Source organism: Streptococcus infantis ATCC 700779 (genome assembly GCF_000187465.1).
In the GTDB taxonomy this organism is placed as follows: domain Bacteria; phylum Bacillota; class Bacilli; order Lactobacillales; family Streptococcaceae; genus Streptococcus; species Streptococcus infantis.
Window position 1 is genome coordinate 1,738,074 of sequence record NZ_GL732439.1, and the last position, 57,671, is coordinate 1,795,744.

Below are 57,671 nucleotides of genomic sequence, written 5' to 3' on the forward strand. Positions count from 1 at the left end.
CTGTATTGGTAGGTGGCGTAGCTCTTCAACAAGTTTGGATTTTCATCCTTGCACCAATCGTTGGTGGAGTTCTTGCAGCCCTTGTTGCTAAAAACTTCCTTGGAACTGAAGAATAATTGAAACTTAAAAAGCCTTGCTTCTCATCTTGAGGAACAGGGCTTTTTCGTATGATACTCTTCGAAAACCTCTTCAAACCACGTCAGCTCTATCTGCAACCTCAAAACAGTGTTTTGAGCTGACTTCGTCAGTCTTATCCACAACCTCAAAGCAGTGCTTTGAGCAGCCTGCGGCTAGCTTCCTAGTTTGCTCTTTGATTTTCATTAAGTATGAGTTTAACGGTTGTCAATTTTCTCTGGATAGAGGTCGTGTTGGAAGAGGCGTTGTTCTGCCAAGCCTTCATACTTGGTTCCAGGTCTACCGTAGTTGTAGTAGGGGTCGATCGAAATACCACCACGTGGGGTGAATTTGCCCCAGACTTCTAAATAGCGAGGGTCTAGCAAGTTGACCAAGTCTTTCCCGATGGTGTTGATACAGTTTTCATGAAAATCTCCATGGTTTCGGTAGCTAAAGAGGTAGAGTTTGAGGGATTTTGACTCGACACAGAGCTTGTCAGGAATGTAGGAAATATAAATAGTTGCAAAGTCTGGCTGAGCAGTGATGGGACAAAGTGAGGTAAATTCAGGGCAGTTGAACTTGATGAAATAGTCATTTTCCACATGACGATTGTCAAAGGATTCGAGGACTTCGGGTTGATATTCGAAAATGTAGTTTGTTTCTTTGTTGCCGAGGAGGCTGAGGTTTTTCATTTCTTCTTGTTGTGACATGATTTTTTCTTTCTAATCTTAAACACCACGTTGGTTGTCGTAGAGGAGGGTATGGAGTTGAGGAAGGACGCGGACATTGCCCCAGCTATCGTCGGCAGCGACACGTTCCCAGAGTTCTTTGAGGCGGTCCAGTTGGTCTTGGACAATATTGCCTGTAGCCTTGGGCTCAGGATTTCCCGCCGATAAGAAGAGGACATCTGGTTTGTAACGTTCTTGAATATTTTTGGCGAAGGCTAGATCTGCATCATCAAAGACAGGGATTTTAAAGGTGACTTTGTCTGGATCTAGTTGGGAAACGATAAAGTCCAAGGTCTCAAAGTTGACTTCCATCTTGGAGGAAGGAGGCTTAGGACTCAGAGTGACTTGGTCGATATCTTTTAACCAATTTTGCCAGCGAGATCCCTGGGTTTCAACGGCAAGAGTGATACCACGTTCCTTGAGTTTGGTGACCAGTTGAGCCATGTTGGCTGCTAGGATAGCAGGATTTCCCCCAGATAGGGTGACATAGTCGTAGCTTCCTAGTTTATCTAACTCAGCGATTACTTCATCAGCTGTCATGCGAGTTGGTTTTTCAGAACCATCCCAAGTAAAGGCAGAGTCGCACCAGTCGCAGTGGTAGTCGCAACCAGCAGTGCGGACAAACATGGTTTTCTGGCCAATAGCACGACCTTCACCTTGAAAGGTAGGCCCAAAAATTTCTAGAACTGGTAGTTTGAGGACACGTTCCTTAGTCATCTAACCACTCCCGTCTAAACTCTGCAAAGGCAGTCGGAGTTTCATAGAGGCGAACATATTCCAAACGGAGACCGCGCTCGCCTGGCAACTCTTGGCTCATGGTTTGGAAAATCCAGTAAACCATATTTTCAGCAGTCGTATTCATGTAGGGCAGGGTTTCATTGAGATAGCGATGATCCAAGTGGGGCTCTAAGTAGTCCTTGTAGATAGCCTTGATGTCTCCGAAATCGTAGGTCATACCTCTATCATCTAAAAACCCACTGACAGCGATTTGCAGATGATAGGTGTGACCATGTAGGGATTTGCATTTTCCTTCATAGTGAAAGAGGTGGTGGGCAGCATCAAAGGTAAATTCTTTTGAGACTAAGGTTCTGTGAGGATTGTAGACAAGAGATTCCCCAGTTTCTTGTTTGATTTCTTTGGGGGCAAAAAACATCAGGCCTCTCCTTTCTGAGAGAGATAAACCTCTAAACCATGTTGGCGTAGATGGCAGGCAGGACAATCTCCACAACCAGTACCGATAATCCCATTGTAGCAGGTCAAGGTCTTCTCACGAACGTAGTCAAAGGCACCAAGTTGGTCAGCTAATTCCCAAGTTTCAGCCTTGTCTAGCCACATGAGAGGCGTTTGGATCACAAAGTCGTAATCCATAGCAAGGTTGAGCGTGACATTGAGTGATTTGACAAAGACATCCCGACAGTCAGGATAACCTGAGAAGTCTGTTTCGCACACTCCTGTCACGATATCTGTAATTCCACGCTGCTTGGCAAGGACTGCCGCAAAGGACAGAAAGAGATGATTGCGACCGTCAACGAAGGTATTAGGAACCTCTCCTTCTTTTTGCTCAATTTCTAAATCTGAAGTCAAGGCATTTTCAGTAATTTGTCCTAGCAGAGACATATCTAGGATATGATGACGAATTCCTTGTTCCTCAGAGATTTCTTTGGCCACTTGAATTTCTAAATGGTGGCGTTGACCGTAGGCAAAGGTAACGGCTTCGACCCTTTCATAGTGTTGCTTGGCCCAGAAAAGGCAGGTTGTTGAATCTTGACCGCCACTAAAGACGACCAAGGCTGATTGACGTTTCATAGTACTCCTTCCAAAATGGGAAATGTTCAGAGCATGCAAAAAGCTCCCCAGAGGGAGCTAAAAAATACCAAGTAGAGGTTTTTTTTAGCGATGGCATGTCCCAAACATCGTAATATTCTAGTTACAGTCTAGCATATTTTTTGAAAAATGGCAAAGGGCACGAAAAAAGAGACCAAATGAATGCACTTGGTCTCTCCTTTGATTAGCTTAATTCAGCAACGATGGCTTTGATTTGTTCTGCAGTGTGGACACCTGCAACTTGTTTAACAACTTGTCCATCTTTCTTGAAGAGAAGAGTAGGGATAGACATGATACCAAATGCACGAGCTGTGTTTGGATTTTCGTCAACGTCCATTTTAACGATCTTCAAGACATCTTCTGAAAGTTCTTCAGACAATTTGTCCAAGATTGGACCTTGCATACGACATGGACCACACCAAGTTGCCCAGAAGTCTACCAAGACCAATCCGTCTTTAGTTTCTTGTTCAAATGTTGCATCTGTAATTGCTTTTGCCATAGTATTTCTCCTTTTTAATTATATTGGCTTAAATCTTGTTTCATGAGATAGAAGAAAACATCTCCATAAGTCCCATGGTAGTCCAAATCATGCCCCTTGTAGGTTACTTTTTGGACAGGGTAGTAGTCTGCGACACCAATCAGGCAGGCATGTTGAGAACGTTCAAATTCCTCGTATGACTCGAAGGTCATGATTCTCTCTTGCTTGCTGGCATCAAGATAAGTGATTTCAATCATAGGATTCTCCTTTGCTAAATCATATCTTCATTTTACTCCTTGGAAAAAGGAATGTCAAGAAAATTGCTTGCGCACGCAAGTTTTTTGTAAAAATTTTAGGAAAGCCAACTTGCTTTTGTTTCAAGGCTTTCTTCTACAGCCTTTTGTAGATAGGCAAGAGTTGTCTGACCCTCCTTAGTGAGGCAGATAAAACTAGCTCGCTTATCCTGGTCACAACATCTCCGACTAAGTAAAGCACAGTTTTTGGCTTCTAAGCGTGCCACCATTCGTGATACAGCACTTGGACTCAGATGGAGTTTGTCAGGCAGGTCAATCTGTCTCAAAGATTTTTCTTGAGCCTGATTTAAAAAGTGCAAGAGATAGAATTCTTTGAGCGTTAGGCTTTGGTCACTCTGCTCAGCAATCGTTTGCTCTAAAAGAGCTTCTAGCTCTACTTGTCGGCGGTTGAAGTCAAACCATTTTTCTAAGTAAGTCATATCAATCTCCTTTCTATATGGTAGTTATAAACAGATTTGCCTATCTGAGATGCTTGCGCACGCAATTAGTATACAACTTTTTGGAATAGATAGCAAGAAGGATGTTTCTTGTGCATTTCCTTGAAATTTTCTGAAAAAAGAGTAAACTGGTATGCAGAAAGTCTATTTGTGGAGTAAACGATGAAATTATATGTTCAGTTAATGATTCTCTTTGTCATTTCACTGATTGGTGAGGGAATCTCTAGCTTTTTCCATTTGCCTATTCCTGGAAGCATTATCGGTTTGATTATTTTATTTTTAGCCTTGCAGTTCAAGTGGTTGCGGGTACGTCATGTCAACATGGTTGGGAATTTTCTCCTAGCTAATATGACTATCCTCTTTCTACCTCCTGCAGTTGGTATTATGGAGAAATTTGATGTGATTGCTCCCTATTTATTGCCCATTGTCTTGATTGTCTTTTTTGCAGCAGTTATCAATATAATCTTGATTGCGCTTGTAGTTCAGTTTATCAAAAAGCGTTATGAAGGAGATTACGAAGAAAGAGGTGCCAAATGAGCGAATTTGTATCCAATCCACTTTTTGGGATAGCCTTGTCCATTTTGGCTTATCTTGGAGGCATGATTATCTTTAGACGGTACCCTCATCCTCTGACCACTCCCTTGCTGCTAGCAACTTTATTTATCATTGTTTTTCTAAAACTGACTGGTATTTCTTATGTTGCCTATTATCAAGGCGGGGTCTACCTCAATAACTTGATTGTTCCTTCAACAGTAGCTTTAGGAATTCCTCTTTATAAGAGTTTTCACCTCATGAAACACCATGTTAGAAGTATTCTACTCAGCAGTTTCCTTGCTGTTGTTGTAAATACAGTTTTTACAGCTTTAGTTGCAAAATTTTTCGGTATGGATTTCTTCTTGGCGATTTCGCTTTTCCCAAAGTCTGTAACGACGGCCATGGCAGTTGGAATTACGGATAAGCTACAAGGGATAGCGACGATCACCTTGGTAGTTGTGGTAGCAACTGGCATTTTGACTAGCGTTATTGGACCAACACTTCTAAAATGGCTAAAAATTGACGATCCAGTAGCTGCTGGTCTTGCTCTTGGAGGAACTGGTCACGCAGTTGGGACTGGAACAGCTTTTCGTTATGGAGCTGTTGCGGGGGCTATGGGTGGCCTGGCTATCGGTGTCACCGGTATTCTCTATGTATTTGTAAGTCCCATCGTAGCAGGTTTGATATTGAGTTAAAAAATAATAATGTTATATTTCTTTGTGTAAAAAGAAGCCCCTAGCTTTATTTGCTAGGGGCTTCATTCATTATTGTAAGTTTACTTTGTTCTTTAAAATATAGTAGGTTCCGAGATAGAAGCCGACGCTAAGGATTAAGTCTTTAAAAATTTCAAAGGATAATACCCAATTGTAGTCGAAATCGATGCGAAGATTTAGGGTGATAAAACCAAGGACTATTTGGATAGCGATGTAGGCGACAACCGCAAGAGCTGTACGGTATTCATTAAAGAGTTGACCGATAGAGATAGAAAAGTAGATACAAAGGATACTTGCAAGAGTGTTAACGATATAGGAAATCAAGGCTAACCAGAAATCATCTCGATAATTTTTGAGAATAAACTCGGCAACGTTGGATATTAAGACGTCTGGTTGAATCATGGACATGATGATGTAAAGACTAAAAAGGAAAACCACTGTACTTGCCAAAGACCAAACAAAGGCTCCAAGAAGTTTAGCGGAGAGGATCTGGTGTTCAGATACTGGCAGGGTTAGGGTTAGATAGCCATGACGATCATAAACGCTTCCCTTAAACCGTTGAATAATCAAAATCAGGGTTGAGATACTCAAAGTAATAACCAGACCCCCAAAAACCAGAGATAGAAATACTAACATGACAACACCCTTGTCTTGATAATAGGTGCTTGTAAGGGTGCTGCCCTGAATTCCTATTATGACAGATAGGGATAGTACAGCAGCATAGAGGGCTAAAAACCATTTGTTGACATTTTTAAATTCATAACGAACTAAATTCCAAAACATAAGAATCTCCTTTAACTAGGCTTTGAATTCGTGACGGAAGAGCTGGTCGATAGACTCTCCTGATTCGTAGCGAATATCATCTACATTTCCTTGACGGACAACTTTTCCATCCTTGAGGAAGACAATCTCATCCAAGATTGGTTCGATATCTGAAATCAAGTGAGTTGAAATCAAGACAGTCGAAGTTGGAGAGTAGTTGTTGATGATGGTGTTCAAGATATAGTCACGAGCCGCAGGATCGACACCACCGATTGGTTCATCAAGGACGTATAGACGAGCATCACGACTCATGACCAGAATCAACTGAACTTTTTCTTTGTTCCCTTTTGAGAGTTTCTTGAAACGGCTATTTTCATCGATACCAAGGTCACGCAGAAGATTTTGGGCGCGTTCTAGATTGAAGTCTTGGTAGAAAGTCTTGAAATAGGTAAGAGCCTCTTTAACCTTCATTTGCTCGTTGAGATAGGTCGTATCAGGCAAATAAGAAACAATCGCTTTAGTTGCTGGACTTGGCTCCATGCCATTGATCAGAATACGCCCTTGTTCAGGTTGAAGTAAACCGTTGATGAGTTTAATCAGGGTTGTTTTTCCGGAACCGTTTGGGCCAAGGAGACCCACAATCTTTCCTGCTGGAATTTCAAGGGAAACATTTTGAAGAGCAGGGCTTGCTCCATAGAATTTTGAAACATTTTCAAACGTTAACAAGGTCATAGTCTAAACTCCTTCAATATAATCTCTCAAAACAGTTGGTAGTTCTTCTTTTTCATAGCCAAATTCTACCATGCCTGTTACAAACTGTTGCAACTGTTCTTCAGAAAGTTGCTTTCGGGATTGGAGAATTAAGTCCAAATCCTCGGTGACAAAACGCCCTGCAGTCCTCTTGGTGTATACGAAGCCTTCTCTTTCTAAGTCTGATAGGGCACGTTGGATGGTATTAGGATTGACCCCAGCCTCGCTAGCCAGTTCTCTGACAGTTGGCAGTTGTTGGTTGGGTTCTAGTTTATGAGAAACGATTTGCAGTTTGATCTTATCCATTATCTGCAAATAAATGGGTTTGTTGTTATCAAATGTCCATGACATCACGGTCTCCTTTCTACAACTTCTTTTTGTGTCACTTAGATAATACAACTAAACAAAAAACTTGTCAAGCCAAAAGGAGAATTATTTTGGGAATTGCTTAAAAAATGGTATAATGAAAAGGAAACGACAAGGAGGGGAAGGCATGCGTTGTCCAAAATGTGGCGCTACAAAATCAAGTGTTATCGATAGCCGTCAGGCTGAAGAAGGAAATACGATTAGAAGAAGACGTGAGTGTGAAGAATGTCAACATCGTTTTACGACCTATGAACGTGTAGAAGAGAGAACGCTGGTTGTGGTCAAGAAGGATGGCACACGGGAGCAGTTCTCCAGAGATAAAATCTTTAACGGGATTATTCGTTCGGCTCAAAAACGTCCTGTGTCTAGTGATGAGATTGGCATGGTGGTCAATCGCATCGAACAAAAACTCCTCAGTCGCAATGATAATGAAATTCAAAGTGAAGATATTGGTTCTCTGGTCATGGAAGAATTGGCTGAACTGGATGAAATCACTTACGTTCGTTTCGCCAGCGTCTATCGTAGCTTTAAAGACGTGAGTGAACTCGAAAATCTTCTCAAACAAATTACGCAATCTTCAAAGAAGAAAAAGGAAAAATAAATGAAGCCTAATGATCGTTTTTCTTTTCTAAAGAATAATCGGGTGTCGCAAGATCCCACAACTTTGGTGCAGTGCTACCTCCCGATTATCGGTCAGGATGCGCTGAGTCTTTACCTTTATACCTTAGCTTTTTGGGATGATGGACAAAAAGAACACCTGTTTGCAGCTATCCTCAATCATCTCAATTTTGGGATGGACAGGCTATTAAAGGCTTTTAAAATCTTATCAGCCTTCAATTTGGTTACCCTTTATCAAAAGGGTGACGGTTATGAACTTGCTATTCATCCAACGCTTTCTAGCTCAGATTTCTTGCGTCATACGGTTTATCGTACCTTATTGGAGAAAAAAATCGGTGAGCCAGCAGTTTCTGATTTGCGCCAAGAGCAGGCAGGCGGAGAGCCTTTGACTGTTCCTTTGAGTCAGGCCTTTCCAGAGATAGAAGAATTGGCTAGTCATGATGAGACACCAGTAAAAGCTGATTTTAAAAATGATTTTGATTTGGAGCATTTTCGTCAGCTCATGGCGAGAGATAAACTCCGTTTCCAAGATGAACAGTCAGATGTCTTGGAGTTATTTAAAATTGCTGATGAGAAAAAATGGACCTGGTTTGAAACCTATCAACTAGCTAAAGGAACAGCTGTTTCACAAGTTATTTCTGTCAAGCGCATGCGTGAAAAATTAGCGCAAGAGTCTGTTGCATCGGACTTTAGTCCCCAAGAAGCGACCATTATCCGAGAAGCTAAAAGTAAAACTGCCCTGCAATTTTTAGCGGGGATCAAACAAACCCTAAATGCTGGAATTATCCAAGCCGAACGCGATTTGTTAAAACAGATGGCGGACTTGGGCTTGCTTGATGAAGTCATTAATGTTGTTATACTTTTGACCTTCAATAAGGTTGATTCGGCCAATCTCAATGAAAAATATGCCATGAAAGTGGCTAATGATTACTCTTATAACAAGATTCGTTCTGCTGAGGAAGCTGTACTTCGAATCAGAGAGAAAAATCAAAAGGGGCAGGAACAAAAATCAGCGAAGCCAAGCCAAGCCAAAAGCAATGTCCCAAAATGGAGTAATCCAGAATATAAAAATGAAACTAGCGAAGAAACTCGCTTGGAGTTAGAACGTAAGAAAAAAGAAATGTTAGATCGATTAGGAAAAGGAGGAGACTAGATGGAAAGTGTAGGAGATGTACTTAAAGATCATCCCAGCCGTTTTCAATATCAGGACCTGGTTCAGCAGATTGTAAAAGATCCTGATGTTGCGGCTTTTGTCCAGAAGGAATCTCTCAGTCAAGAGGAATTGAATCGTAGTATCTCTAAGTTTAACCAATACATCACCGAGCGAGATAAGTTTCTTCGCGGAGATACTGACTATATCGCGCGTGGCTATAAGCCCATTCTAGTTATGAATCATGGTTACGCAGATGTATCCTATGAGGAAACTCCGGAACTGATTGCGGCTGAGAAAGAAGCGGCTATCAAGAACCGTCTCAGACTGATTAATCTTCCAGCTAGTCTTAAAAAAGCTAGTTTGGCTCAAGTTGATTTGGATGATTTGGGACGTTTGCCAGTTTTTGAAAAGCTCTTTACCTTTGTTGAGCAATATCCAGAAGTCCGTAAAGGTCTCTATCTCTATGGAGACTTTGGAGTTGGGAAGAGCTTTATGGTAGCTGCTCTAGCCCATGATTTGTCAGAAAAACGTGGGGTTTCATCAACCCTTCTTCACTATCCTAGCTTTGTTATTGATGTCAAAAATGCTATCGGAGATGGGAATGTCAAGAATTTGGTGGATGAAATCAAGCAAGCTGAAGTCTTGATTTTGGATGATATTGGTGCCGAGCAATCAACACCTTGGGTTCGTGATGAAGTCTTGCAAGTCATTCTTCAATATCGTATGCAGGAAGATTTGCCAACCTTCTTTACCTCAAATTTCAATTTTGAAGATTTGGAAAAACATTTTGCTAAAGGCAAGAACGGAAACGATGAAACATGGGAAGCTAGACGCGTTATGGAGCGTATCCGTTATTTAGCAGAAGAAACACGACTAGAAGGAGAAAATCGCCGATGAATGAAACAATCACCTTAATGAAATCTCATACCTCGGTTCGCAGATTTAAAGAAGAAGCGATTCCTCAAGAGGACTTGAATGAGATTTTATCAGCTGCTCAAATGGCTTCTTCTTGGAAAAATTTCCAATCTTATTCTGTGATTCTAGTCAGAAATCAAGAAAAGAAAGATGCTCTTTTTGAGCTGGTTCCTCAGGAAGCGATTCGTCAGTCTGCTGCCTTCCTCCTCTTTGTAGGAGATTTAAACCGTGCAGAAAAAGGGGCTCGTCTCCATACCGATACTTTCCAACCTAAAGGGGTGGAAGGACTCCTCATTACTTCAGTAGATGCAGCCTTGGCTGGACAGAATACCTTGCTTGCGGCAGAAAGCCTTGGCTATGGTGGAGTAATCATTGGTTTAGTGCGTTACAAATCTGTTGAAATAGCAGAATTGTTCAACCTTCCTGACTATACCTACCCAGTTTTTGGGATTGCACTCGGTGTGCCTAACCAAAAACATGATGTAAAACCAAGATTGCCATTAGAGAATGTTGTTTTTGAGGAAGAATACCAAGAACAAACATCTGAGGCTATTGAAGCTTATGACCGTGTGCAGACCGAATATGCAGGAGTTCGTGCGACTACCACTTGGAGTCAACGTCTTGCAGAGCAATTCGGTCAGCCTGAACCAAGCTCAACTAGAGAAAATCTTGAACAAAAGAACTTATTATAGAAAGTGAGAAAACATGGCCTTACCAACTGTTGCTATCGTAGGACGTCCCAATGTTGGGAAATCAACCCTGTTTAACCGTATTGCAGGGGAACGCATCTCAATCGTAGAAGATGTCGAAGGAGTGACACGGGACCGTATCTATGCTACTGGTGAATGGCTCAACCGTTCTTTCAGTATGATTGATACAGGAGGGATTGATGACGTTGATGCTCCATTTATGGAACAAATCAAGCACCAGACAGAGATTGCCATGGAAGAAGCTGATGTCATCGTTTTTGTAGTTTCCGGTAAAGAAGGAATTACGGATGCTGACGAATACGTAGCCCGTAAACTCTATAAAACTCATAAACCTGTTATCCTTGCAGTTAACAAGGTTGACAATCCGGAAATGAGAAATGATATCTATGATTTCTATGCTCTTGGATTGGGAGAACCATTGCCAATTTCATCTGTGCACGGGATTGGTACAGGGGATGTATTAGATGCCATCGTCGAAAATCTTCCACATGAAGTCGAAGATGAAAATCCAGATGTCATTAAATTCAGCTTGATTGGTCGCCCCAATGTCGGAAAATCTAGTTTGATTAATGCCATTTTGGGAGAAGACCGCGTGATTGCCAGTCCTGTTGCTGGTACAACTCGTGATGCCATTGATACACATTTTACAGATGCGGATGGCCAAGAGTTTACCATGATTGATACGGCTGGTATGCGTAAGTCTGGTAAAGTCTATGAAAACACAGAGAAATACTCAGTCATGCGTGCCATGCGAGCTATTGACCGTTCAGATGTAGTCTTGATGGTCCTCAATGCCGAAGAAGGCATCCGTGAGTATGATAAGCGTATCGCTGGATTTGCCCACGAAGCTGGTAAAGGGATGATTATCGTAGTTAACAAATGGGACACGCTTGAAAAAGACAACCACACCATGAAAAACTGGGAAGAAGATATCCGTGAGCAGTTCCAATACTTGCCTTACGCACCAATTATCTTTGTCTCTGCTTTGACCAAACAACGTCTTCACAAGTTGCCTGAGATGATCAAGCAAATCAGCGAGAGTCAAAATACCCGTATCCCATCAGCAGTCTTGAATGATGTCATTATGGATGCTATCGCCATCAACCCAACACCGACAGACAAAGGGAAACGTCTCAAGATCTTCTATGCGACTCAAGTGGCAACTAAACCACCGACCTTTGTGATTTTTGTCAACGAAGAAGAACTGATGCACTTCTCTTACTTGCGTTTCTTAGAAAATCAAATCCGCAAGGCCTTCGTCTTTGAAGGAACACCGATTCATCTGATCGCAAGAAAACGAAAATAAAACGATAAAAAGAAGAAGGTTCTTGGACCTTCTTTTTTGGAAATAACATCAGGAGACTAGAGCTGAATTTGTCATCAAAATAACATCATTTTCCTAGTCCTTGTCACGGTTTTGTAATGGAAACGTACTTTCTTTGTAAGATTCAAAATGCTATAATGCTCTAAACAATTTTCCTTGCATAAGGAGGTTATTATGAAAAAAGATAGATTGTTAAAGAATCCTTTCTTGGTGCGTCTACTTGGTTTGCTGATGGCATTTTTCTTCCTATCAGCATTTACTGCACCTGAAAAACCAGACTATGGGATCTACGACCCAAATCATTATTTGACAGAGGAAGTAGTTACTCAGATTCGTGATTTGAATGAAGCTAATAGTCAAAAGGCAGAAAAGCTTCAAATAGGTGTCTATATCGTAGATAGTCTGGAAGGAGAAAGCATTGAAACGGTGGCTAATGAAACTGCCAGGGCTTGGAAGATTGGCTATTCAGGAGATAATTTTGGAAGTCTCATTGTAGTAGCTGTTCAAGACCGTAAATCAAGAATTGAAACCAGTAATAACACCGCCATTAGAATAACAGACTATCAAACCAAGCAGATCTTGGCAGCCAGCCGTACAGATTTTAAAACTGGTGACTATGGTAAAGGAATTCTAGCGATTGCCAAAGGCTTGGACAATCAGTTTTATAGAGGAAGTGGGACCTTCTCGTCTGATGATGACTCCTCTGATATCAAACGTTATTCTGAAAGTATCAGTGGCAAAAAATCGAGTCGCAATAGTAACTCATCTAGTCATCGTAAGAACAGTGACCCTATGGACAATGTGTTCGGAGTCGGGATAATCATTTATTTCATTATCGTATTTATAGCCATTATTAGAGGAGGCGGCGGTGGCCGAGGAGGAGATTCCTCTGACGGAGGATGGTGGTTTAGTGACTCATCCGACTCAGGTTCTTCTTGGTCAGATTCAGGCTCAGACTCCTCTAGTAGCTGGGACGGTGGTGGCTTCGATGGCGGTGGTTCATCCGATGATTGGTGATGCTCGTATAAAATTTAAGGAAATAAGTAGGTTTAGATATGAAAAATAAAGGAATTATTTATGTGTTGAGCATTTTGCTGGCTATTATCTTGCTTGGCGGTTGCTCAGTAGTAGGCACTTATAATGGTCTTGTCTCTGAACAAACCAAGGTCGAACAAGCGCAAGCTGATGTAGCGACAGCTCTTCAACGTCGTTCTGACTTGATTGGAAATTTGGTAGAGTCTGTAAAAGGCCAGATGAACCATGAGACAGAGGTTTTCACCAAGATTGCGGAAGCTCGTGCTAAAATTGGGAATGGCTCCGTGACCTCAAAAGAAAACCAAGAGGCTCAAGGAGAGTTGAGTTCAGCTATTTCACGTTTGATATCGCTAACAGAAAATTATCCAGAACTCAAGAGCAATCAAAATGTGGAACAACTCATGACGGAACTGGCTGGAAGTGAAAATCGTATCTTTGTAGCCCGCAAGGATTACAACAAAGTGGCAACAGAATACAATCAAAAATTAAGAAGTTTCCCAATAGTTCTTTTCGCTAATATGATGAACTTTAAAGAGGCAGAAACCTTTAAAGAAAGCGAAGAAGCTAAGACAGCTCCAAAGGTTGACTTTGGTAATTCTACAACCAAAGAATAGGCTTGAAATTTCTAAAAGAAAATCAATGATTAGCAATAGTTTGAACATTTACAAAAAAAGGCTCTAAATGAGCCTTTTTTAGCTTGTATAAACACGGATTCTTTCTTGAAAAAGCTGGGCAAATATGCTACAATAAAAAGAACATTCTAAAATATTCAGAATTTAAAGTAAGGAAAAAAATGGCAAATTTATTAAAAACAATCATCGAAAATGATAAAGGGGAACTTCGCCGCTTAGAAAAGATGGCTGATAAAGTCCTCAAATACGAAGATGAAATGGCTGCTTTGACAGACGAGCAGTTGCAAGCTAAGACAGAAGAATTTAAGCAACGTTATCAAAATGGTGAAACGCTTGATCAACTCTTGTACGAAGCCTTTGCGGTTGTACGTGAGGGAGCTAAGCGTATTCTTGGACTTTTCCCATACAAGGTTCAGGTTATGGGTGGTATCGTTCTTCACCATGGTGACGTTCCAGAAATGCGTACCGGTGAAGGGAAGACCTTGACAGCGACCATGCCGGTATACCTCAATGCCCTTGCAGGCAAAGGGGTTCACGTAGTTACCGTCAACGAATACCTTACAGAACGTGACGCGACTGAGATGGGTGAGTTGTACTCATGGCTTGGTTTGTCAGTAGGGATCAACTTGGCAGCTAAATCTCCAATGGAGAAAAAAGAGGCTTACCTTTGCGATATTACCTACTCAACCAACTCAGAGATTGGTTTCGACTATCTTCGTGACAACATGGTTGTACGTGCAGAGAATATGGTTCAACGTCCACTCAACTATGCCTTGGTCGATGAGGTTGACTCTATCTTGATCGACGAGGCTCGTACACCATTGATTGTTTCAGGAGCGAATGCTGTTGAAACAAGCCAGCTCTACCACATGGCTGACCACTTTGTGAAGTCTTTAGATAAAGATGACTATATCATTGATATTCAGTCTAAGACAATCGGTTTGTCTGATTCAGGTATTGACAAGGCTGAAAGCTTCTTCAAACTAGAAAATCTTTATGATATCGAAAATGTGGCTTTGACTCACTTTATCGACAACGCCCTTCGTGCCAACTACATCATGATTCTTGATATTGACTATGTGGTTAGCGAAGAACAAGAAATCTTGATTGTCGACCAATTTACAGGTCGTACCATGGAAGGTCGTCGTTACTCTGATGGCTTGCACCAAGCGATTGAAGCTAAAGAAGGTGTGCCAATCCAAGATGAAACTAAGACATCAGCATCGATTACCTACCAAAACCTTTTCCGTATGTATAAAAAATTGGCAGGTATGACAGGTACTGGTAAAACAGAAGAAGAAGAATTCCGCGAAATTTACAACATTCGTGTTATTCCAATTCCTACTAACCGTCCGATCCAACGTATCGACCATTCAGACCTTCTTTACGCTAGTCTTGATGCAAAATTCAAGGCTGTAGTAGAAGATGTTAAGGCGCGTTACCAAAAAGGTCAGCCAGTCTTGGTAGGTACTGTTGCCGTTGAAACCAGTGATTTTCTTTCTAAGAAATTGGTTGAAGCAGGCGTACCTCACGAAGTATTGAATGCTAAAAACCACTACAGAGAAGCGCAAATCATCATGAATGCTGGTCAACGTGGTGCGATCACTATCGCAACCAACATGGCCGGTCGTGGTACCGATATTAAGCTTGGTGAAGGGGTTCGTGAACTTGGTGGTCTTTGTGTCATCGGTACAGAACGTCATGAGAGCCGTCGTATCGATAACCAGCTTCGTGGACGTTCAGGTCGTCAAGGTGACCCAGGTGAGTCACAGTTCTACTTGTCACTCGAGGATGATTTGATGAAGCGTTTCGGTTCAGAACGTTTGAAAGGTGTCTTTGAACGTCTGAATATGTCTGACGAAGCCATCGAATCTCGTATGTTGACACGTCAGGTCGAAGCAGCGCAAAAACGTGTTGAAGGAAATAACTACGATACTCGTAAACAAGTCCTCCAATATGATGATGTCATGCGTGAACAACGTGAAATCATCTACGCACAACGCTATGATGTTATCACTGCAGAACGTGACTTGGCTCCTGAAATTCACGCCATGATTCGCCGTACGATTGGACGAATTGTCGATGGGCATGCTCGTTCTAAACAAGATGAAAAACTTGAAGCAATCTTGAACTTTGCCAAGTACAACTTGCTCCCAGAAGATTCGATTTCACTTTCAGACCTAGAAGGTTTGTCAGACCAAGCTATCAAGGATGAACTATACCAACGTGCATTGAAAGTCTACGATAGCCAAGTTGCTAAACTTCGTGATGAAGAAGCTGTGAAAGAATTCCAGAAAGTCTTGATTCTACGTGTTGTAGATAACAAGTGGACTGACCATATCGATGCCCTTGATCAGTTGAGAAATGCAGTTGGTCTTCGTGGTTATGCCCAAAACAACCCTGTCGTGGAATATCAAGCAGAAGGCTTCCGTATGTTTAACGATATGATCGGTTCTATTGAGTTTGATGTGACTCGCTTGATGATGAAAGCACAGATTCATGAACAAGAACGACCACAAACTGAACATCATATCAGTACGACAGCAACTCGAAATATTGCTGCGCAACAGAAAGATCTTCCAGCTGATTTGGATCTCAGTCAAGTAAAACGTAATGACTTATGCCCATGTGGATCTGGTAAGAAATTTAAAAACTGTCATGGTAAACGACGTTAAGAATGATTAATTTTCAGGCGGATGCCTAGTGAAAAGTGAATTTTCGCTTGGCGTCCGTTTGCTTTATAAGGAGATGGATAATGGTATTTACAGCAAAAAGCCCTAAAATTAATATTGATGAAGTTCGTAGTTTGTCTAAACTAGAAGGACAAGTACTTGCGAACAAACTCCAACGTGATCAAGAGCTTGAAGCAATTATTCGTGGGGAAGACCAACGCATCTTGTTAGTGATTGGTCCTTGCTCGTCTGACAATGAAGAAGCAGTCCTAGAGTACGCTAAGCGTTTGTCAAAACTTCAGGAAGAAGTCAAAGACCGCGTCTTTATGGTCATGCGTGTCTATACTGCTAAACCACGTACTAATGGTGATGGATATAAGGGCTTGATTCACCAACCAAATGCCAAAGAAGCGCCTAGCCTCATCAATGGAATCAAGGCGGTTCGTCATCTGCACTATCGTGTTATTTCTGAAACAGGCATGACAACAGCAGATGAAATGTTGTACCCAGAGAACCTTCCTTTAGTAGATGATTTGATTTCTTATATGGCAGTTGGAGCCCGTTCAGTTGAAGATCAACAACACCGTTTTGTAGCTAGTGGAGCAGATTTTGCGACAGGTTTTAAAAATCCAACCTCTGGAAATCTCAATGTCATGTTCAACGGTATTTATGCAGCTCAAAACAAGCAGAGTTTTCTTTTCCTAGGGAAAGAAGTCGAAACTACTGGAAATCCTCTATCGCATGCTATTCTCCGTGGAGCTCTTAACGAGTACGGGAAGAACATTCCCAACTACTACTACGATAATTTGATGGATACTATTGCTCAGTATGAAAAGATGGGACTTGAGAATCCATTCATCATTATTGATACCAACCATGATAACTCAGGTAAACAGTATATGGAGCAGATTCGTATCGTTCGCCAGACTTTAATTAACCGTGATTGGAATGAAAAGATTAAAAAATATGTTCGTGGATTCATGATTGAGTCTTATCTAGAAGATGGTCGTCAAAATGAACCCGAGGTATTTGGCAAATCTATCACGGATCCATGTCTAGGATGGGAAAATACGGAAGCTCTTGTTCGCGAAATCTACCAAAGACTAGGAGAATAATATGGCATTTATCGAGAAAGGTCAAGAAATCGATATTGAAGCGATTAAGGCGGAAACACGGCTATCTGCAGAAACCTTGCAGCATAAGGAAAGCCGTGATCAAGAATTAGCAGATATCCTTTCAGGTAAGGATGATCGTATCCTTTTGGTCATTGGGCCTTGTTCGTCTGATAATGAAGAAGCAGTTCTAGAGTATGCCCGTCGTTTAGCAGACTTGCAGAAAAAAGTGGCGGATAAAATTTTCATGGTCATGCGTGTTTACACGGCCAAACCACGTACCAATGGTGATGGATATAAGGGTTTGGTTCATCAGCCAGATACTTCTAAAGCTCCAAGCTTGATTAATGGTTTGCAGGCTGTTCGTCAGCTCCATTATCGGGTAATTACAGAAACAGGATTGACTACAGCAGATGAAATGCTTTATCCAGCCAATCTTGTCTTGGTTGATGACTTGGTGAGTTATCATGCAGTGGGTGCGCGTTCAGTCGAAGACCAAGAGCACCGTTTTGTAGCTTCAGGAATCGATGCACCAGTGGGAATGAAGAACCCAACATCTGGAAACCTATCTGTGATGTTTAATGCCATCTATGCTGCACAAAACAAACAAACCTTTCTCTTTCATGGTCAAGAAGTTGAAACTTCAGGAAATCCCTTGGCTCACGTCATCCTTCGTGGAGCTATGAATGAATACGGGAAAAATGAACCGAACTTCTACTATGAAACCCTCTTAAATGCCATCGGTCGCTACGAGTCTATGGGGCTCGAAAACCCCTTTATCATGATTGATACCAACCATGATAATTCAGGGAAACAGTATATGGAGCAAGTTCGCATTGTTCGCCAAACTCTTCTCAACCGTGCCTGGAATGAAAAGATTAAGAAGACAATTCGAGGCTTTATGATTGAGTCTTACTTAGCAGATGGGCGCCAAAACCAGCCAGAAATCTTTGGACGTTCCATTACAGACCCATGTTTGGGCTGGGAAAACACAGTAGCTTTAGTAGAAGAAATCTATTCTACCTTAACAAAATAAGTGAAAAGGATGGAGTTGGGGGAACCTCAACTCCTTTTGATGAAAATGATAGTTGGACACGGAATCGATATCGAAGAATTAGCATCAATACAAAATGCAGTTGAAAAAAGGGAAGGTTTTGCGCAGCGTGTCTTGACAGACAAGGAAATGGAGCGCTTTGCCAGTCTCAAAGGTCGTAGACAGATCGAGTATTTGGCTGGTCGTTGGTCAGCTAAAGAGGCTTTCTCAAAGGCTATGGGAACGGGAATTGGGAAGCTAGGCTTTCAGGATTTGGAAGTCTTGAACGATGAGAAGGGAGCTCCCTACTTCAGCAAATCCCCGTTTTCAGGAAAAGTTTGGCTATCGATCAGCCATACAGATCAGTTTGTGACAGCTAGTGTTATTTTGGAGGAAGATTATGAAAACTAGTCCACATAGACCAACCAAGGCCCTCATCGATCTGGGTGCTATCCGCTACAATATCCAACAAATGGGAGAGCACACTCCTAAAGATGCTCTTAAATGGGCGGTTGTGAAAGCCAATGCCTACGGACACGGAGCGGTAGCTGTTGCTACGGCTATTCAGGGTGATGTCGATGGTTTTTGTGTCTCTAATATCGATGAAGCCCTCGAACTCCGTCAGGCAGGCATTACTAAGAAAATTCTCATTTTGGGAGTATCTGAGGTAGAATCTCTTTCATTGGCTAAGGAGTATGCCATTACTTTGACAGTAGCTGGGTTGGAATGGATTGAGAATCTCCTTGCTACTGAGTCAGACTTATCAGGTTTAACTGTTCACCTTAAAATTGATTCAGGTATGGGTCGAATTGGTTTTAGAAGTACAAGCGAGGCCGCACAAGCTCAAGCTTTACTCAAGGAACATGGGGCTAATGTCGAGGGAATCTTTACCCACTTTGCAACTGCAGATGAAGAGTCAGACAGCTACTTTAATCAACAGTTGGAATGTTTCAAGGAAATAATCGCAGGCTTGCAAGAAGTACCAGAATTGGTTCATGCGAGTAACTCTGCGACTACTCTATGGCATGCGGAAACGATTTTTAATGCAGTTCGTATGGGAGATTCTATGTATGGTCTCAATCCAAGCGGACAAGTTTTGGAATTGCCTTATAAACTAAAACCAGCCTTGACTTTGGAGTCAGCCATCGTTCATGTCAAAAAAGTACCAGCAGGGGCTTGTATGGGTTACGGGGCAACCTATCAGGCAGACAGTGAGCAAGTCATTGCCACTTTGCCAATCGGTTATGCAGATGGTTGGACACGTGACATGCAGAATTTCTCAGTTCTGGTGGATGGCCAATTGTGTCCCATTGTAGGGCGTGTATCCATGGACCAAATCACCATTCGCTTACCTAAGTTTTACCCATTGGGTACCAAGGTAACTTTGATTGGCTCAGACGGTGATAAAGAAATTACAGCAACAGACGTAGCAGTTTACCGAGGAACCATCAATTATGAGGTGGTTTGTCTCCTCAGTGATCGAATTCCAAGAGAATATTATTAAGAAATAGAAGGAAAGGAGTAGAGCATGAATTTACATCGACCCTTGCATGTCTTACCAGGAGTAGGACCTAAATCAGCAGAGAAATATGCCAAACTAGGAATTGAAAACTTGCAAGATCTCTTGCTCTACTTCCCTTTCCGTTATGAAGATTTTAAGACTAAGCAGGTGCTAGAGCTAGAAGACGGTGAAAAGGCTGTTTTATCTGGTCAGGTAGTGACACCAGCCAGTGTTCAGTATTATGGTTTTAAGCGTAATCGCTTACGTTTTAGCCTCAAGCAGGGGGAGGTTGTTTTTGCAGTTAATTTCTTCAACCAACCCTACCTAGCTGACAAGATTGAACTAGGAGCAACCTTGGCTGTCTTTGGCAAGTGGGATCGTGCCAAGGCAAGCCTCACAGGAATGAAGGTTTTAGCCCAAGTCGAGGATGACCTCCAGCCTGTCTATCGCCTAGCGCAAGGTGTCAGTCAAGCAGGACTTGTTAAGGTCATCAAGACCGCTTTTGATCAAGGACTGGATCTCTTGATAGAAGAAAACATCCCCCAGTCCCTGCTCGATAAATACAAACTCATGCCCCGTAGTCAGGCTGTTCGTGCCATGCACTTCCCTAAAGATTTGGCAGAATACAAACAGGCTCTCCGTCGAATCAAATTTGAGGAACTCTTTTATTTCCAAATGCAATTACAGACCCTCAAGTCTGAAAATAAGGTTCATGGAAGTGGTCTGGTCCTAAATTGGTCTCAGGAAAAACTAACTGCAGTGAAAGAGAAATTGCCTTTTGCCTTGACCCAAGCCCAAGAAAAAAGCCTACAAGAAATTCTAACAGATATGAAGTCGGACCATCACATGAATCGACTCTTACAAGGGGATGTTGGTAGTGGGAAGACAGCGGTTGCAGGTCTAGCGATGTACGCAGCCGTAACGGCAGGGTATCAGGCTGCCCTCATGGTTCCGACAGAGATCCTAGCAGAGCAGCATTTTGAAAGTCTAGAGAGTCTCTTTCCTGATTTGAAATTAGCTCTCCTAACAGGCTCACTGAAAGCTGCAGAAAAACGCAGGGTCTTGGAAACCATTGCTAAGGGGGAGGCCGATGTGATTATCGGAACCCACGCTCTTATACAAGACGGCGTAGACTATGCTCGACTCGGCTTGATTATCATCGATGAGCAACACCGCTTTGGTGTAGGGCAAAGGCGTATTTTACGGGAAAAAGGTGAAAATCCAGATGTCCTCATGATGACGGCAACTCCCATACCACGGACCTTAGCCATCACTGCCTTTGGGGATATGGATGTTTCTATTATTGACCAGATGCCAGCAGGGCGCAAACCCATCGTAACGCGTTGGATCAAGCATGAGCAATTACCACAGGTCTTGACTTGGTTGGAGGGTGAGATTCAGAAAGGCTCCCAAGTCTATGTGATCTCTCCTTTGATTGAAGAATCTGAAGCCTTGGATCTTAAAAATGCCATTGCTCTGTCAGAAGAGTTAACAACTCATTTTGCTGGGAAAGCAAAAGTTGCGCTCTTACATGGGAAGATGAAGAGTGATGAAAAAGACCAGATTATGCAGGATTTCAAAGAGAGAAAGACAGATATCCTGGTCTCTACAACGGTTATCGAAGTTGGGGTCAATGTTCCAAATGCGACAGTCATGATTATCATGGATGCTGACCGTTTCGGACTTAGTCAACTTCACCAGCTCAGAGGTCGTGTCGGTCGTGGAGACAAGCAGTCCTATGCAGTTCTAGTGGCCAATCCAAAAACTGACTCCGGGAAAGACCGCATGCGTATCATGACGGAAACGACCAATGGTTTTGTCCTTGCAGAAGAAGATTTGAAAATGCGAGGCTCTGGTGAAATTTTTGGAACTAAACAGTCAGGTCTACCAGAGTTTCATGTGGCTGATATCATCGAAGATTTCCCAATTCTTGAGGAAGCTAGAAAGGTAGCTAGCTATATCAGCTCCCTCCCAAATTGGCGAGAGGACCCAGAGTGGCACATGATTGCCTTACATCTAGAGAAGAAAGAATATCTGGATTAAGCTTTTTCTAAGATAATGTTAAGTTTGCTTTTAGGGTGAGTATTTATACTAGAGTCATCAAAAAGAAACGAGGACTCTCTCATGACTATTAAAGTGACGTATCAAAAGACATTTCAAAAGGAAACTCAACCTTCTCCTAAATACTAAGAAAAGAGCGAAATCGCTCTTTTTTATTTTTTTAAAACTACTTTCAGAGGGATTCTTGCTGGTGTCGGACATTAAAACCACTTTCCGTTTCCCTTTCTTTCTTGCATTGCTTCCCCATATGTGCTACAGTTATGATAACGGTTACAAAATAAAGGAGAGTTCTATGAGAAATCCAGCATTAGTAGAAGAAATGAAAACATATAAAGGAAGAGATGAAGTACCTCAGGATTTTGATGCTTTTTGGGATGGTGAGATTGACAAGGTTTCGGTCTTGCAAGACTACCAACTAGAGGAACGTGACTTTCATATTCCAAATGTTAAGTGCTATGAGTTAACCTTTAAAGGTACACGTGATGGACTTGTTTATGCACGTGTAGTCTTACCAAAATCAGAAGAGAAAGTACCAGTTATTTTCCACTTCCATGGCTATATGGGACGTTGTTGGGATTGGACAGATATGCTAGCCTTTACCGTCGCTGGTTATGGGGTTGTATCGATGGATGTTCGTGGGCAATCTGGATACTCACAAGATGGCTTGCGTTCGCCTCTCGGAAATACAGTTAAGGGGCAAATCATCCGTGGTGCAGTAGAAGGAAAAGAGCAACTTTTCTATAAGGATGTTTATCTAGATATTTATCAATTGATTGAGATTGTAGCTAGTCTCCCTCAAGTAAATGATAAGCAGTTGGCTAGTTATGGAGCTTCTCAAGGTGGAGCCTTGGCTTTAGTGGCTGCTGGTCTCAATCCGCGTATCAAGCGAACAGTTGCAATCTATCCATTCTTGTCAGACTTTAGACGAGTGCTAGAAATTGGGAATACCAGCGAAGCCTATGATGAACTCTTCCGCTATTTTAAGTTTCATGATCCTTTCCATGAGACAGAAGAACAAATCATGGAGACGCTTGGTTATATCGATGTGAAAAACCTTGCCCATCGCATTAAAGGTGAGGTGAGAATGATTACAGGGCTTGATGACGATGTCTGCTATCCAATCACCCAGTTTGCTATTTACAATCGTTTGACTTGTGAAAAGAGCTATCGTCTCATGCCAGAATATGCTCACGAGGCTATGAATGTCCATGTCAATGACCAGGTTTACAACTGGTTGTGTGGTAGTGAGATTCCCTTTACCTATGTAGGTCGTTAGAGATATGTAAAAAGAGCCCTGCTAAACCAGGGCTTTCTTTGTTGAAGAGTACAGAAAGTAGTTTCAAAAAGTTTGAAACATAGAAATATATCTGAAAGTAAATTCTATTATAGATTACTAAGGCTAAAATTTGGAATATTTATTATATAATAAGTGTAGTATCAATTTGAAAGGAGTAAAATTGTTGCTTGCTTTAAGATATAAAGTATAAAAATGCAACATAAATTCAGATGAAAAGAATGGGAAAAACCCATCAACAATACAGTTTCTTTCTTGCTCAAAGTCCTAGGGGCTAAAATTTTTAAGCAAAAAAGAAAGCGCTTTATTTTCGTGGATAATGGAAGGAAATATATGACACAGAGAGATTTTGAACGGAAACAACGTTTTGGAATTAGAAAATTTACAGTAGGAGCTGCATCAGTAGTCATTGGGGCAGTTGTTTTTGGTGCGTCGCCAGTTTTAGCTCAAGAAGCTCCAGCAACCAGTGGTGAAACAGCTGGACAAGCTTTACCAGAATTGCCAAAAGAAGTAGAATCAGGAAATCTGGCTAACATAGATAAGGAACTTGCTGATAAGTTGGCAGCGGCGACGGACAAAGGAACAGAAGTTAACCGTGAGGAGCTACAAGCAAATCCAGGTTCTGAAAAACCAGCAGAAACTGAAAAACCAACAGAAACTGAAACTCCAGCAGCTGAAACTGATAAGACAGAAGAAACTGAGAAACAAGAAGCTATAGCTCGTGATTATTACTCAAGAGAATTGGAAAATGTCAACACTGTCGTAGAAAAAAATGACGTTACAACCAATGCAGAAAATAATCAGCGAGATGATCTTACAAGTGACTTAGAGAAACTAAAGAAACTTCAAGATGCAACAGTGCATATGGAGTTCAAACCAGATGCATCGGCACCACGTTTTTACAATCTTTTCTCTGTATCAAGTGATACCAAGGAAAATGAGTACTTCACCATGTCAGTCTCTGATAATACAGCCCTTATCGAAGGTCGTGATGCAAATGGTGCGCAATTCTATGATAAATACACCGATGCGCCATTAAAGGTTCGCCCAGGTCAGTGGAATTCAGTTACCTTTACTGTGGAAAAACCAACAACTGAAGTCCCTACTGGAAGAGTTCGTCTATATGTAAATGGTGTCTTGTCTAGAACAAGTCTAAAATCTGGGAAATTCATCAAAGATATGCCAGATGTTAACCACGTTCAAATCGGAGCAACCAAACGAGGAAGTAAGACAGTTTGGGGCTCAAATCTACAAGTTCGTAATCTAACAGTCTACGACCGTGCTTTAACACAAGATGAAGTTCGAACACGAAGTCAATTATTTGAAAGAGGAGACTTGAAGCAAGAACTTCCAGAAGGGGCTGAAATTTCTAAAAAAACAGATGTCTTTACAGCGGGTACAAATGGGCAGTCAAATCCAGATGGTATTAATAGCTATCGTATTCCAGCCCTCCTTAAGACAGACAAGGGAACTTTGATTGCTGGTGCTGACGAACGCCGCTTACACCACTCTGACTGGGGTGATATCGGTATGGTCGTTAAACGAAGTGAAGACAAGGGCCAAACATGGGGCGATCGCATCACTCTTACGAATCTACGTGACAATCCAAAAGCCAAGGATCCAAACATTGGTTCACCAGTAAACATCGATATGGTTCTGGTCCAAGATACGGAAACTAAACGAATCTTCTCAATTTACGATATGTTCCCAGAAGGTAAAGGAATCTTCGGAATGTCTTCTGAAAGAGAAGTTGCCTATAAGGAAATTGATGGAAAAACGTATCAAATTCTATACCGTGAAGGAGAAAATGGAGCCTATACGATTCGTGAAAATGGTGTTGTCTACACACCAGATGGTCAGGCAACGGATTACCGCGTTGTTGTAAATCCTGTCAAACCTGCTTATAGTGATAAAGGCGATCTTTATCAAGGTGAGCAGCTACTAGGAAATATCTACTTTACAAGCAATAAAACTTCTCCATTTAGAATTGCTAAAGACAGCTACCTATGGATGTCTTACAGTGATGATGATGGTAAGACTTGGTCTGCGCCACAAGATATTACTCCAATGGTTAAAGCTGATTGGATGAAATTCTTAGGTGTGGGACCTGGAGTGGGAATTACCCTCCAGAATGGACCTCATAAAGGTCGGATTGTCGTCCCTGTCTATACGACAAACAGAGCTAACCATCTCAACGGTTCTCAATCATCTCGCATCATCTATTCAGATGACCATGGTAAGACTTGGCATATGGGTGGCGGTGTCAATGACAATCGTACACTTCATGATGGTACAGTAGTTGATTCAAGCAACATGAACAATTACTACGCTCAAAATACGGAAGCTTCTGTTGTTCAGTTGAACAATGGTCAGTTAAAACTCTTTATGCGTGGTTTGACTGGTGATTTGCAAGTTGCGACAAGTAATGATGGTGGTATTACATGGGACAACTATGTAGCACGCTATGATGTACCCGATGTTTATGTTCAAATGGCGGCGACTCATACGGTCCAAGATGGTAAAGAGTATATCCTTCTAGCAAATGCTAATGGACCAGGTCGTAAGAATGGCTACATTCGAGTGGCTCGAGTAGAAGAAGATGGCGAGTTGACCTGGTTGCACCATCATTTGATTCAAGAAGGTGAGTATGCTTATAACTCACTTCAACAAATTGGACCAAAAGAATTTGGTCTCTTGTATGAACACCATGAAGCTGGTGGCAATCCTTATACTCTATCCTTCAAGAAATTCAACTGGGATTATCTAACTAAAGAGAGACTTGCTTCTAAAGAAGTGAAAGTTACATCGGCTATGGAAAAATGGCCAGGCATTATTGCTATGGAATTTGATTCAGAAGTCTTGGTAAATCAAGCTCCAACTCTCAAACTAGCTAATGGTAAGACTGCAACCTTCATGACTCAGTATGATACTAAGACTCTCCTATTTACAATAGCTCCTGAAGATATTGGTCAAAAAGTTACAGCTATTGAAACAGGTGCAATTGAAAGTATGCATAACTTGCCAGTATCTGTGGTAGGTACTAAACTTACGAATGGTTTTAATGGTGACGAACCGGCAATCAATGAAGTCCCAGAATTTACAGGTGGTGTCAATGGTGACGAAGCAGCTGTGGCTGAGCTCCCTGAGTACACTGAAGCTATTGGAACAGCAGGTGATGAAGCAGCCCCAATAGTGGAAGTCCCAGAATTTACAGGTGGTGTCAATGGTGACGAAGCAACTGTAACAGAACTTCCTGAGTACACTGAATCTATTGGAACAGTAGGTGACGAAGCAGCACCAACAGTAGAAGTCCCTGAGTTTAAAGGTGACGTAAATGGTGAAGCATCATCTGAATCTGAGCTTCCTGAACACTCTGTTCCTAGCGCAACAGTAGGTGATGAGGCGGCACCAACAGTAGAAGTCCCAGAATTCGAAGGTGGTGTCAATGCAGTCGAAGCAGCAGTTCATGAGCTTCCAGAATTCACAGGCGGAGTAAACGCAGTTGAAGCGCTCAAGAATGAGCTTCCAGAATTCACAGGCGGAGTAAACGCGGTTGAAGCGCTCAAGAATGAGCTTCCAGAATTCACAGGCGGAGTAAACGCAGTTGAAGCGCTCAAAAATGAGCTTCCAGAATTTGCAGGTGGAGCAAATGCAGTTCGAGCCCTTAAGCATGAACTTCCAGAATTCACAGGCGGAGTAAATGCAGTCGAAGCAGCCAAAAACGAACTTCCGGAATATAAGGTTGAAGAAAAACCGCTTGTCACTTTAGTAGCACAGCAAGACAAGACATATCAAGCTCCAGCAGCTCAACCACAACAACCAACTCTCCCTGCAACAGGAAGTGAGGTTTCAACTCCTCTAGTATCTGTGGGAATGGTTGGAATGCTTCTCGGCTTGTTTGGAATGGCTAAGAAAAAAGAAGATTAATGGTAACATTGAATCTAAAAAGTCTCTATAAAAAAAGTTTAGACTTATATTAGAAGGGTCTGTAACGTTCATTCGTTATAGGCTCTTTATTTGTAGAAAGCGAAGATTCTAGTAGAAATAAGTGGATGGAAGGCGATTCAAACTCGGGCATTTTTTCCTGAAACTACTTTCAGGAGATTCTGTTTCATAAAATTGTTTTGAAACTTCAATCTATTCTAGTACAAGTTATTGAAAGCGCTTTAAAAATGATATATAATAGGCTCATAAGAAAAAAGAAAAGGAGGAAAGTGGATGCCACAGATCAGTAAAGAAGCTTTGATTAAGCAAATTAAAGATGGAATCATCGTTTCTTGTCAGGCACTTCCTCACGAACCGCTTTATACAGAAGCGGGAGGTGTAATACCCTTGCTAGTCAAAGCGGCTGAGCAAGGTGGAGCAGTCGGTATCCGAGCAAATAGTGTTCGGGATATTAAGGAAATCAAAGAGGTCACAAATCTTCCGATTATCGGAATTATCAAACGTGATTATCCACCACAGGAACCATTCATCACAGCTACTATGAAAGAAGTTGATGAACTAGCAGCTCTAGATATTGAGGTAATCGCTCTAGATTGTACCAAGAGAGAACGCCATGATGGCCTAGAGAATCAAGAATTTATCCGTCAAATCAAAGAAAAATATCCAAACCAACTCTTGATGGCTGACACAAGTACCTTTGAAGAAGGACTGACAGCAGTTGAGGCGGGAATCGACTTTGTCGGAACAACCTTGTCAGGCTACACATCTTATAGTCCAAAAGTGGATGGTCCAGATTTTGAACTCATCAAGAAACTATGCGATGCAGGTGTAGACGTCATCGCAGAAGGAAAAATTCATACGCCAGAACAGGCTAAGCAAATCCTAGGTTACGGAGTGCGAGGCATCGTAGTTGGTGGCGCTATTACTAGACCAAAAGAGATCACGGAACGATTTGTTGCAGGTCTCAAATAAGATAATTAAAACACGAGGAGAGTGGTTGATTAGTAAAACAAAATGTAAACGTATACAAAGTTGTCAATACTCATTATCCGTTTCGGATACGCATATCATCATTTAGGAGAATACTAATGAAATTTAGAAAACTAGCTTGTACAGTACTTGCGGGTGCTGCTGTTCTATCTCTTGCTGCTTGTGGCAAATCAGACGCTAAAAAAGACGCTGCAAGTGATGCAGGAAAAACTGAAATCACTTGGTGGGCTTTCCCAGTCTTCACTCAAGAAAAATCTGGTGACGGTGTAGGAACTTATGAAAAATCTATCATCGAAGCTTTCGAAAAAGCAAACCCAGATATCAAAGTTAAACTAGAAACAATCGACTTCAAATCTGGTCCAGAAAAAATCACGACAGCTATTGAAGCTGGAACTGCTCCAGATGTACTTTTCGATGCACCAGGTCGTATCATTAATTACGGTAAAAATGGTAAATTAGCTGAGTTGAATGACCTCTTTACAGATGAATTTGTAAAAGATGTTAACAACGAAAACATCATTCAAGCAAGTAAAGCTGGTGATAAAGCTTACATGTATCCAATCAGTTCTGCACCATTCTACATGGCTATGAACAAGAAAATGTTGGAAGATGCTGGTGTAGCTAACCTTGTTAAAGAAGGTTGGACAACAGATGATTTTGAAAAAGTCTTGAAAGCACTTAAAGACAAAGGATACACTCCAGGTTCATTGTTCAGTTCTGGTCAAGGGGGAGACCAAGGAACACGTGCCTTCATCGCTAACCTATACGGCGGTTCTGTAACAGACAAAGAGGTTACTAAATACACAACTGACGATCCTAAGTTCGTTAAAGGTCTTGAAAAAGCAACTAGCTGGATCAAAGATGGTTTGTTGAACAACGGTTCACAATTTGACGGTGGAGCAGACATCCAAAACTTTGCAAACGGTCAAACATCATACACAATCCTTTGGGCGCCAGCTCAAAACGGTATCCAAGCTAAACTCTTGGAAGCAAGTAAGGTTGAAGTGGTAGAAGTTCCATTCCCATCTGATTCTGGTAAACCAGCTCTTGAGTACCTTGTAAACGGTTTTGCAGTATTTAACAACAAAGATGAAAAGAAAGTTGCTGCTGCTAAGAAATTCATCCAATTCATCGCTGATGATAAAGAATGGGGTCCTAAAGACGTAGTTCGTACAGGTGCCTTCCCAGTTCGTACTTCATTTGGAAAACTTTACGACGACAAACGTATGGAAACTATCAGTGGTTGGACTCAATACTACTCTCCATACTACAACACAATCGACGGATTTGCTGAAATGAGAACTCTATGGTTCCCAATGTTGCAATCAGTGTCTAACGGTGACGAACAACCTGCTGCAGCTTTGAAGACATTCACTGAAAAAGCGAATGAAACAATCAAAAAAGCAGCTAAACAATAAGCCCTAAATAAAAAGTAAAATCCCCCCTTTTCCCTGTGCACATTTGTGTACGAAAAGGGGGAGTTTTGTTTAAAAAAAGTAAGGAACTGACAGGTCAAAATTAAAATGAAGTTCTTACATAGGCTTTTCTTGGAAAAAATTTCATTTTGATTTTACATCAATGTCAGATAACAATTAAAAAAACAAAAACTATTTGAAAGTGAGGTGCCGACTGTGAAAGTCAATAAAATTCGCATGAGAGAAACAATTGTTTCTTATGCTTTCTTAGCACCAGTATTAATCTTCTTTACCGTCTTTGTCCTAGCTCCAATGATCATGGGATTCATCACTAGTTTCTTTAACTACTCGATGACTAGCTTTGAGTTTGTGGGACTTGACAACTACATCCGCATGTTTAAAGACCCTGTCTTTACAAAATCTTTGATTAATACCGTAATCTTAGTTATCGGATCTGTACCAGTCGTTGTACTCTTCTCACTATTTGTGGCATCACAAACTTACCAACAAAATGCAGTTGCTAGATCCTTCTATCGTTTCGTATTCTTCCTTCCTGTTGTAACAGGTAGTGTTGCCGTAACGGTTGTATGGAAATGGATTTATGATCCTCTATCAGGTATTTTGAATTTCGTACTTAAGTCAAGCCATATCATTAGCCAAAACATTTCTTGGTTGGGTGACAAAAACTGGGCTTTGATGGCGATTATGATTATTCTTTTGACAACATCAGTTGGTCAGCCAATTATCCTTTACATCGCTGCAATGGGTAATATTGACAACTCTCTTGTTGAAGCGGCACGTGTCGACGGAGCAACTGAGTTACAAGTTTTCTGGAAGATTAAATGGCCAAGCCTCCTTCCAACAACTCTTTATATCGCAATCATTACAACAATCAACTCATTCCAGTGTTTCGCTTTGATTCAGCTTTTGACTTCAGGTGGTCCAAACTACTCTACAAGTACTCTCATGTACTACCTATACGAGAAAGCCTTCCAATTGACTGAGTATGGTTATGCCAATACTATTGGTGTATTCTTGGCAGTTATGATCGCTATTGTCAGCTTTGTTCAATTTAAAGTACTTGGAAACGACGTAGAATATTAATAGAAAGGAGACAGCTATGCAATCTACACAAAAGAAACCTTTAACAGCCTTCACTGTTATTTCAACCATCTTCTTACTTTTATTGACTGTACTCTTTATCTTTCCATTCTACTGGATTTTGACAGGTGCATTCAAATCACAACCAGATACCATTATGATTCCACCACAATGGTTCCCTAAAGCTCCAACAATGGAGAACTTCCAACAATTGATGGTGCAAAACCCAGCCTTGCAATGGATGTGGAACTCAGTCTTCATTTCATTGGTAACAATGTTCTTGGTTTGTGCAACTTCATCCCTAGCAGGTTATGTATTGGCTAAGAAACGTTTCTATGGACAACGCATTCTCTTCGCTATCTTTATCGCTGCTATGGCTCTTCCAAAACAAGTTGTCCTTGTACCATTGGTACGTATCGTCAATTTCATGGGAATCCATGACACTCTTTGGGCGGTTATCTTGCCTTTGATCGGATGGCCATTTGGGGTTTTCCTCATGAAACAGTTCAGTGAAAACATTCCAACAGAATTGCTCGAATCTGCTAAGATTGATGGATGCGGTGAGATCCGTACTTTCTGGAGCGTAGCCTTCCCTATTGTGAAACCAGGATTTGCAGCTCTTGCAATCTTTACCTTCATCAATACATGGAATGACTACTTTATGCAGTTGGTTATGTTGACATCTCGTAACAACTTGACCATCTCACTCGGGGTTGCGACTATGCAGGCTGAGATGGCAACCAACTATGGTTTAATTATGGCAGGGGCTGCTCTTGCGGCTGTGCCAATCGTAACAGTCTTCCTTGTCTTCCAAAAATCCTTCACTCAAGGGATTACTATGGGAGCGGTCAAAGGTTAATACTCTGCGAAAATTGAATTCAAACCACGTCAGCGACTCCTTGCCGTACTCAAGTACAGCCTGCGGATTACTTCCTAGTTTGCTCTTCAATTTTAATTGAGAATAGGAAAATCTATTTATTGAAAACGATATAGTATTATAAGTGTCTACAAAATGGATAGGAGTTGGTTGCTTCATGAAGTTTTGTTAGACACTTATAAACTTACTGGCTAGACATTTTGTGTCTGAAGATAACAATCAGGTAAAGGAAATTACTATGATTTTTGATGATTTAAAAAACATTAGCTTTTACAAGGGAATTCACCCAAATCTGGACAAGGCTATTGATTATCTCTATGAGCATCGTAAAGATACTTTTGAATTGGGTAAATACGACATTGATGGAGATAAGGTCTTCTTAGTTGTGCAGGAAAATGTTCTCAACAAAGAAGAAAATGATCGCTTTGAGCATCATAAAAACTATGCAGACTTGCATTTGTTAGTTGAAGGACATGAATATTCTAGCTACGGTTCTCGTATCAAAGATGAGGCTGTAGCCTTTGATGAAGCTAGCGATATTGGCTTTGTTCATTGTCACGAACAATACCCACTCTTGTTGGGATATCATAATTTTGCAGTTTTCTTCCCAGGAGAACCTCATCAGCCTAACGGTTATGCAGGTATGGAAGATAAAGTTCGCAAATATTTATTTAAAATTTTAATCGATTAGTCAGTTAGGAGGAGAAACAATGGCACATAAAGGATCTGGATTGATAAAAGCGGCATTTGATACGGATAACTTTCTGATGCGTTTTTGCGAGAAAGTTTTAGATATCGTGACGGTTAACCTACTCTTTGTTGTGTCTTGTTTGCCTATTGTGACTATTGGAGTAGCTAAAATCAGTCTCTATCAGACAATCTTTGAAGTGAAGCGCAGCCGTCGTATTCCTGTTTTCAAAATCTATATTAGAGCCTTTAAGCAAAATTTGAAATTAGGTTTTCAGTTAGGTTTGCTGGAATTAGGAATCTTTTTGATCAGTGTGGTTGATTTATCACTATTTTGGAGTCAAACTGGTGTTGCCTTTCAGCTCATTAAAGCTATTTGCTTGGGAATTCTGATATTTTTAACCCTAGTTATGTTGGCTAGCTATCCAATTGCTGCACGCTATGAATTAACTTGGAAAGAAGTGCTCCAAAAGGGCTTACTTTTGGTAAGTTTTAACTTCGTTTGGTTCTTCTTGATGCTTGCGATTATTTTGTTAATCATTATGCTTCTCTATCTATCAGGCTTTACTCTAGTGCTTGGTGGTTCAGCATTTCTACTCTTTGGCTTTGGTCTTCTTGCCTTTTGCCAAGCTGGATTAATGGAAAAATTGTTTGCTAAATATCAAGCAGATTGAAAACGACATGAAACTACTTTCAAACAAAAAAAGCTATGGGAGATGAATAGAAATTAAAATCTAAGTGGCTAAGATGTATTGAAAGCGCTTTTTACAAGGTGTATACTAAAATAGTAAAAAATCATCTGCTCAAAGCAGAAAAAAGAAATCTTAGGAGAAATCTATGTCAGATTTAAAAAAATATGAAGGTGTTATTCCTGCCTTCTACGCATGTTATGATGATGCGGGTGAAGTTAGCCCAGAACGTACTCGTGCCTTGGTACAATACTTTATTGATAAAGGTGTTCAAGGGCTTTATGTCAATGGTTCTTCAGGTGAGTGTATCTACCAAAGTGTAGAAGACCGTAAATTGATCTTAGAAGAAGTTATGGCAGTTGCCAAAGGTAAATTGACAATCATTGCTCACGTAGCTTGTAACAATACCAAAGATAGTATTGAATTGGCTCGTCATGCAGAAAGTTTGGGAGTAGATGCTATCGCAACAATCCCACCAATTTACTTCCGTTTGCCTGAGTACTCAGTAGCAAAATACTGGAACGACATCAGTGCGGCAGCACCAAATACAGACTATGTCATCTACAACATTCCTCAATTGGCAGGTGTTGCTTTGACTCCAAGTCTTTACACAGAAATGTTGAAAAACCCACGTGTTATTGGTGTTAAGAACTCTTCAATGCCAGTTCAAGATATCCAAACATTCGTTAGCCTTGGTGGTGATGATCATATCGTCTTTAATGGTCCAGACGAACAATTCCTAGGCGGACGTCTCATGGGAGCAAAAGCTGGTATCGGTGGCACTTATGGTGCTATGCCAGAACTCTTCTTGAAACTCAACCAATTGATTGCGGATAAAGACCTAGAAACAGCGCGTGAATTGCAATACGCTATCAACGCTATCATCGGTAAATTGACTGCAGCTCATGGGAATATGTACTGTGTGATCAAAGAAGTCTTGAAAATCAATGAAGGACTTAACATCGGATCAGTTCGTTCTCCACTTACACCAGTGACCGAAGAAGATCGTCCAGTTGTAGAAGCAGCTGCTCAATTGATTCGTGAAACTAAGGAGCGTTTCCTCTAATCAATAGGAGGCTTTATGACTAATTACGTTGCAATTGATATTGGTGGAACTAATATCAAATACGGTTTAATTGACCAAGAGGGACAACTTGTAGAGACTAACGAAGTAGCGACTGAGGCTCACAAGGGTGGTCCACACATCTTACAGAAAACAAAAGATATCGTAGCTAGCTATCTAGAAAAAGGACCAGTGTCAGGTGTAGCCATTTCCTCGGCGGGAATGGTCGATCCTGATAAGGGTGAGATTTTCTACGCTGGTCCACAGATTCCAAATTATGCCGGAACCCAATTTAAAAAGGAAATTGAAGAAAGCTTTAACATTCCTTGTGAAATTGAAAATGATGTTAACTGTGCAGGGCTTGCTGAAGCTGTCTCTGGTTCAGGAAAGGGTGCAAATATTACCCTTTGCTTGACGATTGGGACTGGTATCGGTGGTTGCTTGATCATAGATGGACAAGTTTTCCATGGCTTTAGTAATTCTGCCTGTGAGGTTGGTTATCTGCACATGCAGGATGGAGCTTTCCAGGATTTAGCGTCTACGACAGCTCTTGTTAAGTATGTGGCAGATGCGCATGGAGATGAAGTTGAACAGTGGAACGGTCGCAGAATTTTCAAAGAAGCTACCGAAGGCAACAAACTCTGTATGGAGGGGATTGACCGTATGGTGGATTACCTTGGTAAGGGTCTCGCAAATATTTGTTATGTTGCCAATCCAGAAGTTGTCATCCTTGGTGGTGGTATCATGGGGCAAGAAGCAATTTTGAAACCAAAAATCCGTAAGGCTTTGAAAGATTCGCTTGTTCCAAGCTTGGCAGACAAGACTCGACTTGAATTTGCCCACCATCAGAATACTGCTGGCATGCTCGGTGCTTATTATCATTTCAAAACCAAACAGTCCTAAATTGGCTTTGCCAATTTAGGTTTTTTTGGCAAGAAAAAAGCTAGGTAAAAGTTTAATAAAACTTTGGAAGCCCTTGCATTTCTTGAGATAATATAGTATATTTATTATACTGAGAAATCTCGAAAAAGCGGTTGTAAAATCAAGTCATTTTTTTATTCAGAAAAAATGTAAGCGATTTCTAAAAATGAATCTAAACAGAAGATAAGAGTGGGAGGAAGAAGAGTTTTAAAGTAGCACTGAGAAATAAAATTGTCGCCAGCAGAAACTGGGCTCTTGCAGTAGCTGACTGCTTTTGTTCATTAGGAGAATTTGATGAAACAGTATTTTTTAGAAAAAAGTCGTATATTCAGTATTCGTAAACTAACGGTTGGTGTAGCCTCTGTGGCAGTTGGACTGGCTTTTTTTGCATCTGGGAATGTTGCCGCTAACGAAGTTGTGACAGAGCCAAAACTGGAAGTAGAAGGTCAAGCCAAAGAAGCAATCGATGTCGATAAAGAAAAAGCTGAAGCAGTTAAGGAAACTAAAGAAGTAGTGAGTCCTGTAAAAGAAGAAGTTGCTGAACAAGCAGCTCCTGCTACAGAAAAAATAGCAGAAGAAACTAAAACTACTGAAGAGGCTGGAGATTTACTTCCTGTAGAAATTCCTGACCGTGCCTATCCTGATACACCAGTGAAGAAACTTGACACTTCAGCTATTGTATCAGAAAAAGATAGCCCGAAAGTTGAAACTAAAAGTATTTTAAAAGCTGAAGAAGCAAGTACAACTGAAGGCGAAAAAGAAAATAGAGCCATTATCAATGGTGGTCAAGACCTTAAGCATATCAATTATGAGGGGCAACCAGCTACATCGGCTACCATGATTTACACAATCTACAGTTCACCTCTAGCAGACGGTGGAACTCAGCGTTACCTCAATTCAGATTCAGGTATCTTTGTGGCTCCAAATATCATGCTGACAGTCGCTCACAATTTCTTGAAGAAGGATGCCGAAACCAATGCTGGTAATATCTTAGGTGGTGATACTGCTAAGTTCTACTACAATGTTGGTTCTAATACTCCAAAAGAAAGATCATTGCCAACTTCAGGAAAAACTGTTTTGTTCCAAGAAAAGGATATTCATTTCTGGAATAAAGAAAAGTTTGGTGAAGGGTACAAAAATGACCTAGCCTTGGTTGTGGCTCCAGTTCCAGTACAGATTGCAAGTCCAAATAAGGCAGCAACCTTTACTCCGTTAGCAGAGCATCGGGAATACAAAGCTGGAGAACCTGTGAGCACAATTGGCTATCCTACAGATTCAACTTCTCCAGAATTGAAGGAACCAATTGTACCTGGTCAATTGTATAAGGCAGACGGTGTCGTTAGAGATACTGAAAAGTATGATGATAAGGGAACAGTAGGTGTTACCTATCGTTTGACTTCTGTATCAGGTCTTTCTGGTGGTGGAATTATCAACGGTGATGGTAAGGTCATTGGGATCCACCAACGTGGTACTGTTGATAATGCGAACATTGCTGAAAAAGACCGCTTCGGTGGAGGTCTTGTCCTCTCACCAGAACAACTAGCATGGGCTAAAGGCATCATTGATAAATACGGTGTTAAAGGCTGGTATCAAGGCGATAACGGCAATCGTTATTACTTTACTCCAGAGGGAGAAATGTTAAGAAATAAGACAGCGGTTATCGGTGAAAACAAATATTCATTCGATGAAAGTGGTGTAGCAACTCTCCTTGAAGGCGTTGACTATGGACGAGTTGTTATCGAGCATGTGGACCAAAATGATAACCCAGTCAAAGAAAACGATACCTTTGTAGATAAGGCAGAAGTTGGTACTCAATTCAACTACAACTACAAATCGGAAATTGAAAAAACAGATTTCTACAAGAAGAATAAAGAAAAATATGAGATTGTTTCAATTGGAGATTCTCCAGTCAATAAACAATTGAAAGACGCTTGGGAGGATGATTATAGTGTTGTGAGCAAGGCTCCTGCAGGAACTCGTGTTATCAAGGTTGTTTATAAGGTCAATAAAGGCTCCTTTGAGGTTCACTATCGCTTAAAAGACTCTGATAAAGAGTTGACAACTGCAGATGTGGATAATAACGAAGGTAAAGAATACGATGTTTCCTTTGTTCATAGATTCCAAGCCAAAGAAATTGCAGGTTATCGTGCAGTAAATGCAAGTCAAGAAGCAACTATCAAGCATAAAGGGGTGAATGAAGTTATTTTTGAATACGAAAAGATTGAAGATCCAAAACCAGCAACTCCTGTAACTCCAGTAGTTGATCCAAAAGATGAAGAAACAGAGATTGCTGCTTACGGTCCACTTCCAAGCAAGGCTCAATTGGACTACCACAAGGAAGAATTGGCTGCCTTTATCCACTATGGTATGAATACCTACACCGACTCTGAGTGGGGAAATGGTAGAGAAAATCCTCAGTACTTCAATCCAACAAATCTTGATACAGATCAGTGGATTAAGACTTTGAAGGATGCTGGATTCAAACGAACAATCATGGTTGTAAAACACCATGACGGATTTGTGATTTATCCATCTAAATATACAGACCATACGGTGGCTGCAAGTCCATGGAAAGATGGTAAGGGAGACCTTCTCGAAGAAATCTCTAAATCAGCGACTAAGTATGACATGAATATGGGTGTTTACCTATCACCATGGGATGCCAACCATCCTAAATATCATGTTGCAACTGAGAAAGAGTACAACGAATACTACCTCAACCAACTCAAGGAAATCCTTGGCAATCCTAAATACGGAAACAAAGGTAAGTTTATCGAAGTTTGGATGGACGGTGCGCGTGGTAGCGGAGCTCAAAAAGTAACTTATACCTTTGATGAGTGGTTCAAGTACATCAAGAAAGCCGAAGGAGATATCGCTATCTTCTCTGCTCAACCGACAAGTGTCCGTTGGATAGGTAATGAACGTGGTATCGCAGGAGATCCAGTTTGGCATAAGGTCAAGAAAGCTAAAATCACTGATGATGTGAAGAATGAGTATCTCAACCATGGAGATCCAGAAGGAGATATGTACTCAGTTGGTGAAGCAGACGTTTCTATCCGCTCAGGTTGGTTCTACCATGACAATCAACAGCCAAAATCAATCAAAGATTTGATGGATATCTACTTCAAGTCTGTTGGTCGTGGAACGCCACTTCTCCTCAATATTCCACCTAATAAAGAAGGTAAATTCGCAGATGCAGATGTCGCTCGCTTGAAAGAATTCCGAGCAACCTTGGATCAAATGTATGCAACTGACTTCGCTAAGGGTGCAACTGTAACTGCAAGCTCTACTCGTAAGAATCACTTGTATCAAGCAAGTCATTTGACAGATGGTAAGGATGATACGAGCTGGGCCCTAGCAAATGATGCTAAGACAGGTGAATTTACTGTCGATCTTGGACAAAAGAGACGCTTTGACGTAGTCGAACTCAAAGAAGATATCGCTAAGGGTCAACGTATCTCTGGCTTCAAGGTTGAAGTTGAGCTCAATGGCCGTTGGGTTCCATATGGTGAAGGGTCAACTGTTGGTTATCGTCGTCTTATCCAAGGTCAACCAGTAGAGGCACAAAAGATTCGTGTAACCATTACTGGTGCACAAGCGACTCCAATCTTGACAAACTTCTCTGTTTATAAGACACCAAGCAGTATCGAGAAGACAGATGGTTACCCTCTAGGACTAGATTACCATTCAAATACAACTGCTGATAAAGAGAATACAACTTGGTATGATGAATCTGAAGGCGTCCGCGGAACATCTATGTGGACTAACCAAAAAGATGCTAGCGTAACCTACCGTTTCACTGGAACAAAAGCATATGTAGTGTCTACAGTTGATCCAAACCACGGTGAAATGTCCGTTTACGTGGATGGTCAAAAGGTTGCAGATGTCCAAACCAAAAATGCAGCTCGCAAGCGTAGTCAGATGGTCTATGAAACAGATGACTTGGCTCCAGGGGAACATACTATCAAGCTTGTCAATAAGACTGGCGAGCCTATTGCAACGGAAGGTATCTACACGCTCAACAATGCTGGTAAAGGTATGTTTGAGATAAAAGAAACGACCTATGAAGTTCAAAAAGGTCAACCGGTTACTGTAACCATTAAACGTGTTGGTGGTAGCAAAGGAACAGCAACAGTCCATGTCGTGACTGAACCAGGAACAGGGGTTCACGGTAAAGTTTATAAGGATACAACTGCTGACCTGACTTTCCAAGACGGTGAAACTGAGAAAACAATCACGATTCCAACTATCGACTTTACAGAGCAAGCTGATTCAATCTTTGACTTCAAAGTGAAAATGACTAGCGTTTCTGACAATGCCCTTCTTGGTTTTGCTTCAGAAGCTACTATTCGAGTGATGAAGGCAGAATTGCTCCTAAAAGACCAGACAAGCTATGACGATCAGGCAACTCAGCTTGACTATAGTCCAGGTTGGAACCATGAAACGAACTCAGCGGATAAATACCAAAATACAGAATCATGGGCGTCATTTGGACGTTTGACAGAAGAGCAGAAGAAAAATGCTAGCGTAACAGCCTACTTCTACGGAACAGGTCTTGAGATCAAAGGATATGTGGATCCAGGACATGGTATCTACAAGGTGACGTTAGACGGTAGAAGAGTCGAGTATCAAGATGGCCTAGGTAATGCTTCTGAATACAACGGTAAGAAGTACTTCAGTGGTACAGCTGCTACACGTCAAGGTGGTCAGACTCTTGTTCGTTTGACTGGACTCGAAGAAGGTTGGCATGCTGTAACCTTGCAACTAGATCCAAAACGTAATGATACTACGAGAAATATTGGTATCCAAGTTGACCAGTTCATCACTCATGGTGAAGGTAGTGCTCTTTATACCAAAGCAGAGTTAATCCAAGCCATGAAGAACTGGAAGGATGAGTTGGTTAAGTTTGACCAGACAAGCTTGAAGAATACTCCAGAGGCACGTCAAGCCTTCAAGTCAAATTTGGATAAATTATCTGAGCAACTTTCAGCAAGTGAAGCCAATGCACAAGAAGTTCTGAAGACAGCAGCAACTTTGCAAATGATCCTTGATAAGGAAGAAAATTATGGCACAGATGATACGCCAACACCAGAACAGCCAGAAGAACCAAACTATGACAAGGCTATGGCAAGTCTGACCGAAGCGATTGAAAGAAAAACAGCTGAACTCGGTGATGACAAGGAAGCTAAGAAGAAGCTAGTTGCATTAACAGAGCAAGCCTTGACAGCCATCCAAGAAGCTAAGACTCAGGATGCAGTAGATAAGGCCTTGCAAGCAGCTTTGGCATCTATCAATCAGCTTCAAGCAACTCCGAAAGAGGAGCCGGCTCCAGAAGAACCAAAACAGCCAGAAGAGCCTAACTACGACAAGGCCATGGCAAGTCTGACAGAAGCAATTGAAAGAAAGACAGCCGAGCTCGGTGATGACAAGGAAGCTAAGAAGAAGCTAGTTGCATTAACAGAGCAAGCCTTGACAGCTATCCAAGGAGCTAAGACTCAGGATGCAGTAGATAAGGCCTTGCAAGCAGCTTTGGCATCTATCAATCAGCTTCAAGCGACTCCAAAAGAGGAGCCAGCACCAGAAGAACCAACACAGCCAGAGGTACCAAGCAAACCAGTAGAGCCTAAGCTTGACTACGATAAAGCTATGGCAAGCTTGTCCGAAGCCATTAAAAGTAAAACAGCTGAGTTGGGTGATGACAAGGAAGCTAAGAAGAAACTAGTTGAACTAGCAGAACAAGCCTTAGCTGCTATTGAAGAAGCCAAAACTCAGGATGCAGTAGATAAGGCCTTGCAAGACGCTTTGACATCTATCAACAATCTTCAGGCGACACCAAAAGAGGAACCAGCTCCAGAAGAGCCAAGTAAGCCAGAAGATCCTGCGCGACCAGAGGAGCCAAGTAAGCCAGAAGATCCTGCGCGACCAGAGGAGCCAAGTAAGCCAGAAGATCCTGCAAGACCAGAAGAACCAACACAGCCAGAGGAACCAAGCAAACCAGAAGAACCAAGTAAGCCAGAAGAGGAAGTGAAACATTCAAATCTTCCAACTGAAGGTGTTAAAGAATTGAGTGTAACTCAACCAAGCCTTGAAGTAACGACAGATCCGATTGCCTTCAACACTATTCGTCGTGAAAATTCTCTTCTACCTAAAGGTAAGGAACAAGTCGTTTCTGAAGGAAAAGACGGACAAGTAACGACTTATGTAGAAGTTGACGGCAGCGATCGTAAGGTTGTTAAGGTTGAACGTGAGGAAGCTCAAGACCGCATCGTTGAAGTAGGTACTCAAGAAGGAACTGCTATGCCGACAGAAGGCGTTATGAACCTGGACTTTAACCTACCAAATCTAAAAGTAGAGAAAGAACCAATCGCCTTCAAGACTGTTCGCCGTGAGAATGCTGATTTAGCTAAAGGTAAGGAACGAGTTGTTTCTGAAGGAAAAGACGGACAAGTAACGACTTATGTAGAAGTCGATGGTGACAACCGTAAGGTTCTTAAGGTTGAACGTGAGGAAGCCCAAAATCGCATCGTCGAAGTTGGAACTAAGGAAGAAAGTCCATCAACTGATAGCAGATTGAAGGTCTTGAAAGATTCATCAACAAACTTGAAACTGATTGCTCGAGAAGGGGACCTCAATGGTGGTTCTGTTCTAGAGGTCGATAAGGTTGCTGACCAGGTCTTGGAAGGTCGCCGTTTCGATGCTTATCAAATTCAATTGAAGAATGAGAAAGGTGAACTTGTTCAATTGAAAGGTGCAGCCCTTGTTCAAGTCACTGTGGCGTCAGATGTAGCTAATGTCTATGCTATGAATGCAAATCAAGAACTGCAGGAAGTGAAGTTTGAACAGAAAGGTTCAGCACTTGAATTTGTAGCTCCACACCTAGGTGTCTATGCGGTAGTATACAAGGATGCAGCTCAACCAAGTGCACCAACAAATGTAGAAACTCCTGCACCACAGCCTATGGGAGAAGATAAGCCTTTAGTAGAGGCCAAGGGAACTGTAGCAGATTCTACAAGCAAACAGTTGCCGGCAACAGGAGAAGAAGTAAGTTCAGCTCTCTTGCCTGCTCTCACTCTTGTTTCAGGAATGATGCTATTCTTCTTCAAAAAAGAAATGAAGGATTAGCAGAGACTAAATCAAAGAAAGTGTTTTAAAACACTAAAAAAGGGAGTCCCATAGTGGACTCCTTTTTGTGGGGAAAAATATTTTAAACAGAAAACCCTGAATGGTTTTCAATTTCAGGGTTTTCTATTTCGTGTGTTTCTGCGATAACCATTTAATCGATTATTTTCCCAGTAGCTATTAAAGATTTTTTCTTTACTTTCGCGATCAATCTCTAGGAAATAAGCGTAGAGTAAATCAATGATAATCAGCATTGGAATCTGAGCAGAGATTCGTTGGATATAAGAGGCCTGGCTTTGGCTTGCGACTAATACTGTTTCTGTAAATGCTTGAGTATCCTTATTCGGTGAACTTGTAAATAGAACTGTCTTAGCTCCCATATCCTGGGCATCTAATAAACTATCGATGATGGACGGTGTTGTTCCTGAAAGGGAAAAACCAAAGACCAAACATTTTTCATCAATGATACTAGTCGTCCAGGCAAAACCGTCTGGATCTGTTAAGGCTTCACAGACGACACCCAATCTCATAAAACGTAGCTTCATCTCACGTGCGACTAGACCGGAACTCCCAGTTCCGAAAAAATACACGCGTTCGGATTGCTCAATCATCTGAGCTACACGTTCCAACTGCTCATCGTCAATCAATCCTTGAGAAATTTCTCGCACATTTGCATAACTTCTGAGAACTCGTTGAGTCAAAGGATTCATATCCTGTTGAGGAGCAGAAAGAGTGTCTTTTTGTTGCTGATATTTGAAGATGAATTCTCGATAGCCCTTAAAACCACACTTCTTGGCAAAACGAGTGAGCGCTGCCTGGGAAATATGAAGTTTTTGCGTGACTTGTTGAGAGGATAAGTCATCATTTATGGTATCTGCCTGCAGAAAATAGCGGGCAATTTCTTGCTCTAAATCGGTCATCTCTTCAAAGTGAAGGTCGATAATCGTAGAGATATCTTGCTTATTCATGGAACTCCTTTTATAGCTATTTGCCAAAAATACTTTGGCAAATCTAACAAATAAAATAGCGCTTACCTCCATTATATCATAGAAAATACTTTTTGGACCAAAAAGGAAAAGTCTTTTCTTTTTCCATAATTTTCTACCCAAATTATGGTACAATGAAGAGTGTGATTTTGATTAGAAATGAGATTGATGTGTATGAGAAAATTCAATAGCCACTCGATACCGACACGGCTTAATTTGTTATTTGCAATCGTCATTTTGCTCTTTTTAGCAATTATTGGTCGTTTGCTTTATATGCAAGTTCTTCATAAGGATTTTTATGAAAACAAACTCGCTTCTGCTAGCCAAACTCGAGTAACCATGGGTTCCGCTCGTGGAGAAATTTATGATGCAACAGGAAAACCTTTAGTCCAAAACACTGTTAAACAAGTTGTTTCCTTTACACGAAGCAACAAGATGACTGCGGCTGATTTGAAGAATATTTCTAAAAAATTGTTGACCTATGTCACAGTCACCTCTCCAGAGTTGACGGACCGTCAAATGGCTGATTACTACTTGGCTGATGCTGAAGTTTATAAGAAGACAGTTGAAGCTCTTCCAAAAGATAAACGATATGATTCAGATGGCAATCAACTTTCCGAATCTGAACTCTATAACAACGCTGCTGAGAGTATTACTTCCAGTCAATTAGACTACTCAGAGGATGAAAGGAAGGCAATCTATATCTTTAGTCAGCTCAATGCAGTAGAAAATTTTGCGACAGGAAATATTCAAACGGATCCTTTGAGCGATACACAGGTAGCTGTGATTGCTTCTGCATCTAAGGAATTGCCAGGTATTTCCATCTCTACTTCATGGGACCGAAAAGTCTTAGAAACTTCTCTTTCATCTATAGTTGGAAGTGTTTCGAGTGAAAAATCTGGTCTTCCAGCAGAAGAAGTGGATGCTTATTTGAAAAAAGGATATTCGCTCAATGACCGTGTTGGGACTTCCTATCTTGAAAAGCAATACGAAGAAGTCTTGCAAGGAAAACGTACCGTCAAGGAAATCCATTTGGACAAGCATGGAGACATGGAGAGTGTAGAAAATATCGAAGAAGGAAGCAAGGGTAAAAATATCAAATTGACCATTGATTTGGCCTTCCAAGATAGCGTAGACAGTCTCTTGAAGAGTTATTTCAACTCAGAACTTGCAAATGGTGGAGCTAGATATTCAGAAGGTGTTTATGCAGTAGCCCTCAATCCTAAGACAGGTGCTGTATTAGCCATGTCAGGAATGAAGCACAATGTAGAGACTGGAGAACTGACCACGGACTCACTCGGAACTGTCACCAATGTCTTTGTTCCAGGATCTGTCGTTAAGGCAGCTACCATCAGTTCAGGTTGGGAAAATGGGGTCTTGTCAGGAAATCAAACCTTGACAGATCAACCAATCGTCTTCCAAGGTTCTGCGCCTATCAATTCCTGGTATACCCCTTATTATTATGGTTCTTTCCCGATTACAGCAGTTGAGGCTCTAGAATATTCATCTAATGCCTACATGGTTCAAACTGCGTTAGGAATGATGGGTCAGACCTATCAACCAGAGATGACAGTCAAAACCAACCAACTTGAGTCTGCCATGGGAAAACTTCGCTCAACCTTTGGTGAATATGGTTTGGGCGTGTCTACAGGGATTGACCTGCCAGATGAGTCAACAGGCTTTATCCCTAAAGACTTTGATTTGGCTAATTATCTAAATAATGCTTTTGGACAGTTCGATAACTACACGCCGATGCAGTTGGCTCAGTATGTAGCAACGATTGCCAATAATGGTGTCCGCTTAGCTCCTCATATCGTGGAAGGAGTCTACGACAACAACGAACAAGGTGGTCTAGGAGAACTCATTAAGCAAACGGACAGCACAGAAATGAATAAGATTAATATTTCTGAGTCTGACATGTCTATCCTGCAACAAGGCTTTTACCAAGTATCGCACGGGACAAGTGCTCTTACGACAGGTCGTGCCTTTTCAAATGGGGCAGCAGTCTCTATCAGTGGGAAAACCGGTACAGCCGAAAGTTACGTCAATGGCGGACAAAAAGCCAACAATACCAACGCTGTTGCCTATGCGCCAACCGATAATCCGCAGATTGCGGTTGCGGTAGTTTTCCCGCATAATACGAATCTAACTAATGGTGTCGGTCCTTCGATTGCTCGCGACATTATCAATCTATACAACCAACACCACCCAATGAACTAGAAAGGAAGCCATGCTTTACCCAACACCTATAGCTAAGCTGATTGACAGTTATTCTAAACTTCCGGGTATCGGGATTAAGACAGCAACCCGACTGGCCTTTTATACCATTGGGATGTCGGATGACGACGTCAATGAATTTGCAAAAAATCTCCTTGCAGCCAAGCGAGAATTGACCTATTGCTCTATTTGTGGTCGTTTGACAGATGATGACCCTTGTTCTATCTGTACCGATCCTAGCCGTGACCAGTCTACGATTCTGGTTCTGGAGGATAGCCGCGATGTCGCAGCTATGGAAAACATCCAAGAATACCACGGACTTTACCATGTTTTACACGGTTTGATTTCCCCTATGAATGGGATTAGCCCAGATGACATCAACCTGAAAAGTCTCATGACTCGCCTCATGGATAGTGAAGTTTCTGAGGTCATCGTAGCCACCAATGCAACAGCAGATGGTGAGGCGACCTCCATGTATATCTCTCGGTTACTCAAACCTGCAGGGATTAAAGTCACTCGTCTAGCAAGAGGTCTAGCAGTCGGAGCTGATATCGAATATGCGGACGAAGTAACGCTCCTAAGAGCTATTGAAAATCGTACAGAACTTTAGTCTGTAAGGATATAGAACAGGCAATTAGCTAGTAGATACGATATATAAGAAATCAAGAGACTGGATTTATTTTTAATCCAGTCTCTTTTGTGCTATTCAAGTTTAAAAAAATAAACAAATGTGATATACTAAAAAGCGAGTATTCTAGTAGAAATAGGACAATCATATGAAACAAACAATTATTCTATTATATGGTGGACGCAGTGCAGAGCGTGAAGTGTCTGTATTGTCAGCTGAGAGTGTCATGCGTGCGGTTAACTATGACCGTTTTGCAGTCAAAACTTTCTTTATCAGCCAGTCTGGTGATTTCATCAAAACCCAAGAATTTACCCAAACTCCTAGCCAAGATGAACGTCTCATGACCAATGAAACGATTGATTGGGACAAGAAAATTGCTCCAAGTGCCATCTACGAAGAAGGCGCAGTTGTTTTTCCAGTTCTTCATGGACCTATGGGAGAAGACGGTTCCGTTCAAGGTTTCCTAGAAGTCTTGAAAATGCCTTATGTCGGTTGCAACATCTTGTCTTCAAGCCTTGCTATGGACAAAATCACGACTAAGCGTGTCTTGGAATCTGCTGGGATTGCCCAAGTCCCTTACGTAGCCATTGTTGAAGGGGACGACTTGGCTTCTAAGATTGCAGAAGTTGAAGAAAAATTAAGGTATCCAGTCTTTACCAAACCATCTAATATGGGTTCTAGTGTTGGTATTTCTAAGTCTGAAAATAAAGAGGAACTCCATCAAGCTCTCGAACTCGCCTTTAAATATGATAGCCGTGTCTTGGTAGAGCAAGGCGTCAATGCGCGTGAAATCGAAGTTGGACTCTTAGGAAACTATGATGTCAAGAGCACTCTGCCTGGTGAAGTTGTCAAGGACGTAGCCTTCTATGACTACGAAGCAAAATACATTGATAACAAGATTACGATGGATATTCCAGCTAAGATTAGTGATGATGTAGTAGCAGTCATGCGTAAAAATGCAGAAGCTGCCTTCCGTGCTATTGGCGGGCTTGGTCTCTCACGTTGTGATTTCTTCTATACAGATAAGGGAGAAGTTTTCCTAAATGAGCTCAACACCATGCCAGGATTTACCCAGTGGTCTATGTATCCATTGCTCTGGGACAATATGGGGATTAGCTATCCAGAACTAATCGAGCGATTGGTTGAGCTTGCTAAAGAAAGCTTTAACAAGCGTGAAGCGCACCTATTGTAAAGATAGCTATAAGGGCGGGGCAAGACTCCCTGCCCCTTTTTAAAGGAGTAAACATGAAACTTACGATTCACGAAGTTGCGCGTGTTGTCGGTGCAAAAAATGATGTGACAGGCTATGCGGACAGCCCTCTAGTCAAGGCAGAGTTTGATAGTCGTTTGATTGGACCTGGTGATCTATTTGTGCCACTCAAGGGGGCGCGTGATGGTCATGACTTTATCGAGACGGCTTTTGAAAACGGCGCTGCTGTAACCTTGTCAGAGCAGGAAGTGGCAGATCATCCTTACATTTTAGTAGAGGATGTTTTGACAGCCTTTCAAGCTCTTGCAGCCTATTACCTTCAAAAGACAGGAGTAGATGTCTTTGCTGTTACAGGTTCAAATGGGAAGACAACGACCAAGGATATGTTGGCTCATTTGCTTTCTACAAGCTATAAAACCTACAAAACGCAAGGAAATTACAATAACGAGATTGGATTACCTTATACAGTTCTCCATATGCCGGAAGACACTGAGAAGTTAGTCTTGGAAATGGGACAGGATCACTTGGGAGATATTCATCTCTTGTCTGAACTGGCTCATCCGAAAACAGCTATTGTGACTCTGGTCGGAGAGGCACATTTGGCCTTCTTCAAAGATCGTTCTGAGATTGCCAAAGGTAAATTACAGATTGCTGATGGTATGGAGAAAGGTAGCTTACTTTTAGCGCCAGCTGATCCCATTGTAGAGGATTATCTACCTACTGAGCAAAAAGTGGTTCGTTTTGGACCAGGTGCAGAACTCGAAATTACAGAATTAACTGAGCGTAAGGATAGCTTGACTTTAAAGGCTAATTTCTTGGAGAAATCCCTTGATTTACCAGTAACTGGTAAGTACAATGCAACTAATGCTATGATTGCATCTTATGTTGCTTTGCAAGAAGGAGTGACTGAGGAGCAGATTGGTCAAGCCTTCCAAAATCTTGAATTGACCCGCAATCGTACCGAGTGGAAAAAAGCTGCCAACGGTGCAGATATCTTGTCAGATGTCTACAATGCCAATCCAACAGCCATGAAGTTGATTTTAGAAACTTTCTCTGCTATCCCAGCTAATGAAGGTGGCAAGAAACTTGCAGTTCTAGCGGATATGAAAGAACTTGGAGACCAGTCTGTTCAACTCCATAATCAAATGATTTTGAGCCTTTCTTCAGATGCCCTTGATACCGTTATTTTCTACGGTGAAGATATCGCTGACCTAGCTCAATTAGCCAGTCAAATGTTCCCCATCGGCCATGTTTACTACTTCAAGAAAACAGCTGAGGAAGACCAGTTTGAAGCCATGGTCAAGCAGGTTAAGGAAAGCCTTGGAGCACATGACCAGATTTTGCTTAAAGGTTCGAATTCTATGAATCTAGCCAAGCTAGTAGAAAGTCTAGAAAATGAGCACAACTGATTTTGCCAAGGCTATACAGAGAATGTTGGCCATCACTGATACTGGTTTGACCTATACAAAGGACACTTTTGACCGTGAACGTTATGAGGATTTACGTCAGATTTTATCGAACGTATTGCAGGAGACTACGGATCTTAATCAAGAGGAACTGACTGCGATCTTAAAACCAACAGCTAGCTATGCAACTCCCTTGATGGATGTAAGGGCTTGGATTGTTCAAGACCAGAAGATTTGTTTGGTTAGAGGACAAGGAGAGGATACTTGGGCATTACCTGGTGGCTTTGGTGAAGTAGGCTATTCCCCTAAGGAAAATATCCGAAAAGAAGTTCAGGAAGAAACAGGCTTTTTTGCAGAAGTAGGCTCTTTATTGGCTATTTTTGATACCAATCGCTTTCAAATGCAGAGTAAGCAGTATGCCAAGTTTGTATTTGATTGTCGACTATTGGATGGGGACTTTCAAGAAAATCAAGAAGTTGCTGAATTAGGATTTTTCGACATTTCGGCTCTCCCTCCCTTATCTGAAAAAAGAATAACTAAGGAACAAATGGATATTCTATGGCAGGTTTATCAGGGTGAGCGGAAACAATATGTTGATTAGAAGCTTTGTTTTATCTTAAGGCCACTAGCTTCTTTGGAACACAAAAATATTAGAAATAAATGTAAGCTATGATCTATAGAGATAAGTAAGAGAATGGCTTATATGAAAATGAGGAAAATTATATGAATGTTTGGGATGCTTTATTTACCACTCAGGCTACGGAGCCACCCCAATTTGGATTTACTTGGTACGCAAGCACATTTGCCTTACTGTTTTTGACAATTTATCTTGCTTATCGCTATCGTGATAATAAGGTTTGTCAACGATTCTTCCAGATTATACAGGCAATACAGTTAATCTCGCTTTACAGCTGGTATTGGATCAATCAGTTCCCACTGTCAGAAAGCTTGCCTTTTTATCATTGTCGATTAGCCATGTTTGTAGTTCTACTACTGCCAGGTGTTTCAAAAACCAAACAATATTTTGCTTTGCTTGGAACCTTCGGGACGATTGCAGCCTTTGTTTATCCAATACCAGACGCTTACTCTTTCCCACACATCGTTATTTTGTCCTTTATTTTCGGACATCTAGCCCTTCTTGGAAATTCCTTGATTTATCTTTTAAACAACTACGATGCTCGTCTCTTGGATTTCAAAGGTATTCTTATACTGACCTCTTTACTTAATGGTTTGATTTTTATAGTCAATTTATTGACGGGTGGAGATTACGGTTTTATGACAAAACCACCATTGGTGGGAGACCATGGTCTTGTGGTTAATTATATCATTGTCACTCTATTTTTGACTTGTGCTATTTTCCTCTTCTCTAAAGGTTTTCAAGTCATCACTCAGGAGAAGGCAGAAAGAAGATTGAAAATCTGGCAGAAATAAAAAATATTTTCCCAACCGCTTGACTTTTATCTGAGAATTTTGATACAATAGTAGGCGGTATTGTTTACCCCATTTGTAAGGCCCCGGAACCTTTCAAATACCCTGCGGACCGGAACATCCGCCCTGTAAACAAAAACGACATTCATATAGGAGAAATCATGAACAAAACTACATTCATGGCTAAACCAGGCCAAGTAGAACGCAAATGGTACGTTGTTGACGCAACTGATGTACCTCTTGGACGCCTTTCAGCAGTTGTTGCTAGCGTACTTCGCGGAAAAAACAAACCAACATTCACACCACACACTGATACAGGTGACTTCGTAATCGTTATCAATGCTGAAAAAGTTAAATTGACTGGTAAAAAAGCAACTGATAAGATCTACTACACTCACTCAAACCACCCAGGTGGATTGAAACAAATCTCTGCTGGTGAACTTCGTTCTAAAAACGCAGTACGTTTGATCGAGAAATCAGTTAAAGGTATGCTTCCACACAATACTCTTGGACGCGCTCAAGGTATGAAATTGAAAGTATTCGTTGGAGCTGAGCACACTCACGCTGCACAACAACCAGAAGTTCTTGATATTTCAGGACTTATCTAAGGAAAGGAACAATAAAGTATGTCACAAGCACAATATGCAGGTACTGGACGTCGTAAAAACGCTGTTGCACGCGTTCGCCTTGTTCCAGGAACTGGTAAAATCACTGTTAACAAAAAAGATGTCGAAGAGTACATCCCACACGCTGACCTTCGTCTTGTAATCAACCAACCATTCGCAGTTACTTCAACTGTAGGTTCATACGACGTTTTCGTTAACGTTGTAGGTGGTGGTTACGCTGGTCAAGCAGGAGCTATCCGTCACGGTATCGCTCGTGCCCTTCTTCAAGTAGACCCAGACTTCCGCGATTCATTGAAACGCGCAGGACTTCTTACACGTGACTCACGTAAAGTTGAGCGTAAGAAACCAGGTCTTAAGAAAGCTCGTAAAGCATCACAATTCTCAAAACGTTAATCAATACGATTATATCAACGTTTCGAAACACTTCATGGTTCACACCATGGGGTGTTTTTTTGATGATTTTTAGCAAAATTCACACCACTTTTCACACCAAATTCACACCATTATTTTTTTAGATTTCGAAAGGCAATTTCCCCAACAGCCATTGGGATTACATTTGAAGTGTTGACATAAGTCTTAGTTGTAATCGTATCACTATGAGTGAGTGCTTCAGAAATAGCTTCCATAGAGGTTCCAGCCTGTTTAGCGAGTGTGGCTCCTGTATGTCGTAATTTATGAGGGGTTGCATGTGCAAGATCTGGATGACGACGCTTAACAGATTTCATCTTGTTGTTAAGATAATCAGAATGGAGACAACTGTTTACATTCCCCTTTGTATCAATATACGTAAATACATACTGATCAGGAGTTTGGATAATATTGAATTTAGCCAGTTCAATTTTTTGTTGTTTTTTCCATTCCTGAAGCAAGTCAGTTAACTCACTAGGAATTCGAAAAGTTGTCTTCTTATTTCCTTTGGTAGACTTTGGATTTTTGTATTTATCTAAAGCTTGTACTAATTGAATTTCCTGTTCCTTTGTATTAATATGCTTCCATTGCAAAGCGTAGCTCTCTGATTTTCTATCTCCCAAAAAGAAGGTAGTATAGAACAAAACATAGTCTTTGAATAGAATTTTTTCAGTCTCTAAATCTTTTTCAAAAGCTGTAAACCATGCTTGAAGTTCTTCTTGAGATAGATATAAATCTTCATCTTTTTTAGATTCCTGTAGCTTGATTTTCTTGGTGTCTTTGATACGGCTTATCGTTTTTGATAGGCGATTAGTTTCGATATACTCTAATTCTTCTGCCCAATCAAAGATAGAGTTAACGTAGCTCCTGATAACTTTGAAATTTGCATATTCTTCAGCCTTTTGAGTCAATAAATTTAGTACAACTTGTTTATTTTGGTTAAGAAACTCTATTGAATAATTCCCAAGTAAGGGTAAGATGTGTTTTCTAAAAGCAATTTCTGTTCCAACTATAGTTGCTTGAGAAGGTGGTTTAGCAGTAGAAGTTGTCTGACCTGCTTTGTAGGATTCCCACCAAACGTTTTGATAGAAATCTGAAAAGAGGATAGAACCGCTATTCTCCAATGAAGCAGATCCTCCACTAGGAATTTTATCAAACTTATTTTGAAGTTCTAGTTCGTATCTTTTTGCTTCAATCCTTGTTTTGAACCGTTTTTCAATCACTTTCTTATCAATTCCTAGTGAAGACTTCACTTCCTCAGGAATATAGACACGTAAGCGATAGGTTCCGTTTTTAGTTTTTGTAATAGACATAGTATTCTCCTTTTGAATTGAGCTAGAAAATACCATGGTTACATTATAACAAATGACCATAGAATTTCTACTGCTTTTGTAACCAGCGATTGATTTCTGTTTTGCTAAAGCGAACAGTTTTTCCAACCTTAATGCAAGGTAAGCCTTGCTTAATCCAGTTGTCTAAAGTATTGTTGGATATATTCAAATATTCACAAGTCTGCTTTTTATTTAAAAATTGGTTGGTATTTTCATTAATATCCAAAAATTTATCCAGTTCTTTCTTAACAGTATCTGATATTAGTAATTGAAAATGCCGAATCACTTCGTCTGGAATAAATAAATTCATAAATAGTTCCGTTTATTTCTTTCTATTAGATTTAAATTTTATTAGTTTGTATTTTGTTTTTTAAGTCTTCAAGGGTTGAAGACTTAAAAAACAGGAAAACGTTGCTGTATTAATACTTTTTCAATTTTTTAATCAGAATTTATATTAAAATGGTATAAATATTTTTCCAAATTCTATTAAAAAAAGAATCCAGGAATGAACCTATGTCTTTATCCTTATTTCGAATAATTTCATTAAAAAATGGATTTTTTTCTTCATTTGTAAAACTAGGGATTTTAAAAGAAAGGAGTTCATTATTTTGGTTATCTTTGTAGCAACCAAAATCAAGGAAAGTAACAAGATATAGAGTATTTAGCATTAAGCAAAAGAGATATAGTACTTGCCATGTAATCATAATAGAAAGAAAATAACTTTCATTTTTTAAGTCATTCCCTCTACTTTCTTTAATAAGATTATTCTTAGTTCTTGCAGAGTTTTTTGGATTTACAAATTCAGACACATCAATAAACAAGAAAATAGATTCATCCAATGTTAAGGGATATAAGTAATCCATAGCATGATTTAGTTGAGTTTCAAAAAATGTTTTTATATATCCATCTTTACCTTTTTCTACGTACAATTCTTTTAACTTATTTTGGGTATCTCTTACTGAAGTTTGAGCAATTATCTTCAAGTTGGATATTCCTTTCTTAATCACACTATACACAAATGAAGAGAGCTGATCATTGTGTAGTTTATCTAAGTCAGTAGTCTTGAATTCACTTCTAATTTTTTTTTCATTCAGTGTCATTTCGTATCTATAGATGTGGTATTTACGAGATACGTTTAATTCAATCTGTCTACTATGTTCAGCTTTTGCTATTTTATCGTAAAGAACATGCAACAAGTTTTCATTTTTTTTACTTGAAAGAATATGATGATCTTCAGGAGTTGAACTTTTTGTATAAACTCTTTTATCTACTTGAGATGTTTTAGATAGACTCCTCAACAATAAATTTCTTGTTTGAAAATGAATAATCGAATCAGTAGCAAATGTAAATGCGATTTCCATTTCAAGAACCCTAATAATAGTTGGGATAATCCAAATACCAGTTTGCTGTTTGATTCCTGTTATAACATTAATAAGTTTCTTTCGTATTGCTGAAATAGAGAGAGTTTCAAAATTTAGACCTCCATGATTCAGCTGGAGTAAGCAATAATTAACAGTATCTCCGCTTTCTTTTTTATAAATTTTTCCAATTTCAAGTCTTCCGAATTCCCTTGATTGGATAATTAAATCTTCTATCTGATTTGAATTGTAATTAAATTTTTTAACTTTATCAGGATTCTTTTGTTTGAATTCTATCAGTTTTTCAATGTCAACAATTAGATTTTCACCTAAGTTAAAAACCATACGATCAAACCCCCAGAAGGAATTCATTAAAGTAAAACAAGATTGAATTTCTTTCTCATTTAAATGCATCTGTTCAGTAGAAACTTTAGTTTGACTTTTCATGATTTAACGTTTCCTTTTTACTATTATTTTTGATACGAATTATGTTAGGAAGTATTAGAGATTGAAAAAAAGCAGTTAAATTATTTTAACCGCATTTGTAATTCAATTTACATATTCATTTTTTCGCGTATTAAAAGTATGCCACAAATGTTTTCGAAAATGCCCATTTTTTTTAAAAAAATGGAAAATTTTTTTAAAACAAAAAAACACTCAGTTTTGAGTGCTTTAAAAAACGCGTCCTAACAGGGTTTTGAAGAAAAAAAGTAGGTTCTTACCTACTTTAATTTTTTTAGTTTAGAACAAGAATGTTAAGAAAGAAATCAATACTTTCAGTACGATTTTTATTTAGTTGAATTTTTTAATTTTAATGAGAGATATATCATAATGTTTAAAGAAGTTACTTAGTTTGCTTGTGCGATTAACTTATAAGCATAGGACTTTTGAAACTCTTCAGGTCGGTTGTGTCCGAGAGCACGCGACACAATTAAACAAGCCTTCCTATCAAGGACAACGCCTTTTAATTCGCCTCGTAGATAAATTTTTTCTCTTTTATCCTTGATGTTTTTAGGATCTCGCGCGACAAGAAGATAAAGACGTTTTGCGTATTCAGCTCGATATTTATGAGGTTTTAAAGCAGATGGAACTTGAAAGACACGATTTTTACCAGCTAGTTTAAATTCTTCAACAAGCCTCTCTAATTCTTCTTTGTCTCGTGTAATAATAGGAACCCAACGATCTCGTGCTCCTTTTGTTTTATGTTTTTTACCGTTTATTTTAAGATAATATTGGCCATCCTCACGTTGGTAGAGGGAGTCTCCAGTAATAGCCATTAATTCATTTTTTCGTAGCCCAGTGGCAGAGACGATTGAAAACCAGCGATTATTCGTTTCTTCAGACATTCTATCGTCATTAGACTTTAAGCGATTATTCTTTTTGTTGGCTCGATATCGAATATCTGTAGCAATAAAAGCAGTAGAAGACACGCCTAAAACTTTTGCTAATGCTGCTTTATAGGTTGACTGGGTTGGAGCAGAAAGACCAGATTTCTTACAATGTTCTAAGTATTGATTTACTAAGTCAATCCATCCTTCTATATCGTTAGATTTATCAAGAACTTCTAAATCTTCGGCAATAGCAGTTGTAGCAACAAAGGAAGCGAATCTGCTCCAGGAACCAGCGTAGTTATGAAGAGTTCGATCGGTATGAATTAAATGAATGTCTTCGCCAGTTTTTTTGGATTCATTTCGCTTGATCCCCTTTCCTTTCTTGAAGCGCGTGACTAGATTAGTTAATCCTTTTGATTGGATGAATTGTTTACGTCCTTCGAAAGTAGTTAGAGAATCAATTTGTTGTTTCTTAGCTCTCTCTTTAGCTTTTCGTCGTTCTGAACGACTACGTTTTTTCTTTGCCATAGTTCTTTCCTTTCTATAGAAGATAATGTACGTTTAAAGAAGATCTTAGGAAGAATCTTAAGGTCTTTTTAATTCAAGTTGAAGTAGTGCAGTGACATAAAGCTTGTATTCACTGATGTAGTATCTTCCCATTGCTAAGGGCGCTTCTTAATTTATGGCTAAGAAGATAACCAAGCCATTTTACAACATGACAAGTTGACTCAATTCAAATAAGATGTAGAGTTCCATCTAACAGATAAGATCTGTTGTTTTTTCTTGTTAGTCTTTTCAGGTTTAAATGCTCTGAATTTGGCGACTGAGTTAAGCTAGTTTTTTGTATTCTATTTTTAGACTTTTGTTATTTACTTTCGTTTCTCTACTTTTATTGTTTACTTTGTTTCGATCAAAAAACTTTTTTTAAAACTGCTGTTGACATTACTTTTATTATCTATACATTTATATTTTTTTAGTAAATAAAATACAAAACTGGTTCTTTCCTAACCCAGCTAAAACCTGCTGTTTCCACGATAGCTACCTCCTTTTAAAACATAAAAACGTAGCTATAATAGTTACGTCTCTACTCAATCAATTATTTCTATAATATTAGTATGCCACAAAAAACAAAACAAAAAAATAAGGATAAGATTATTTTACGTTATTCAGTTTTACATGGTATTGTGTGTTTAGCGTGACTTACACATACGTTTCTGTCAACGCTAAACACACAGAAAAAATCAGAATCGCAAAAAAACTGAGGGATGAGAGAAAGAGATATAAGTACAAAAGAAATGAGAAGTAAACAATACCGTTATCATATTTTTTAATTTTTATTTTTATAATTTGAAATTTGTGGCAGACTATATATAGAGAGAAAAAAAGGAGGTTACATATGTATGAGCATATGTTTTTTTTATTACAGGCCTAGTATATGAACTTGGCCCTCCAGACATTGGTATCATTCAATTTATTTTTAAACTCAATAAACAACAAAAGGAGAATAAAATGAACGTTTATAAAGAGTATTTATCTAAAAAAATTTTAGAGACTGTAAATATCGAAATTGAAACAGGTGAGGATTTTGATGTCACTGTTAATTTTTGCCGTGATGAATATAATTTTTATCTAACTTTATCTCGTGAAGGAGAAGAACTAGAGTTTGATTTCATTGATGATAGGTTGAATTTGATTATTTATCACTGTTGCCATGATAAACTGTATTATAGTATTACAGAAATGAATGAGATTTTAAATTTCAAATATGCAATTGATATGTTAGTGGAGTTATTCGTAGCCAATAAATGGTATACGTTTGTACCAGATTTAACTACTCATAATCTCTGGGAATTGGTTGAACAGTACAAGACAGGTAAATTAAGAGATTATGAATAAAATTGAAATGTCTAGTTATTGAAAAAACGATAACTAGACGTTTCAATAAAACAAGTGAATTATTTTTTAAATATCTGATAGTAAGAGAAAGGTCGAAAGGGATAATGAAATGAAAACTCCAAAGCTGTATAATGATTTAATCAATGAGAAAAAAATTACCAATGAAATTATTGCAGAATGTGTATATTCCGTGAATAAACGAGCTAAAAATTATCGTGATAAAATTAAAGAATACAAAAATGGAAGGTTCCATCAGCATTTGGAGAGTAATATTGAAAAAGCGGAAGGGGAAATGGGGAAATACTATCAACTAAAAGAAGAATTTTTGAAAGTATTTACCCCGAATCTGATCCATAAACAATTCATTGGCGAAGAGAAAAAAAGAGTATATAGTTATGAAAAAAACTATGAGAAATTGTTGAAAGAAAAAACTAATGATATTTTTTGGAAAAATAGTTACTATGATTACGACAAAGATATGGAGATCGAGTTTTTTGATTACCATCTAGGAACAAAAAAATATCTATATTTCTTATATTACGAAATTGGGGAATGTAGTTTTCATTCACCTATTACAGAGAAAATTGCTGAAAGAAATACTGGATTAGAAATTCAAGAAATCGACGAAAATTTCAAAACTCATGGCTCTAAGATTGAAGGATTGTTGTCAATGCAATTTGTAAAAAAAGTATTAGAATTACTGCAAAGCGAAGATTATACAATCGTAGATTAAGAGTAAAACAATGAATTGTGCATCCTGTAAACGAATGGTCGAATAGTAAGATGATTAAACCAAAGGATTTAGTTGAATGTTTTATAAGACTAAATCCTTTTTTGTTTGATTTTAATTAGCTAAGAATTATGATACAATAAAGTAAGTATATTTTTATAGTTATAATTCTGTTTTGGGATTAATATTATCCCCTTGGATTTAATAGAATAGTAGTATTCTTTTGTAT

General features: G+C 40.1%; 52 protein-coding genes (1 of these 52 only partly in view). 37 read left to right on the plus strand and 15 right to left on the minus strand.

Annotated features, from left to right (window positions below):
* Window positions 1-116: the 3' end of an MIP/aquaporin family protein gene (locus tag HMPREF9423_RS10940; protein WP_006149399.1), read on the plus strand. Its footprint begins 553 nt before the window's first position; the window shows 116 of its 669 coding nt (coding positions 554-669); the start codon falls outside the window, past its left edge; it ends in the stop codon at window positions 114-116.
* 216 nt (window positions 117-332) lie between these two features.
* Here the strand turns inward: HMPREF9423_RS10940 and queF are convergent, their stop codons facing one another.
* The 7 genes from queF to HMPREF9423_RS10975 form a co-directional block, all read right to left on the minus strand.
* Window positions 333-824, minus strand: a complete 492-nt coding sequence (gene queF / locus HMPREF9423_RS12555) for a preQ(1) synthase (RefSeq protein ID WP_000082589.1) — start codon at window positions 822-824, stop codon at window positions 333-335.
* Between the two features lie 18 nt (window positions 825-842).
* Entirely contained in the window at window positions 843-1,559 is a 717-nt protein-coding gene (gene queE, locus HMPREF9423_RS12560) for a 7-carboxy-7-deazaguanine synthase QueE (RefSeq protein ID WP_006149401.1), read from the minus strand.
* Complete coding sequence (gene queD / locus HMPREF9423_RS10955; protein ID WP_006149402.1) at window positions 1,552-1,995, minus strand: 6-carboxytetrahydropterin synthase QueD; 444 nt, start codon at window positions 1,993-1,995, stop codon at window positions 1,552-1,554. The genes queE and queD overlap by 8 nt, the downstream gene beginning before the upstream one ends.
* Window positions 1,995-2,648 (minus strand): 7-cyano-7-deazaguanine synthase QueC, encoded by a 654-nt coding sequence (queC, locus tag HMPREF9423_RS10960; RefSeq protein ID WP_006149403.1) that lies wholly within the window; start codon window positions 2,646-2,648, stop codon window positions 1,995-1,997. The genes queD and queC overlap by 1 nt, the downstream gene beginning before the upstream one ends.
* 202 nt (window positions 2,649-2,850) lie before the next feature.
* Entirely contained in the window at window positions 2,851-3,165 is a 315-nt protein-coding gene (gene trxA / locus HMPREF9423_RS10965) for a thioredoxin (RefSeq protein ID WP_001029581.1), read from the minus strand.
* 14 nt (window positions 3,166-3,179) lie between these two features.
* Complete coding sequence (locus tag HMPREF9423_RS10970; RefSeq protein WP_006149404.1) at window positions 3,180-3,401, minus strand: DUF4649 family protein; 222 nt, start codon at window positions 3,399-3,401, stop codon at window positions 3,180-3,182.
* Window positions 3,402-3,496: 95 nt separating this feature from the next.
* Window positions 3,497-3,877: a MarR family winged helix-turn-helix transcriptional regulator gene (locus HMPREF9423_RS10975; protein ID WP_006149405.1), complete on the minus strand. Its 381-nt coding sequence runs from the start codon at window positions 3,875-3,877 to the stop codon at window positions 3,497-3,499.
* A 180-nt stretch (window positions 3,878-4,057) separates the two neighbouring features.
* Here HMPREF9423_RS10975 and HMPREF9423_RS10980 point away from each other — a divergent pair, with 180 nt between their 5' ends.
* Together HMPREF9423_RS10980 and HMPREF9423_RS10985 are read left to right on the plus strand one after the other, a co-directional pair.
* A complete protein-coding gene (locus HMPREF9423_RS10980) occupies window positions 4,058-4,432 on the plus strand; it encodes a CidA/LrgA family protein (protein ID WP_004250774.1) in 375 nt (124 codons plus the stop codon).
* Window positions 4,429-5,124: an LrgB family protein gene (locus HMPREF9423_RS10985; protein WP_006149406.1), complete on the plus strand. Its 696-nt coding sequence runs from the start codon at window positions 4,429-4,431 to the stop codon at window positions 5,122-5,124. The genes HMPREF9423_RS10980 and HMPREF9423_RS10985 overlap by 4 nt, the downstream gene beginning before the upstream one ends.
* A 69-nt stretch (window positions 5,125-5,193) precedes the next feature.
* On the opposite strand, the gene HMPREF9423_RS10990 is transcribed toward HMPREF9423_RS10985, so the two are convergent.
* The 3 genes from HMPREF9423_RS10990 to HMPREF9423_RS11000 are packed head-to-tail and all read right to left on the minus strand — an operon-like array spanning window position 5,194 to window position 7,005.
* Window positions 5,194-5,925 (minus strand): hypothetical protein, encoded by a 732-nt coding sequence (locus HMPREF9423_RS10990; protein ID WP_006149407.1) that lies wholly within the window; start codon window positions 5,923-5,925, stop codon window positions 5,194-5,196.
* Between the two features lie 15 nt (window positions 5,926-5,940).
* Window positions 5,941-6,636: an ABC transporter ATP-binding protein gene (locus HMPREF9423_RS10995; RefSeq protein ID WP_006149408.1), complete on the minus strand. Its 696-nt coding sequence runs from the start codon at window positions 6,634-6,636 to the stop codon at window positions 5,941-5,943.
* Window positions 6,637-6,639: 3 nt separating this feature from the next.
* Window positions 6,640-7,005, minus strand: a complete 366-nt coding sequence (locus tag HMPREF9423_RS11000) for a GntR family transcriptional regulator (RefSeq protein WP_006149409.1) — start codon at window positions 7,003-7,005, stop codon at window positions 6,640-6,642.
* A 142-nt stretch (window positions 7,006-7,147) separates the two neighbouring features.
* Between HMPREF9423_RS11000 and nrdR the strand changes: the two genes are divergently transcribed.
* The 24 genes from nrdR (at window position 7,148) to HMPREF9423_RS11115 (ending at window position 41,890) form a co-directional block, all read left to right on the plus strand.
* Window positions 7,148-7,621 carry a transcriptional regulator NrdR gene (gene nrdR, locus HMPREF9423_RS11005; protein WP_004250782.1) on the plus strand — a complete coding sequence of 158 codons (474 nt, stop codon included), beginning with the start codon at window positions 7,148-7,150 and terminating at the stop codon, window positions 7,619-7,621.
* The gene (locus tag HMPREF9423_RS11010; protein WP_006149411.1) at window positions 7,622-8,791 is read left to right on the plus strand and encodes a replication initiation and membrane attachment family protein; all 1,170 of its coding nucleotides are present in this window, start codon (window positions 7,622-7,624) and stop codon (window positions 8,789-8,791) included.
* Window positions 8,792-9,688, plus strand: coding sequence for a primosomal protein DnaI (gene dnaI, locus HMPREF9423_RS11015; RefSeq protein WP_006149412.1), 897 nt, complete (start codon window positions 8,792-8,794; stop codon window positions 9,686-9,688). It begins immediately after the preceding gene.
* Window positions 9,685-10,398 (plus strand): NADPH-dependent oxidoreductase, encoded by a 714-nt coding sequence (locus HMPREF9423_RS11020; RefSeq protein WP_006149413.1) that lies wholly within the window; start codon window positions 9,685-9,687, stop codon window positions 10,396-10,398. The genes dnaI and HMPREF9423_RS11020 overlap by 4 nt, the downstream gene beginning before the upstream one ends.
* A 13-nt stretch (window positions 10,399-10,411) precedes the next feature.
* On the plus strand, window positions 10,412-11,722 hold the full coding sequence (der, locus tag HMPREF9423_RS11025) for a ribosome biogenesis GTPase Der (protein ID WP_006149414.1): 1,311 nt from the start codon (window positions 10,412-10,414) through the stop codon (window positions 11,720-11,722).
* A 192-nt stretch (window positions 11,723-11,914) separates the two neighbouring features.
* The gene (locus HMPREF9423_RS11030; protein WP_006149415.1) at window positions 11,915-12,757 is read left to right on the plus strand and encodes a TPM domain-containing protein; all 843 of its coding nucleotides are present in this window, start codon (window positions 11,915-11,917) and stop codon (window positions 12,755-12,757) included.
* Between the two features lie 38 nt (window positions 12,758-12,795).
* Window positions 12,796-13,389: a LemA family protein gene (locus HMPREF9423_RS11035; protein WP_006149416.1), complete on the plus strand. Its 594-nt coding sequence runs from the start codon at window positions 12,796-12,798 to the stop codon at window positions 13,387-13,389.
* Window positions 13,390-13,568: 179 nt separating this feature from the next.
* On the plus strand, window positions 13,569-16,082 hold the full coding sequence (gene secA, locus HMPREF9423_RS11040; RefSeq protein WP_006155883.1) for a preprotein translocase subunit SecA: 2,514 nt from the start codon (window positions 13,569-13,571) through the stop codon (window positions 16,080-16,082).
* 80 nt (window positions 16,083-16,162) lie between these two features.
* The gene (locus HMPREF9423_RS11045) at window positions 16,163-17,194 is read left to right on the plus strand and encodes a 3-deoxy-7-phosphoheptulonate synthase (RefSeq protein ID WP_004250795.1); all 1,032 of its coding nucleotides are present in this window, start codon (window positions 16,163-16,165) and stop codon (window positions 17,192-17,194) included.
* 1 nt (window position 17,195) lies between these two features.
* Window positions 17,196-18,227, plus strand: coding sequence for a 3-deoxy-7-phosphoheptulonate synthase (locus HMPREF9423_RS11050; RefSeq protein ID WP_006149418.1), 1,032 nt, complete (start codon window positions 17,196-17,198; stop codon window positions 18,225-18,227).
* Window positions 18,228-18,272: 45 nt separating this feature from the next.
* Window positions 18,273-18,635, plus strand: coding sequence for a holo-ACP synthase (acpS, locus tag HMPREF9423_RS11055; protein ID WP_025170221.1), 363 nt, complete (start codon window positions 18,273-18,275; stop codon window positions 18,633-18,635).
* Window positions 18,625-19,728 carry an alanine racemase gene (gene alr / locus HMPREF9423_RS11060; protein WP_006149420.1) on the plus strand — a complete coding sequence of 368 codons (1,104 nt, stop codon included), beginning with the start codon at window positions 18,625-18,627 and terminating at the stop codon, window positions 19,726-19,728. Before acpS ends, alr begins: the two co-directional genes overlap by 11 nt.
* A 24-nt stretch (window positions 19,729-19,752) precedes the next feature.
* Window positions 19,753-21,768 carry an ATP-dependent DNA helicase RecG gene (recG, locus tag HMPREF9423_RS11065; protein ID WP_006149421.1) on the plus strand — a complete coding sequence of 672 codons (2,016 nt, stop codon included), beginning with the start codon at window positions 19,753-19,755 and terminating at the stop codon, window positions 21,766-21,768.
* Window positions 21,769-22,078: 310 nt separating this feature from the next.
* The gene (locus tag HMPREF9423_RS11070; RefSeq protein WP_006149422.1) at window positions 22,079-23,062 is read left to right on the plus strand and encodes an acetylxylan esterase; all 984 of its coding nucleotides are present in this window, start codon (window positions 22,079-22,081) and stop codon (window positions 23,060-23,062) included.
* 351 nt (window positions 23,063-23,413) lie between these two features.
* On the plus strand, window positions 23,414-27,007 hold the full coding sequence (locus HMPREF9423_RS0102290) for an SIALI-17 repeat-containing surface protein (RefSeq protein ID WP_025170222.1): 3,594 nt from the start codon (window positions 23,414-23,416) through the stop codon (window positions 27,005-27,007).
* Window positions 27,008-27,298: 291 nt separating this feature from the next.
* Window positions 27,299-27,997 carry an N-acetylmannosamine-6-phosphate 2-epimerase gene (locus tag HMPREF9423_RS11075; RefSeq protein WP_006149424.1) on the plus strand — a complete coding sequence of 233 codons (699 nt, stop codon included), beginning with the start codon at window positions 27,299-27,301 and terminating at the stop codon, window positions 27,995-27,997.
* A gap of 116 nt (window positions 27,998-28,113) precedes the next feature.
* On the plus strand, window positions 28,114-29,433 hold the full coding sequence (locus tag HMPREF9423_RS11080) for an ABC transporter substrate-binding protein (RefSeq protein ID WP_006149425.1): 1,320 nt from the start codon (window positions 28,114-28,116) through the stop codon (window positions 29,431-29,433).
* 234 nt (window positions 29,434-29,667) lie between these two features.
* On the plus strand, window positions 29,668-30,534 hold the full coding sequence (locus tag HMPREF9423_RS11085) for a carbohydrate ABC transporter permease (RefSeq protein ID WP_053092415.1): 867 nt from the start codon (window positions 29,668-29,670) through the stop codon (window positions 30,532-30,534).
* Window positions 30,535-30,550: 16 nt separating this feature from the next.
* Window positions 30,551-31,390, plus strand: coding sequence for a carbohydrate ABC transporter permease (locus HMPREF9423_RS11090; RefSeq protein WP_004250812.1), 840 nt, complete (start codon window positions 30,551-30,553; stop codon window positions 31,388-31,390).
* Window positions 31,391-31,646: 256 nt separating this feature from the next.
* Window positions 31,647-32,099, plus strand: coding sequence for a NanQ anomerase/TabA/YiaL family protein (locus tag HMPREF9423_RS11095; protein ID WP_006155741.1), 453 nt, complete (start codon window positions 31,647-31,649; stop codon window positions 32,097-32,099).
* Between the two features lie 19 nt (window positions 32,100-32,118).
* Window positions 32,119-32,769: a YesL family protein gene (locus HMPREF9423_RS11100; RefSeq protein WP_004250816.1), complete on the plus strand. Its 651-nt coding sequence runs from the start codon at window positions 32,119-32,121 to the stop codon at window positions 32,767-32,769.
* A 163-nt stretch (window positions 32,770-32,932) separates the two neighbouring features.
* On the plus strand, window positions 32,933-33,850 hold the full coding sequence (locus HMPREF9423_RS11105; protein WP_006149428.1) for a dihydrodipicolinate synthase family protein: 918 nt from the start codon (window positions 32,933-32,935) through the stop codon (window positions 33,848-33,850).
* Between the two features lie 15 nt (window positions 33,851-33,865).
* A complete protein-coding gene (locus HMPREF9423_RS11110; protein WP_006149429.1) occupies window positions 33,866-34,750 on the plus strand; it encodes an ROK family protein in 885 nt (294 codons plus the stop codon).
* A 312-nt stretch (window positions 34,751-35,062) separates the two neighbouring features.
* Entirely contained in the window at window positions 35,063-41,890 is a 6,828-nt protein-coding gene (locus tag HMPREF9423_RS11115; protein WP_006149430.1) for an alpha-L-fucosidase, read from the plus strand.
* A 113-nt stretch (window positions 41,891-42,003) separates the two neighbouring features.
* Here HMPREF9423_RS11115 and HMPREF9423_RS11120 read toward each other — a convergent pair whose 3' ends face one another.
* Window positions 42,004-42,855: a MurR/RpiR family transcriptional regulator gene (locus HMPREF9423_RS11120; protein WP_006155745.1), complete on the minus strand. Its 852-nt coding sequence runs from the start codon at window positions 42,853-42,855 to the stop codon at window positions 42,004-42,006.
* Between the two features lie 192 nt (window positions 42,856-43,047).
* Here HMPREF9423_RS11120 and pbp2b point away from each other — a divergent pair, with 192 nt between their 5' ends.
* From pbp2b to rpsI, 8 genes are all read left to right on the plus strand, one after another.
* Entirely contained in the window at window positions 43,048-45,093 is a 2,046-nt protein-coding gene (pbp2b, locus tag HMPREF9423_RS11125; RefSeq protein WP_025170223.1) for a penicillin-binding protein PBP2B, read from the plus strand.
* 10 nt (window positions 45,094-45,103) lie between these two features.
* Window positions 45,104-45,700, plus strand: coding sequence for a recombination mediator RecR (recR, locus tag HMPREF9423_RS11130; protein WP_000966747.1), 597 nt, complete (start codon window positions 45,104-45,106; stop codon window positions 45,698-45,700).
* 166 nt (window positions 45,701-45,866) lie between these two features.
* Window positions 45,867-46,910: a D-alanine--D-alanine ligase gene (locus HMPREF9423_RS11135; RefSeq protein WP_006149434.1), complete on the plus strand. Its 1,044-nt coding sequence runs from the start codon at window positions 45,867-45,869 to the stop codon at window positions 46,908-46,910.
* Between the two features lie 53 nt (window positions 46,911-46,963).
* Window positions 46,964-48,337, plus strand: a complete 1,374-nt coding sequence (locus HMPREF9423_RS11140; RefSeq protein WP_006149435.1) for a UDP-N-acetylmuramoyl-tripeptide--D-alanyl-D-alanine ligase — start codon at window positions 46,964-46,966, stop codon at window positions 48,335-48,337.
* Window positions 48,324-48,935, plus strand: coding sequence for an NUDIX hydrolase (locus HMPREF9423_RS11145; RefSeq protein WP_006149436.1), 612 nt, complete (start codon window positions 48,324-48,326; stop codon window positions 48,933-48,935). Before HMPREF9423_RS11140 ends, HMPREF9423_RS11145 begins: the two co-directional genes overlap by 14 nt.
* Before the next feature lie 122 nt (window positions 48,936-49,057).
* Entirely contained in the window at window positions 49,058-49,765 is a 708-nt protein-coding gene (locus tag HMPREF9423_RS11150; RefSeq protein WP_006149437.1) for a YwaF family protein, read from the plus strand.
* Between the two features lie 158 nt (window positions 49,766-49,923).
* Window positions 49,924-50,370, plus strand: a complete 447-nt coding sequence (gene rplM / locus HMPREF9423_RS11155) for a 50S ribosomal protein L13 (RefSeq protein WP_001044624.1) — start codon at window positions 49,924-49,926, stop codon at window positions 50,368-50,370.
* An 18-nt stretch (window positions 50,371-50,388) separates the two neighbouring features.
* The gene (gene rpsI, locus HMPREF9423_RS11160; protein ID WP_000075969.1) at window positions 50,389-50,781 is read left to right on the plus strand and encodes a 30S ribosomal protein S9; all 393 of its coding nucleotides are present in this window, start codon (window positions 50,389-50,391) and stop codon (window positions 50,779-50,781) included.
* Window positions 50,782-50,891: 110 nt separating this feature from the next.
* On the opposite strand, the gene HMPREF9423_RS12465 is transcribed toward rpsI, so the two are convergent.
* From HMPREF9423_RS12465 to HMPREF9423_RS11180, 4 genes are all read right to left on the minus strand, one after another.
* Complete coding sequence (locus HMPREF9423_RS12465; protein WP_006155533.1) at window positions 50,892-52,109, minus strand: tyrosine-type recombinase/integrase; 1,218 nt, start codon at window positions 52,107-52,109, stop codon at window positions 50,892-50,894.
* 67 nt (window positions 52,110-52,176) lie between these two features.
* Window positions 52,177-52,437 carry a helix-turn-helix domain-containing protein gene (locus tag HMPREF9423_RS11170; protein ID WP_006149439.1) on the minus strand — a complete coding sequence of 87 codons (261 nt, stop codon included), beginning with the start codon at window positions 52,435-52,437 and terminating at the stop codon, window positions 52,177-52,179.
* Window positions 52,438-52,576: 139 nt separating this feature from the next.
* Window positions 52,577-53,932, minus strand: a complete 1,356-nt coding sequence (locus HMPREF9423_RS11175) for a hypothetical protein (protein ID WP_006149441.1) — start codon at window positions 53,930-53,932, stop codon at window positions 52,577-52,579.
* Between the two features lie 401 nt (window positions 53,933-54,333).
* Window positions 54,334-55,344, minus strand: coding sequence for a site-specific integrase (locus tag HMPREF9423_RS11180; protein WP_006149442.1), 1,011 nt, complete (start codon window positions 55,342-55,344; stop codon window positions 54,334-54,336).
* A gap of 981 nt (window positions 55,345-56,325) precedes the next feature.
* On the opposite strand from HMPREF9423_RS11180, the gene HMPREF9423_RS11185 reads away from it, so the two are divergent.
* Window positions 56,326-56,712, plus strand: coding sequence for a hypothetical protein (locus HMPREF9423_RS11185; RefSeq protein ID WP_006149443.1), 387 nt, complete (start codon window positions 56,326-56,328; stop codon window positions 56,710-56,712).
* A 109-nt stretch (window positions 56,713-56,821) separates the two neighbouring features.
* Window positions 56,822-57,445 carry a hypothetical protein gene (locus tag HMPREF9423_RS11190; protein WP_006149444.1) on the plus strand — a complete coding sequence of 208 codons (624 nt, stop codon included), beginning with the start codon at window positions 56,822-56,824 and terminating at the stop codon, window positions 57,443-57,445.
* Window positions 57,446-57,671: the final 226 nt, after the last annotated feature.

Bases quoted from the DNA above. Each gene is read 5' to 3' on its own strand.
- HMPREF9423_RS11120 (WP_006155745.1), bottom strand. From the start codon at position 42,855: ATGAATAAGCAAGATATCTCTACGATTATCGACCTTCACTTTGAAGAG.
- HMPREF9423_RS11085 (WP_053092415.1), top strand. From the start codon at position 29,668: ATGAGAGAAACAATTGTTTCTTATGCTTTCTTAGCACCAGTATTAATC.
- HMPREF9423_RS11185 (WP_006149443.1), top strand. From the start codon at position 56,326: ATGAACGTTTATAAAGAGTATTTATCTAAAAAAATTTTAGAGACTGTA.
- HMPREF9423_RS10985 (WP_006149406.1), top strand. From the start codon at position 4,429: ATGAGCGAATTTGTATCCAATCCACTTTTTGGGATAGCCTTGTCCATT.
- HMPREF9423_RS10995 (WP_006149408.1), bottom strand. From the start codon at position 6,636: ATGACCTTGTTAACGTTTGAAAATGTTTCAAAATTCTATGGAGCAAGC.
- HMPREF9423_RS11050 (WP_006149418.1), top strand. From the start codon at position 17,196: ATGGCATTTATCGAGAAAGGTCAAGAAATCGATATTGAAGCGATTAAG.
- der (WP_006149414.1), top strand. From the start codon at position 10,412: ATGGCCTTACCAACTGTTGCTATCGTAGGACGTCCCAATGTTGGGAAA.
- HMPREF9423_RS11110 (WP_006149429.1), top strand. From the start codon at position 33,866: ATGACTAATTACGTTGCAATTGATATTGGTGGAACTAATATCAAATAC.
- HMPREF9423_RS10970 (WP_006149404.1), bottom strand. From the start codon at position 3,401: ATGATTGAAATCACTTATCTTGATGCCAGCAAGCAAGAGAGAATCATG.
- HMPREF9423_RS11190 (WP_006149444.1), top strand. From the start codon at position 56,822: ATGAAAACTCCAAAGCTGTATAATGATTTAATCAATGAGAAAAAAATT.
- HMPREF9423_RS11090 (WP_004250812.1), top strand. From the start codon at position 30,551: ATGCAATCTACACAAAAGAAACCTTTAACAGCCTTCACTGTTATTTCA.
- HMPREF9423_RS11030 (WP_006149415.1), top strand. From the start codon at position 11,915: ATGAAAAAAGATAGATTGTTAAAGAATCCTTTCTTGGTGCGTCTACTT.
- queE (WP_006149401.1), bottom strand. From the start codon at position 1,559: ATGACTAAGGAACGTGTCCTCAAACTACCAGTTCTAGAAATTTTTGGG.
- HMPREF9423_RS11140 (WP_006149435.1), top strand. From the start codon at position 46,964: ATGAAACTTACGATTCACGAAGTTGCGCGTGTTGTCGGTGCAAAAAAT.
- HMPREF9423_RS11170 (WP_006149439.1), bottom strand. From the start codon at position 52,437: ATGAATTTATTTATTCCAGACGAAGTGATTCGGCATTTTCAATTACTA.
- HMPREF9423_RS11045 (WP_004250795.1), top strand. From the start codon at position 16,163: ATGGTATTTACAGCAAAAAGCCCTAAAATTAATATTGATGAAGTTCGT.
- HMPREF9423_RS11105 (WP_006149428.1), top strand. From the start codon at position 32,933: ATGTCAGATTTAAAAAAATATGAAGGTGTTATTCCTGCCTTCTACGCA.
- HMPREF9423_RS11000 (WP_006149409.1), bottom strand. From the start codon at position 7,005: ATGTCATGGACATTTGATAACAACAAACCCATTTATTTGCAGATAATG.
- HMPREF9423_RS11175 (WP_006149441.1), bottom strand. From the start codon at position 53,932: ATGAAAAGTCAAACTAAAGTTTCTACTGAACAGATGCATTTAAATGAG.
- HMPREF9423_RS11100 (WP_004250816.1), top strand. From the start codon at position 32,119: ATGGCACATAAAGGATCTGGATTGATAAAAGCGGCATTTGATACGGAT.
- HMPREF9423_RS11115 (WP_006149430.1), top strand. From the start codon at position 35,063: ATGAAACAGTATTTTTTAGAAAAAAGTCGTATATTCAGTATTCGTAAA.
- dnaI (WP_006149412.1), top strand. From the start codon at position 8,792: ATGGAAAGTGTAGGAGATGTACTTAAAGATCATCCCAGCCGTTTTCAA.
- queD (WP_006149402.1), bottom strand. From the start codon at position 1,995: ATGTTTTTTGCCCCCAAAGAAATCAAACAAGAAACTGGGGAATCTCTT.
- HMPREF9423_RS11020 (WP_006149413.1), top strand. From the start codon at position 9,685: ATGAATGAAACAATCACCTTAATGAAATCTCATACCTCGGTTCGCAGA.
- recR (WP_000966747.1), top strand. From the start codon at position 45,104: ATGCTTTACCCAACACCTATAGCTAAGCTGATTGACAGTTATTCTAAA.
- HMPREF9423_RS11080 (WP_006149425.1), top strand. From the start codon at position 28,114: ATGAAATTTAGAAAACTAGCTTGTACAGTACTTGCGGGTGCTGCTGTT.
- HMPREF9423_RS11075 (WP_006149424.1), top strand. From the start codon at position 27,299: ATGCCACAGATCAGTAAAGAAGCTTTGATTAAGCAAATTAAAGATGGA.
- alr (WP_006149420.1), top strand. From the start codon at position 18,625: ATGAAAACTAGTCCACATAGACCAACCAAGGCCCTCATCGATCTGGGT.
- HMPREF9423_RS10990 (WP_006149407.1), bottom strand. From the start codon at position 5,925: ATGTTTTGGAATTTAGTTCGTTATGAATTTAAAAATGTCAACAAATGG.
- secA (WP_006155883.1), top strand. From the start codon at position 13,569: ATGGCAAATTTATTAAAAACAATCATCGAAAATGATAAAGGGGAACTT.
- HMPREF9423_RS11145 (WP_006149436.1), top strand. From the start codon at position 48,324: ATGAGCACAACTGATTTTGCCAAGGCTATACAGAGAATGTTGGCCATC.
- HMPREF9423_RS11035 (WP_006149416.1), top strand. From the start codon at position 12,796: ATGAAAAATAAAGGAATTATTTATGTGTTGAGCATTTTGCTGGCTATT.
- HMPREF9423_RS10975 (WP_006149405.1), bottom strand. From the start codon at position 3,877: ATGACTTACTTAGAAAAATGGTTTGACTTCAACCGCCGACAAGTAGAG.
- HMPREF9423_RS11095 (WP_006155741.1), top strand. From the start codon at position 31,647: ATGATTTTTGATGATTTAAAAAACATTAGCTTTTACAAGGGAATTCAC.
- rpsI (WP_000075969.1), top strand. From the start codon at position 50,389: ATGTCACAAGCACAATATGCAGGTACTGGACGTCGTAAAAACGCTGTT.
- pbp2b (WP_025170223.1), top strand. From the start codon at position 43,048: ATGAGAAAATTCAATAGCCACTCGATACCGACACGGCTTAATTTGTTA.
- HMPREF9423_RS11070 (WP_006149422.1), top strand. From the start codon at position 22,079: ATGAGAAATCCAGCATTAGTAGAAGAAATGAAAACATATAAAGGAAGA.
- queC (WP_006149403.1), bottom strand. From the start codon at position 2,648: ATGAAACGTCAATCAGCCTTGGTCGTCTTTAGTGGCGGTCAAGATTCA.
- trxA (WP_001029581.1), bottom strand. From the start codon at position 3,165: ATGGCAAAAGCAATTACAGATGCAACATTTGAACAAGAAACTAAAGAC.
- acpS (WP_025170221.1), top strand. From the start codon at position 18,273: ATGATAGTTGGACACGGAATCGATATCGAAGAATTAGCATCAATACAA.
- HMPREF9423_RS11150 (WP_006149437.1), top strand. From the start codon at position 49,058: ATGAATGTTTGGGATGCTTTATTTACCACTCAGGCTACGGAGCCACCC.
- HMPREF9423_RS11135 (WP_006149434.1), top strand. From the start codon at position 45,867: ATGAAACAAACAATTATTCTATTATATGGTGGACGCAGTGCAGAGCGT.
- HMPREF9423_RS0102290 (WP_025170222.1), top strand. From the start codon at position 23,414: ATGACACAGAGAGATTTTGAACGGAAACAACGTTTTGGAATTAGAAAA.
- nrdR (WP_004250782.1), top strand. From the start codon at position 7,148: ATGCGTTGTCCAAAATGTGGCGCTACAAAATCAAGTGTTATCGATAGC.
- HMPREF9423_RS11180 (WP_006149442.1), bottom strand. From the start codon at position 55,344: ATGGCAAAGAAAAAACGTAGTCGTTCAGAACGACGAAAAGCTAAAGAG.
- rplM (WP_001044624.1), top strand. From the start codon at position 49,924: ATGAACAAAACTACATTCATGGCTAAACCAGGCCAAGTAGAACGCAAA.
- HMPREF9423_RS11010 (WP_006149411.1), top strand. From the start codon at position 7,622: ATGAAGCCTAATGATCGTTTTTCTTTTCTAAAGAATAATCGGGTGTCG.
- queF (WP_000082589.1), bottom strand. From the start codon at position 824: ATGTCACAACAAGAAGAAATGAAAAACCTCAGCCTCCTCGGCAACAAA.
- HMPREF9423_RS12465 (WP_006155533.1), bottom strand. From the start codon at position 52,109: ATGTCTATTACAAAAACTAAAAACGGAACCTATCGCTTACGTGTCTAT.
- HMPREF9423_RS10980 (WP_004250774.1), top strand. From the start codon at position 4,058: ATGAAATTATATGTTCAGTTAATGATTCTCTTTGTCATTTCACTGATT.
- recG (WP_006149421.1), top strand. From the start codon at position 19,753: ATGAATTTACATCGACCCTTGCATGTCTTACCAGGAGTAGGACCTAAA.